At 71.5% G+C, this 57210-nt stretch carries 47 protein-coding genes (1 of these 47 running past the window's edge); 31 read left to right on the top strand and 16 right to left on the bottom strand.

Translation table 11 applies throughout. The features are described from left to right. Positions 1-1251 precede the first annotated feature (1251 nt). From uvrC to WMF11_RS41175, 3 genes are all read left to right on the top strand, one after another. Positions 1252-3480, top strand: a complete 2229-nt coding sequence (uvrC, locus tag WMF11_RS41185) for an excinuclease ABC subunit UvrC (RefSeq protein WP_437904568.1) — start codon at positions 1252-1254, stop codon at positions 3478-3480. 282 nt (positions 3481-3762) lie between these two features. Then, positions 3763-5100 carry a serine/threonine-protein kinase gene (locus WMF11_RS41180; protein ID WP_437904567.1) on the top strand — a complete coding sequence of 446 codons (1338 nt, stop codon included), beginning with the start codon at positions 3763-3765 and terminating at the stop codon, positions 5098-5100. A 64-nt stretch (positions 5101-5164) separates the two neighbouring features. After that, positions 5165-6928 (top strand): VanW family protein, encoded by a 1764-nt coding sequence (locus tag WMF11_RS41175; protein ID WP_437904566.1) that lies wholly within the window; start codon positions 5165-5167, stop codon positions 6926-6928. Between the two features lie 96 nt (positions 6929-7024). Here WMF11_RS41175 and WMF11_RS41170 read toward each other — a convergent pair whose 3' ends face one another. After that, complete coding sequence (locus WMF11_RS41170) at positions 7025-8053, bottom strand: tryptophan--tRNA ligase (RefSeq protein WP_437904565.1); 1029 nt, start codon at positions 8051-8053, stop codon at positions 7025-7027. A gap of 290 nt (positions 8054-8343) precedes the next feature. On the opposite strand from WMF11_RS41170, the gene coaBC reads away from it, so the two are divergent. Both coaBC and WMF11_RS41160 read left to right on the top strand, forming a co-directional pair. Next, complete coding sequence (coaBC, locus tag WMF11_RS41165) at positions 8344-9729, top strand: bifunctional phosphopantothenoylcysteine decarboxylase/phosphopantothenate--cysteine ligase CoaBC (RefSeq protein ID WP_437974653.1); 1386 nt, start codon at positions 8344-8346, stop codon at positions 9727-9729. After that, positions 9726-10514, top strand: coding sequence for a CPBP family intramembrane glutamic endopeptidase (locus WMF11_RS41160; protein ID WP_437904563.1), 789 nt, complete (start codon positions 9726-9728; stop codon positions 10512-10514). The genes coaBC and WMF11_RS41160 overlap by 4 nt, the downstream gene beginning before the upstream one ends. A 22-nt stretch (positions 10515-10536) precedes the next feature. On the opposite strand, the gene WMF11_RS41155 is transcribed toward WMF11_RS41160, so the two are convergent. The 4 genes from WMF11_RS41155 to WMF11_RS41140 form a co-directional block, all read right to left on the bottom strand. After that, a complete protein-coding gene (locus WMF11_RS41155) occupies positions 10537-11286 on the bottom strand; it encodes a YebC/PmpR family DNA-binding transcriptional regulator (protein WP_437526015.1) in 750 nt (249 codons plus the stop codon). Between the two features lie 320 nt (positions 11287-11606). After that, positions 11607-12821, bottom strand: coding sequence for an ammonium transporter (locus WMF11_RS41150; RefSeq protein ID WP_437974652.1), 1215 nt, complete (start codon positions 12819-12821; stop codon positions 11607-11609). 141 nt (positions 12822-12962) lie between these two features. Next, entirely contained in the window at positions 12963-13409 is a 447-nt protein-coding gene (locus WMF11_RS41145; RefSeq protein WP_437904562.1) for a universal stress protein, read from the bottom strand. After that, positions 13384-15561: a DUF2079 domain-containing protein gene (locus WMF11_RS41140; RefSeq protein WP_437904561.1), complete on the bottom strand. Its 2178-nt coding sequence runs from the start codon at positions 15559-15561 to the stop codon at positions 13384-13386. The genes WMF11_RS41145 and WMF11_RS41140 overlap by 26 nt, the downstream gene beginning before the upstream one ends. A 147-nt stretch (positions 15562-15708) precedes the next feature. Between WMF11_RS41140 and WMF11_RS41135 the strand changes: the two genes are divergently transcribed. Continuing rightward, positions 15709-16347: a hypothetical protein gene (locus tag WMF11_RS41135; RefSeq protein ID WP_437545335.1), complete on the top strand. Its 639-nt coding sequence runs from the start codon at positions 15709-15711 to the stop codon at positions 16345-16347. 61 nt (positions 16348-16408) lie between these two features. Here WMF11_RS41135 and WMF11_RS41130 read toward each other — a convergent pair whose 3' ends face one another. The 3 genes from WMF11_RS41130 to WMF11_RS41120 all read right to left on the bottom strand — a co-directional run bounded on the left by WMF11_RS41130 (position 16409) and on the right by WMF11_RS41120 (position 19582). Beyond that, positions 16409-17392, bottom strand: coding sequence for a lysylphosphatidylglycerol synthase transmembrane domain-containing protein (locus WMF11_RS41130; protein WP_437974651.1), 984 nt, complete (start codon positions 17390-17392; stop codon positions 16409-16411). A gap of 112 nt (positions 17393-17504) precedes the next feature. Next, the gene (locus tag WMF11_RS41125; RefSeq protein WP_437979383.1) at positions 17505-18470 is read right to left on the bottom strand and encodes a glycosyltransferase family 2 protein; all 966 of its coding nucleotides are present in this window, start codon (positions 18468-18470) and stop codon (positions 17505-17507) included. Between the two features lie 296 nt (positions 18471-18766). Further along, positions 18767-19582, bottom strand: coding sequence for a hypothetical protein (locus WMF11_RS41120; RefSeq protein ID WP_437974650.1), 816 nt, complete (start codon positions 19580-19582; stop codon positions 18767-18769). A 328-nt stretch (positions 19583-19910) separates the two neighbouring features. On the opposite strand from WMF11_RS41120, the gene WMF11_RS41115 reads away from it, so the two are divergent. Then, positions 19911-20654, top strand: coding sequence for a DUF434 domain-containing protein (locus WMF11_RS41115; RefSeq protein WP_437974649.1), 744 nt, complete (start codon positions 19911-19913; stop codon positions 20652-20654). 16 nt (positions 20655-20670) lie between these two features. Here WMF11_RS41115 and WMF11_RS41110 read toward each other — a convergent pair whose 3' ends face one another. Continuing rightward, entirely contained in the window at positions 20671-21630 is a 960-nt protein-coding gene (locus WMF11_RS41110) for an NAD-dependent epimerase/dehydratase family protein (RefSeq protein WP_437974648.1), read from the bottom strand. Between the two features lie 699 nt (positions 21631-22329). Here WMF11_RS41110 and WMF11_RS41105 point away from each other — a divergent pair. Continuing rightward, positions 22330-23400: a sulfate/molybdate ABC transporter ATP-binding protein gene (locus WMF11_RS41105; RefSeq protein WP_437741684.1), complete on the top strand. Its 1071-nt coding sequence runs from the start codon at positions 22330-22332 to the stop codon at positions 23398-23400. Between the two features lie 51 nt (positions 23401-23451). Beyond that, positions 23452-24408, top strand: coding sequence for a cysteine synthase A (gene cysK, locus WMF11_RS41100; RefSeq protein WP_437974647.1), 957 nt, complete (start codon positions 23452-23454; stop codon positions 24406-24408). An 85-nt stretch (positions 24409-24493) separates the two neighbouring features. On the opposite strand, the gene WMF11_RS41095 is transcribed toward cysK, so the two are convergent. Further along, positions 24494-25027, bottom strand: a complete 534-nt coding sequence (locus WMF11_RS41095) for a hypothetical protein (RefSeq protein ID WP_437545320.1) — start codon at positions 25025-25027, stop codon at positions 24494-24496. 91 nt (positions 25028-25118) lie between these two features. Here WMF11_RS41095 and WMF11_RS41090 point away from each other — a divergent pair, with 91 nt between their 5' ends. The 7 genes from WMF11_RS41090 (at position 25119) to WMF11_RS41060 (ending at position 35864) form a co-directional block, all read left to right on the top strand. Continuing rightward, a complete protein-coding gene (locus WMF11_RS41090; protein ID WP_437904555.1) occupies positions 25119-26183 on the top strand; it encodes an AAA family ATPase in 1065 nt (354 codons plus the stop codon). Between the two features lie 56 nt (positions 26184-26239). Beyond that, a complete protein-coding gene (locus tag WMF11_RS41085; protein ID WP_437974646.1) occupies positions 26240-28318 on the top strand; it encodes a hypothetical protein in 2079 nt (692 codons plus the stop codon). Further along, positions 28315-29553 carry an ABC transporter ATP-binding protein gene (locus WMF11_RS41080; protein WP_437974645.1) on the top strand — a complete coding sequence of 413 codons (1239 nt, stop codon included), beginning with the start codon at positions 28315-28317 and terminating at the stop codon, positions 29551-29553. Before WMF11_RS41085 ends, WMF11_RS41080 begins: the two co-directional genes overlap by 4 nt. Beyond that, positions 29550-31298: an ABC transporter permease gene (locus WMF11_RS41075; protein WP_437974644.1), complete on the top strand. Its 1749-nt coding sequence runs from the start codon at positions 29550-29552 to the stop codon at positions 31296-31298. Before WMF11_RS41080 ends, WMF11_RS41075 begins: the two co-directional genes overlap by 4 nt. Before the next feature lie 294 nt (positions 31299-31592). Next, on the top strand, positions 31593-32786 hold the full coding sequence (locus WMF11_RS41070; protein ID WP_437974643.1) for a serine/threonine-protein kinase: 1194 nt from the start codon (positions 31593-31595) through the stop codon (positions 32784-32786). Positions 32787-33628: 842 nt separating this feature from the next. Then, on the top strand, positions 33629-34864 hold the full coding sequence (locus WMF11_RS41065) for a hypothetical protein (protein ID WP_437904551.1): 1236 nt from the start codon (positions 33629-33631) through the stop codon (positions 34862-34864). A 139-nt stretch (positions 34865-35003) separates the two neighbouring features. Further along, positions 35004-35864: a hypothetical protein gene (locus WMF11_RS41060; protein WP_437904550.1), complete on the top strand. Its 861-nt coding sequence runs from the start codon at positions 35004-35006 to the stop codon at positions 35862-35864. Between the two features lie 39 nt (positions 35865-35903). On the opposite strand, the gene WMF11_RS41055 is transcribed toward WMF11_RS41060, so the two are convergent. Both WMF11_RS41055 and WMF11_RS41050 read right to left on the bottom strand, forming a co-directional pair. Continuing rightward, positions 35904-37763 carry a hypothetical protein gene (locus WMF11_RS41055; protein ID WP_437974642.1) on the bottom strand — a complete coding sequence of 620 codons (1860 nt, stop codon included), beginning with the start codon at positions 37761-37763 and terminating at the stop codon, positions 35904-35906. Between the two features lie 207 nt (positions 37764-37970). Continuing rightward, on the bottom strand, positions 37971-38483 hold the full coding sequence (locus WMF11_RS41050) for a hypothetical protein (RefSeq protein ID WP_437904548.1): 513 nt from the start codon (positions 38481-38483) through the stop codon (positions 37971-37973). A gap of 397 nt (positions 38484-38880) precedes the next feature. On the opposite strand from WMF11_RS41050, the gene WMF11_RS41045 reads away from it, so the two are divergent. Then, positions 38881-39801 (top strand): transposase, encoded by a 921-nt coding sequence (locus WMF11_RS41045; RefSeq protein ID WP_437974641.1) that lies wholly within the window; start codon positions 38881-38883, stop codon positions 39799-39801. A gap of 184 nt (positions 39802-39985) precedes the next feature. Here WMF11_RS41045 and WMF11_RS41040 read toward each other — a convergent pair whose 3' ends face one another. Continuing rightward, the gene (locus WMF11_RS41040; RefSeq protein WP_437974640.1) at positions 39986-40750 is read right to left on the bottom strand and encodes a hypothetical protein; all 765 of its coding nucleotides are present in this window, start codon (positions 40748-40750) and stop codon (positions 39986-39988) included. Positions 40751-41689: 939 nt separating this feature from the next. Here WMF11_RS41040 and WMF11_RS41035 point away from each other — a divergent pair. The 5 genes from WMF11_RS41035 (at position 41690) to WMF11_RS41015 (ending at position 45499) form a co-directional block, all read left to right on the top strand. Next, complete coding sequence (locus WMF11_RS41035; protein ID WP_437911075.1) at positions 41690-42448, top strand: DNA methyltransferase; 759 nt, start codon at positions 41690-41692, stop codon at positions 42446-42448. Between the two features lie 45 nt (positions 42449-42493). Then, the gene (locus WMF11_RS41030) at positions 42494-43453 is read left to right on the top strand and encodes a gluconeogenesis factor YvcK family protein (RefSeq protein WP_437545299.1); all 960 of its coding nucleotides are present in this window, start codon (positions 42494-42496) and stop codon (positions 43451-43453) included. A gap of 644 nt (positions 43454-44097) precedes the next feature. Continuing rightward, positions 44098-44481, top strand: a complete 384-nt coding sequence (locus WMF11_RS41025) for a hypothetical protein (RefSeq protein WP_437545297.1) — start codon at positions 44098-44100, stop codon at positions 44479-44481. 182 nt (positions 44482-44663) lie between these two features. Further along, positions 44664-45269 (top strand): hypothetical protein, encoded by a 606-nt coding sequence (locus WMF11_RS41020; protein WP_437904546.1) that lies wholly within the window; start codon positions 44664-44666, stop codon positions 45267-45269. A 62-nt stretch (positions 45270-45331) separates the two neighbouring features. Continuing rightward, the gene (locus WMF11_RS41015; protein WP_437974639.1) at positions 45332-45499 is read left to right on the top strand and encodes a hypothetical protein; all 168 of its coding nucleotides are present in this window, start codon (positions 45332-45334) and stop codon (positions 45497-45499) included. 10 nt (positions 45500-45509) lie between these two features. Here WMF11_RS41015 and WMF11_RS41010 read toward each other — a convergent pair whose 3' ends face one another. Then, positions 45510-46451 (bottom strand): hypothetical protein, encoded by a 942-nt coding sequence (locus WMF11_RS41010; RefSeq protein WP_437974638.1) that lies wholly within the window; start codon positions 46449-46451, stop codon positions 45510-45512. Continuing rightward, positions 46448-47350 carry an SPFH domain-containing protein gene (locus WMF11_RS41005; protein WP_437545290.1) on the bottom strand — a complete coding sequence of 301 codons (903 nt, stop codon included), beginning with the start codon at positions 47348-47350 and terminating at the stop codon, positions 46448-46450. Before WMF11_RS41005 ends, WMF11_RS41010 begins: the two co-directional genes overlap by 4 nt. 135 nt (positions 47351-47485) lie before the next feature. On the opposite strand from WMF11_RS41005, the gene WMF11_RS41000 reads away from it, so the two are divergent. Next, a complete protein-coding gene (locus WMF11_RS41000) occupies positions 47486-48847 on the top strand; it encodes a serine/threonine protein kinase (RefSeq protein WP_437904543.1) in 1362 nt (453 codons plus the stop codon). A gap of 37 nt (positions 48848-48884) precedes the next feature. Here WMF11_RS41000 and WMF11_RS40995 read toward each other — a convergent pair whose 3' ends face one another. Continuing rightward, positions 48885-49607: a polyprenol monophosphomannose synthase gene (locus WMF11_RS40995; RefSeq protein ID WP_437904542.1), complete on the bottom strand. Its 723-nt coding sequence runs from the start codon at positions 49605-49607 to the stop codon at positions 48885-48887. A 362-nt stretch (positions 49608-49969) separates the two neighbouring features. Here WMF11_RS40995 and trxA point away from each other — a divergent pair, with 362 nt between their 5' ends. The 8 genes from trxA to WMF11_RS40955 all read left to right on the top strand — a co-directional run. Further along, on the top strand, positions 49970-50293 hold the full coding sequence (gene trxA, locus WMF11_RS40990; protein WP_437545284.1) for a thioredoxin: 324 nt from the start codon (positions 49970-49972) through the stop codon (positions 50291-50293). Positions 50294-50554: 261 nt separating this feature from the next. Then, entirely contained in the window at positions 50555-51580 is a 1026-nt protein-coding gene (gene gap, locus WMF11_RS40985) for a type I glyceraldehyde-3-phosphate dehydrogenase (protein WP_272102749.1), read from the top strand. Between the two features lie 4 nt (positions 51581-51584). Further along, positions 51585-52820, top strand: a complete 1236-nt coding sequence (locus WMF11_RS40980) for a phosphoglycerate kinase (RefSeq protein WP_437904541.1) — start codon at positions 51585-51587, stop codon at positions 52818-52820. Between the two features lie 5 nt (positions 52821-52825). Continuing rightward, positions 52826-53659, top strand: coding sequence for a triose-phosphate isomerase (tpiA, locus tag WMF11_RS40975; protein ID WP_012239956.1), 834 nt, complete (start codon positions 52826-52828; stop codon positions 53657-53659). A gap of 106 nt (positions 53660-53765) precedes the next feature. Further along, positions 53766-54038: a preprotein translocase subunit SecG gene (secG, locus tag WMF11_RS40970; RefSeq protein WP_012239955.1), complete on the top strand. Its 273-nt coding sequence runs from the start codon at positions 53766-53768 to the stop codon at positions 54036-54038. A gap of 69 nt (positions 54039-54107) precedes the next feature. Further along, on the top strand, positions 54108-55691 hold the full coding sequence (locus WMF11_RS40965) for a hypothetical protein (protein WP_437974637.1): 1584 nt from the start codon (positions 54108-54110) through the stop codon (positions 55689-55691). Next, complete coding sequence (locus tag WMF11_RS40960; RefSeq protein WP_437974636.1) at positions 55688-56362, top strand: acyltransferase; 675 nt, start codon at positions 55688-55690, stop codon at positions 56360-56362. Before WMF11_RS40965 ends, WMF11_RS40960 begins: the two co-directional genes overlap by 4 nt. Next, positions 56359-57210, top strand: partial view of a DegT/DnrJ/EryC1/StrS family aminotransferase gene (locus tag WMF11_RS40955; RefSeq protein WP_437974635.1) — the 5' portion only. Its footprint extends 267 nt past the window's final position; 852 of the gene's 1119 nt are visible here — the first part of the coding sequence; it begins with the start codon at positions 56359-56361; its stop codon lies off the right edge, out of view. The genes WMF11_RS40960 and WMF11_RS40955 overlap by 4 nt, the downstream gene beginning before the upstream one ends.

Raw genomic sequence — 57210 nt, 5'->3', positions numbered from 1 at the left:
CTCGCCGTGCCCGAGCTCCGACGGCCGCCCCGGCAAGCCGGAAGTCGCCCCGCGGGAGGCCACGAGGCCGCCGCTCCTGCTCAGCCGCTCATCCTGATTCAGGGGGTGACACTCGTGCTGGGCACCAGGGTGACGCTCGCCCGCGGCTCGCTCCCGTGCGAGGGGGCAAAGCTCACCGTCGCCGCCGAGGGCGACATCGATCCCCCGAGCGGGGCGGCGGTGATGGACGCTGGTGGACAGTTCGTCACTCCTCGGCTGTTCGACGCGCACTCCCACCTCGGGGGCCGCCCGACGCCAGGCGCGGCGGCGCACCTGGACGGCAGCGAACGGGAACCAGACATGGGGCCGGTGGCGCCGCAGGCTCAGTTCGCCGATGCCATCTGGCCCCAGGACCCGGGTATCGAACGGGCAGTCGCTGGTGGTGTTACGACCATACAAGTCCTTTCGGGTTCAGGCAACCTGATTAGAGGGTGCGCGGTAACGATGGAGCTCCGACCGGGCATCGGTCCTCCCATCGGCCCTCCCAGGTTCCTCCCTGATTCCTGCCAGATGCTTCCCAGACGCTCGCCACCGCGGCGCCCGGCGGGCTGAAAGTGGCTTGCGGGGAGAGCCCGAAGCGCAGCTACGGCGGGGACAAGCGGGCACCGATGGCCGGTGCGGGCAACCTCGCTCTCCAGCGGGCGACCTCTCTCAAGGCCAGGAAGCTCCAGACGGACTGGGCGCGATGGAGCGACCGGGAGTCGCGTCGGATTGCGACCGAGGCGAAGGCGCCGGCGTCCGCCAGGCCACGAAGCAGGAGCGCTCGACACCCGAGACCTCCTCCCGCGAAGATCCTGCCGTCGCGCCTACTGCCTGCTCGAGGGCGTGTCTCGCGTCGACGTGGGCGCGGCGCGCCATCACCGCAGTCTCCAGCGCCGCCTCCTACACGTGCGATCGCGCGACGCGTGACGGCGGCGCACCGTGATCGGGTGGCCTCACGAGAGCCGCGCGTCGACACGCGTCGCGCGCGGCTCTCGTGATCAGGGCGCTCGCGCGCGCCGCGCGGCTCTCGTGATCAGGGCGCTCGCCGCCCGACATCTCGACCTGGGCGTTCTGCCTCGTCGCGCCGAGGCGAGCGGCGCCGCGTCACATGACGGCGTTTTTCTAGATGTAAAGGAGAACCGGCGCGGGCCGCGTCGGCCGCTCTCCACGGGAGGAGCCGTGATCGCGGCGCTTGCTGCCGGCGCGCGCGACTTCTAGATCGTTCCGGCCGTGGTCAACCCGAGCGCCAAGCAGGATCCCGAAGCCCTCCTCGCCGCCAAGCTCGCGTCGCTCCCGACGACGCCGGGCTGCTATCTGTTCATCGACAAGGCCGGCGCCGTCGTCTACGTCGGCAAGGCGAAGAGCCTGCGCTCGCGCGTCCGCAGCTACTTTCAGGAGAGCGGGAGCGACGCCAGGTACTTCATCCCGATACTCCGGAAGATCGTGGCCGATCTGGAGACGGTGGTGACCGCCACCGAGAAGGAAGCGGCCGTACTCGAGAACGAGCTCGTCAAGCAGCACAAGCCGCGGTTCAACGTCAAGCTGCGTGACGACAAGGACTTCCTCTGCCTCAAGCTCGACACGCAGAAGGCGTGGCCGATGCTCGAGACGGTCCGCCGTCCCGCCCCGGACAAGGCGCGCTATTTCGGGCCCTACCACTCGGCGACGAGCGCGCGGCGGACGCTCCACCTGGTCAACAAGCACTTCCAGCTCCGCACCTGCTCCGATACCGAGATGGCGTCGCGCCGGCGCCCCTGCCTGCAGTACCAGATCAAGCGTTGCCTCGCGCCCTGCGTGATGGATGTGGACCGGGAGCTCTATACGGAGATGGTCCGCTCGGTCGCGCTCTTCCTCGAAGGGCGCCACGACGAGCTCACGGGGGAGCTCACCACGCGAATGCGGGACGCGTCGCGGGAGCTCGAGTTCGAGCGCGCCGCCATCTACCGCGATCAGCTCCGGGCGGTCGAGGCCGTGCGCGAGGCCCAGCGCGTCGTCTACGTGAAGGACGTCGATCAAGACGTGGTGGGCATCTACCGCGAGGGGACGCTCGTGGAGGTCGAAGTGATCTTGGTGCGGAGGGGGCGCGTGACAGACACGCTGTCCTTCTCGCTCCGCAACATGGAGCTGCCGGACGACGAGGTGCTCGGCGGCTTCTTGAACGAGTACTATGGCGTCGCGTCCACCACGATCCCCGATGAGGTCCTCGTGCCGGTGTTGCCGGACGGCGCGGAGGGCGTCGCGGAGTGGCTCGGCGATCGGCGCGGCCGCAAGGTCGCGCTCTTCGTGCCTCAGCGCGGGCCCCGCGTCGATCTGCTCAAGATGGCGAACGAGAACGCGGCTCACGCGTTCCGGGAGAAGCAGCGGAGCTCCGACGATCTCGAGGCCCGGCTCGAGGAGATCAGGGAGCGCCTTCGTCTCCCGACGCTCCCGCGTCGCATCGAGTGCTGCGACATCTCGCATCTCGGCGGCGGCGACACGGTGGGATCGATCGTGGCGCTCCTCGATGGTCAGCCGGACAAGAAGCGCTACCGCAGCTTCAACGTGAAGAGCGTGGCCGACGGCGACGACTACGCCGCGATGTACGAGGTGCTCTCACGGCGCTTCCGCCGCGGAAAGGCCGCCCGGCAGGCGAGCCCCGCGTCCACCGCAGACAGCGAGGCCGCCCTCGGCGCCGAAGGCGCGCCCGAGAGCGACGTGATGGAGGGCGTCACCGAGAGCGACATGATGGAGAGCGATCCGGCGGAGAGCGACGCGCTCGAGAGCGATGCGACGGAGGGCGACCTGGCTGACGAGGACATCGCCTTGGCAACAGCGAGCGACGCTCCGCCGGAGACGGAAGGGACGCCGGTGTCCGCTGCCGCGGAGCGAGAGAGCGCCGGCTCGGGGGGTGATGTGTCGAGGCGCGCCGAGGCCGGCGGAGGCGAGTGGGATCTTCCAGATCTGTTCGTCGTCGATGGTGGGCGCGGCCAGCTTCAGGTGGCGCTGTCGGCGGCGCGCGATCTCGGCCTGCACGGCCTCCCGATCGTCGGTCTGGCGAAGGAGCGGGAGACGCAGACCGGAGAGAAGCTCGTCGACCGCGTTTACCTGCCTGGCCAGAAGAACGGTATCCCGCTCCGATCCACGAGCTCCGCCCTCTTCTTCCTTGCGCGCGCGCGCGACGAGGCGCACCGCTTCGCAAACCACGCACGCAAGCGGCTCGGCAAGGCGCGGCGCCTCCGGTCCGAGATCGAGGACATCCCAGGGCTTGGCAGCGCGGTGAGGACGGCGCTCCTCCGGGAGCTCGGTTCCATGGAAGGAGTGCGTCGCGCGACCGACGCTCAGATCCTGGCGGTGACAGGGGCCACCAAGCGACACCTGTCAGCGCTGCGCAAGGTCATCCCGTCTCCCGAGTCCTCGCAGCCAGACGCGCCGGCCGAGGACACCGGCGATCTCTCCAAGGCACGGGGGCTCACGCGCTGAGCGCGACCGGGCCCGTTCCGCGGTGGATCAGTGAAAGATCACGCTGCGACCTGAACGGCGTTCCGGGTTGAGCGCCAAGGCGTTCTCTGCGACGATCCGAACACCAGGCGCCCGGTCGCATTCCGGGCGCACGCGGTCATTTTTCGATCAAGAGCACCACCTGGCACACCGAGCGCTTCTTGCGGACCCGACGTCGTGGGCGGGCCGCGGCGGGCCGCGCTCGGCGGGCTCGATTCCCGGCGGGCACTGCCTCGCTCCGGGGTTACGCGGCACGTGAGCACCATGGGAGAAGTACGCGCTGGCCACACGCTCGGTCGCTATGAGCTCCTCGTCCCCATCGCGCTCGGGGGCATGGCCTCGGTGTGGGCCGCTCGAACGGGCGGCCAGCTCCCCAGGATCGTCGCCGTCAAGCTGCTGCGCGCCGAGCTGAGCGACGATCCCGACTTCGAGGCGATGTTCCTCGACGAGGCCACCCTGGTCTCGCAGATCCATCACGCGAATGTCGCGGAGACCATCGATGCGGGCGAGGAGGACGGCGTCCTCTACCAGGTGATGGAGCTCATCGACGGTGAGCCGCTCAACCTGGTTCTCCGCGAGAGCAAGGCGCGCGGCGGCCTGCCGCTCCCCTTCGCGCTCCGCATCGTGGCCGAGGCGGCCCTCGGCCTGCACGCCGCGCACGAGCTGCGCGGCGGCGACGGCAAGCCCGTCGGCCTCGTCCACCGCGACGTCTCGCCGCAAAACATCCTGGTCGGATACGACGGGTCGGTGAAGATCCTCGACTTCGGCGTCGCCAAGGCCGCCTCGAACCTGCAGCGGACCCAGGTCGGCCAGGTGAAGGGCAAGTACGCGTACATGTCGCCGGAGCAGGCGGGCAGCGAGCCCATCGATCGGCGCACCGACGTGTTCACGCTCGGCATCGTCTTCTATCAGCTCGTGACGGGCAGGCACCCCTTCCACGCCGAGAACGATCCTGCGACGGTGCGCCGCATCTGCGACAAGGCGGCAGCCGAGCCGCCGCGGACCCTCGTCCCGTCGCTCCCGGAGGACGTCGGGCGCATCATCATGAGGATGCTCGCGAAGCCGAGGGACGAGCGCTTCGCCACGATGGCCGAGCTGCGCCAGGCCATCGAGCAGCTGTCGCCAGCGACGCCCATCGCCACCTCGGATGAGCTCGCCGCGCTGATGCAGCAGATGCTCGGCCCGCGCGGCGAGCGGCGGCGCGCCGCGATCCAGGAGGCCATGCAGATCGCGCGCGAGCGCGCGATCGACTCCGACTATCCGCAGCTACAGCAGAGCTCGCCGCAAGCCGCCGCTCAGCCCGGGCGCGCGAGCGCGGAGCGCGGCGCCGGCCCACCGCAGGGCGCTCCGCCGGCGCCGTCGACGTCCGATGAGGGCCACGCGCGGCGCTGGCTCATCCCCGCGACCGTCGGCCTCGTGGTCCTCGTGGTCCTCGCGGGCGCGCTCCTCCTGCGCTCCTCGCCGCACGGCGGCCCGCCGCGCCAGCGGGGCTCTCTGCTCGTGCCCGGGGCGGGCTCGATCAAGGAGCCGCTCCTCAGGGCCGCGCGCGCCGCCTCGAAGGCGCCGCGCGGCGGCTCCGATGTGACGCGGACCGCACCGTAGCCGCGCCGCGCGCCCGCGTTCGCTTGACGGTTCGGGCAACGCTTTTCAAGATGGCCGCCCTCGCATGGATCTTCGCCGCTCGCCGGAGCTCTGGCGGTTCGCCGCGCTGGTGGCGATCTTCGTCACGAGCGGCCTGGTCATCACCTACCTCGTGCTGCCGCCGCCGCCGGACGACGGCCCCAAGCCCCCGCCGGTCCTCCGCGTGGCGCAGGTGCCGGTGCCGACGGGCGGCGACGTGGTGGCGAACGCGCTCGACCTCGTGCGCCGCTACGCCACCGGGGAGATCCGGATCGTGCTCCCCGACGGCTCCGCGCGCGCGCTCCGCCGCAACGATCTCGGCGTCGAGATCAACCGGGTCCGCCTCGCCGAGTTCGTGCGCGAGGCGCTTCGCCCCGAGAGCGCGCTCCGCCGCGCGCACGAGCGGGCCGGCGATGGCGACAAGGACGCGCCGCTCGACATCCCGATCCCGCTCCTCCTCGACTCCGAGCGGGCGATCAGCAAGCTGCTCGACCTGAAGGTCGAGCTCGACGCGCCCGCGGTCGACGCGTATGTCGACCTCGAGGCGAAGCAGCTCAAGCCCGAGAAGATCGGGTATCGGCTGGACGTCTACGGCACGCTCGCGCGCATCGACGCCGCCCTCCGGGCGGGCGAGGACACCGCGCAGGCCAGCGTCGAGACGATCGCGCCGAAGCTCGTCGCCGAGCAGCTCGGCAACGTCAAGTTCGATCAGGTGCTCGGCTACTTCGAGACGCGCTACGCGACCGGCGCGCGATCCAAGGAGAGGACGTACAACCTCAGGCTCGCGGCCTCCAAGCTCGACGGCGTGGTCATCATGCCGGGCGAGATCTTCGACTTCAACGAGACGGTCGGCCCGCGCGACGAGGCGCACGGGTACCGCGTCGCTCCGGTCATCGCCCAGGGAGAGCTCGTCGACGGGCTCGGCGGCGGGACATGCCAGATCTCGGGTACGCTCCACGGCGCCGCGTTCTTCGCGGGGCTCGAGATCGTCGAGCGCTACCCGCACTCCCGCCCGAGCTACTACATCAAGCTCGGCCTCGACGCGACCGTCGTCTACCCGACGATCAACTACCGCTTCAGGAACCCGTTCGACTTCCCGATCGTGCTCCACGAGACGGTGGCCGGCGGCGTCGTGCGCGCCGAGATCCTCGGGCCCTCGCGCAAGCTCACGGTCACGTACTTCCGCCGCATCGACGAGGTCATCCCGTTCGAGGAGCTGGAGCGCCCGACGCCGAAGCTGCCCGAAGGGACGCGGGCGCTCGCTCAGCGCGGCATCCCCGGCTTCAAGACGACGAGCTCGCGGGTCGTCCGCGACGGCGCCTACGCGGTGCGGGAGAAGTGGAGCGACAGCTACCCGCCGACGGCGCAGATCGTCCATGTCGGGAGCGGTCCGCGCGACCCCGAGGCCAAGACGGCCGACGACAATCACCCCGAGTACGTGGCGGACGAGTACCTCGTCGTGACGCAGGGGCCGGACGTCCGCACGCCAGGCGCGACCGGCCCGGAGCCGGGCGGCGGCACCGTCGAGAGCCGCGAGCCCGGGCTCACGGGCGAGCGCGGCTGGACCGAGCGCGCGGGGTTCGGCACGTTCCGCGCGAAGGGGGAGGAGCGCGCCGAAGGGGACGGCAGCCGCGCGCGCGGCGAGGACGCGCCGCCCGCTGAGGGGATCGCCGTCGCGCACGCCCCGGGCGCGGCGGCGCCGGAAGCCCGTGGCCAGCGGGACCCCGCGGGGGACGAGGCGAAGGGCGGCAAGGGCAAGAAGCGACGCCAGAATCAGAACCAGAAGAAGACGACGAGCGACGGCGGCTGAGCGGGCGGCCTCGAGCGGAGCCGGCGGCGGCTGCTCGGCGGCGCTCGCCGCGCGCTGGCCCCGGCGAGCTCCGCTCGTCCTCCGCCGCCGCGGCCTTCAGCGAGCGCCGATCGCCCGGCGCACCTCGTGGAGCGTCGGGCCCGCGAGCGCCCGCGCGCGCTGGGCGCCTTCCAGGAGCAGGGCGTCGATGCGGGCCGGGTTGGCCATGAGATCGGCGTAGCGGCGCCGCGGCTCCTCGAGCGCGCGGTTCAGCACCTCGAACACGGCCTCTTTCGCCTCGCCCCAGCCGATGCCGCTCTGGTAGCGGCCGCGGAGCGCCTCCGCCTCTTCGGACGTGGAGAACTCCCGGTAGAGGTGGAAGAGCGGCGAGGTGTTCGGATCCTTCGGCTCGCTCGGGGGCGACGAGTCCGTCTTGTACTTGAAGATCGTCTTGCGCAGCTTCTCCGGCGGCAGGAAGAGCGCGATGGTGTTGTCGTAGCTCTTGCTCATCTTGCGGCCGTCGAGGCCCGGGATCACCGCCGTCTCCGCGCTGATGCGCGCCTCGGGCAGGACGAGGGTCGGGCCGTAGATCGCGTTGAAGCGCTGCGCGATATCGCGGGCGATCTCGATGTGCTGGACCTGGTCCTTGCCCACCGGCACGACATTCGTCTTGAACAGGAGGATGTCGGCCGCCATCAGCACCGGATAGGCATAGAGGCCCATGTTGATCCCGGCGTCGAGGTCGTCGCTGTCCTCGGCGCCCGCGGCGCTCGACGCCCCGGCCCGGGACTCCATGTTCTTGGCGACAGCCGCCTTGTAGGCGTGGGCGCGGTTCATGAGCCCCTTCGCCGTGAAGCAGGAGAGGATCCAGCTGAGCTCGAAGATCTCCGGAACGTCGGATTGCCTGTAGAAGATGACCTTCTCGGGATCGAGGCCGAGCGCGAGCCACGTCGCGGCGACCTCATGGACCAGGCTCCGGAGCTTCTGCGCGTCGTGGATGAGGTTGAGCGCGTGATAGTCCGCGACGAAGTAGAGCGCGTTCGACGCGGTCCCTGCGAGCGCGAGCGCCGGCTTGATCGCCCCTACGAAGTTGCCGAGGTGCGGCGTTCCGGTGGGCTTGATGCCGGTGAGGACGGTGCTTGCCATCGTTGTCGTGTTCCTCTGAGGGAGCTCATCCCATTACGCGCTCCCGGTGGGTGATGCCACTGTCACGCCCCAAAAATCAGCCGGGTTTCTTGCTGCGCGGGCGCGTTGGCGCGGGTCGGCGCGCGGTAGTGCGCGCGTGCGCGCCAGCGCGAGCTCTCTGCCCGCAGCGCGACCCCGGATCATCCGCCCGCGGCGCAGCGTGTACCGTGTCGTGGCCGTGTACGATCGGCGATTTTCGTGCCACGGTGGACGCCGGACCGACCCCCACGACCCACGCTGGCACCTGCGCCATGTCTGGCCGAACGCCGTCATCTCCCGCACCTCGCCCCGAGGCCTCCGCCCCGCCGCCCGCTGGCCAAGCCCCCGAACGCGCGCGGCCGATCGTCGCGCTCGCCGTCTCGGGCAGCATCGCCGCGTACAAGGCCGCCGAGGTGGCCCGGCTCTTGATCCAGGGCGGTGCGCGCGTGCTCCCGATCATGACGCGCGCGGCGCAGCAGTTCCTCGGGCCGATGACGCTGAGCGGGCTTTGCGGCGAGCCGGTGCGCGACACCATGTGGGATCCCGGCTTCGCGGGCGAGCTGCACGTCGCGCTCGCCGCCGAGGCCGATCTCGTGCTGCTCGCGCCCGCGACCGCCGACGTGATCGCCCGCCTCGCCGCGGGGCGCGCCGACGACCTCGTGACGGCGCTCGCCCTGTGCGCGCGGGGGCCTGTGCTCGCCGCGCCGGCGATGCATCCCCGCATGTGGGCTCATCCCGCGACGGCGCGGAACGTCGCCACGCTCGAGGCCGACGGGCGCGTGCAGCTCGTCGGCCCGGTCTTCGGCGAGGTCGCCTCGGGCGAGCGCGGCCTCGGGCGCATGGCCGAGCCGGCGGCGATCGCGGCCGCGGCGTTCTCGCGGCTCGCCCCGCGCGACCTCGCGGGGCTCCGCGTCGTCGTCACCGCGGGCCCGACGCTCGAGGACCTCGATCCCGTGCGCTTCCTCGGCAACCGGTCGACCGGCAAGATGGGCTTCGCCGTGGCGGAGCGGGCCGCGGCGCGGGGCGCGCAGGTCACGCTCATCGCCGGCCCCGTGTCGCTCTCCACGCCGCCGGGCGCGCGCCGGGTCGACGTGCGCGGCGCGCTCTCGATGCGCGGCGCGCTCTGGCAGGCGCTCGGCGAGGACCTGCGCGGCGCCGACGCGCTCATCATGACGGCCGCCGTGTCCGACTACCGCCCGGCCGAGCTGCACGCGACCAAGCTGAAGCGGACGCCCGACCTCGCGTCGCTCCCGCTCGTGCCGAACCCTGATTTGCTCGCGGAGATCGGCGCGGCGCGCGGCGGGCTGGCGGACGCTGCCGGCGACGACGGAGCGCGCTCGCCGGTGCTCGTCGGGTTCGCGGTCGAGACCGCCACGGACGAGGGGGTCATCGCCTACGCCCGGCACAAGCTCGCGAGCAAGCGCGTCGACATGATCGTCGCCAACCACGCGGCGGACTCGTTCGGCCGGGACGACAACCGCGCCACGATCGTGACCGGCGACGCCGCCGACGCGCTCGGCGTGTTGCCCAAGCCGGCGCTCGCGGACCGCATCCTCGACCGGGTCTTGCAATTAAGTCAGACGAGTCAGACGAGTCGAACGAGTCAGACGGGTCGAACGAGTCAGACGGGTCGGACGGGTCAGGCGAGCGCGCGATGATCCCGGGTGAAGACCGCGCCGCGGCTCCTCCGGCTGCCTCTGGCTCGGCCGCCCCGGCCTCGTCGCGCGATCCGCGGGCCATCGATCCGCGCGATCCGCCGCGCTCTTCGCGCCGCGAGGCCGCGCTCATCGCCGCGTCCGTCACCGCCTGTGTCGCGCTCGCCGTCTCGTTCGCGTTCGATCCCGGCCGCGCGGGCGCGCCTGCCATGCTCGCGGCGCTCGGCGCGCTCTACGCCGTCCTCACGGCGATCACCGTGATGTGGCTCCGCCGGCGCGGCGAGCTCCGCGCCGCGCTCCGCCCCCTGTCCGGCGATCTCGCGCGCGGCGCCCTGGTCGCGGCGGGGCTCTACGGGCTCGCCATGGCGGTGCAGCTGCTGCTCGCCCCGCGGGGCTCGCCTCGCGAGGCGTGGGTCCTTCGCCTGTACCTCCAGCTCGGCGACCCCTCGGCCGACGCGCGCGTGTTCGTCGGCGCGCTCGTCTTCGTCATCGCCGCGCTGGAGGAGATCGTCTGGCGCGGGCTCGTCCTGCGCGCCCTGGAGGGGCCGCTCGACCGGGGCGCCGCGTGGCTGCTGTCGAGCGCGCTGTTCGCCGCCGCGCACGCCCCCACGCTCTTCCTGCTCGGCGATCCGGTGGCCGGGCCGAACCCGCTGCTCGTCGCGGCGGGCTTCGGCTGCTCGATCGTGTGGGGTCGCGTGGTGCACCGGACCGGGCGCCTGGCGCCGGCGGTCTTCGCCCACGCGTTCTTCTCGTGGGCGATCGTGAGCTTCCCGATCTGGCGGCCGTGACGGGCTCGCGCCTGCCGCGGGATCAGCCCTCGAGCTTCGCGAGCTCCTCTTCGGGGACGTCGAAGTCGGCGTAGACGTTCTGCACGTCGTCGTGGTCGTCGAGCGAGTCGACGAGGTTCAGGCAGACCTCGGCGTCGCGGCCCGCGACCTCTTTCTTGGTCTTGGGGACGTAGCCCGCGGAGTTCGACTTCACCGCGATCTTCGCGTCCTCGAGGGCCTTCACGACGGTGTCCATCACGTCGACGCTGGAGAGCACCTGCCACTCCTCTCCCTGGTCGCTGTAGTCGTCGGCGCCCGCGCCCACGGCGGTGTCCATCAGCTGATCCTCCGTCGCCGCGTCCTTCGCGAGGAGGATGATCCCCTTCCTCTCGAAGGCCCACTGCGCGGAGCCGCCGGCGCCGAGCTGCCCGTTGTTCTTCTCGAAGATCTTCCGGATCTCGGCGACGGTGCGGTTCCGGTTGTCGGTCATCGCCTCGCAGAGGAACAGCGTCCCGCCGGGCCCTGTCCCTTCGTAGAGGATCTCCTCGTAGTTCGCGCCCTCGATCTCGCCGGTGCCGCGCTGGATGGCGCGCTTGATCGTGTCGGCGGGCATCGCCTGGCCCTTGGCGTCGTTGATCGCCTTGCGGAGGCGCGGGTTGCCGTTCGGGTCTCCGCCGCCCATGCGCGAGGCGACGGTGATCTCCTTGATGAGCTTCGTGAAGAGCTTGCCGCGCTTCGCGTCGAGCGCGCCCTTCTTGCGCTTGATGGTGGCCCACTTCGAATGGCCGCTCATGCCTGTCTGCTCCGTGATGACGGGGCGCTCGCTCGTGGCGCGCGCCCAGGGGGAAGGTTCGGCGCAAGATGGAGCACCGTTCGGTTCGAGCGTAGAAACCGTCAGGGCGCCGGGAGCGCCAAGAGATTGTCGAGCTCTCTTGGCGCTCTCGGCGCCTTTCGGTTCGAACCGTCTGTCGCTCTAGCGGTGCGCCCGGGGGGAGGCAACAACGACGGCACCCCCGGCCGCGCGGTTCCCTCCTCACCGGGAGGACGAGCGCGGCCGGGAGCCCTTGTCGACCTGGGTCTGCGGCTGCCCCCCTCTGTGTCGCTACAGCGTCGCTACAGCGCGTAGCCGGTCTCGCCGTGCTCGGTGGCGTCGAGGCCCTCGCGCTCGTCGCTCTCGGGCACGCGCAGGCCGATCAGCTTGTCGACAAGCTTGAGGAGCACGAAGGTCACGATCGCGGCGTACAGCCCGACGGCCGCGATGCCGACCAGCTGCGGGACCATCTGCCCCGGGTTGCCGGCGATCACGCCGTCGCGGCCGGCCTCGTTCAGGGCCTTCTCGGCGAAGACGCCGGTGAGGATCGCGCCGAGGAGGCCGCCCACGCCGTGGACGCCGAACGCGTCGAGCGAGTCGTCGTAGCGCAGGCGCTCCTTCGAGACGACCGCCGCATAACACACCACGCCCGCGAGCAGGCCGATCACGACGGCGGCCCACGGCGCCACGAACCCGGCCGCGGGCGTGATCCCGACGAGCCCGGCCACGATGCCGGACGCCACGCCGAGCGCGGTCGGCTTGCCTCGCTGCGCCCACTCGACGAGGAGCCACGCCGCGCCGCCCGCCGCCGCCGCGAGGTGCGTGTCGAGCAGCGCCAGCGCCGCGAGCCCGCCCGACGTCAGCGCGCTGCCGGCGTTGAAGCCGAACCACCCGAACCACAGGATGCCCGTGCCCGTCAGGGTCATCGTCAGGTTGTGCGGCACGTGCCGCTCGTGCGGATATCCCGTGCGCCTGCCCAGCACGAGCGCACAGATCAGCGCCGAGATGCCCGCCGCGAGGTGAACCACGGTGCCGCCCGCGAAGTCGAGCGCGCCCATCTCGAAGAGCCAGCCCTTCTCCGCCCACACCCAGTGCGCCACCGGGTCATAGACGAGCGTGGACCAGAGCAGGATGAAGACCAGGTACGCCGAGAACCTCATCCGCTCGGCGAACGCCCCCGCGATGAGCGCGGGCGTGATCACCGCGAACATCATCTGGAACGCGGCGAACGCGATGTGCGGCACCGTGCCGCGCTCGACCATCGCGATCCCGTGCAGACCGACAAAGTCGAACCCGCCGATGAGCCCACCGTGCGAGGTCCCGAACGCGAGCGAGTACCCGATGGCCACCCACTGCACCGAGATCACCGCGAGCGCGGCGAACGAGTGCATGAGCGTCGCGAGCACGTTCTTGCGGCGCACCATGCCGCCGTAGAACAGGGCGAGGCCCGGCGTCATGAAAAGGACGAGGGCTGTCGATGCGAGGAGCCAGGCCGTATCCCCAGTGTCGATCTTCATGGCACCGGGGTAACGTGCCCAATGTTTCAACGAGGTTTCGTCGTCGCGGCAGGACGCATTTGACAGGAAGTCGGGAAATTTCTAACGCCCGATCTGGCGGCGCCGGACACCGAATCCGATCGTTTCGTGATGTCACCTACATCAGGCCGGTTGCGGTCCCCGTATCGACAGGACCGGGACCTTTGCCGATCTCACCACCCGCTGCGCGACGCTGCCGAGCAGCGCCCGCGCGACCGCCCCGCGCGCGTGCGTCCCGATCACGATCATCTCGGCGCCGATCTCGTCCGCGAGGCGGCAGATCTCCTCGTCGGGGACGCCGGCGCGCAGCACGCCCGAGATCTCGACGCCGGGCGTGGCGCGCCGGCGCTCGAGCACCTGATCGAGGCTCCGCTGCGCCGCATCGGCGATGCGCGCGGCGTCCTCGGCCGAGGGGATCAGGGACGAGCCTTCCGGGAAGCTGTAGACGGGCACGCTGTACACGTGCGCGACGACGAGCTTCGCGGACAGCTTGCGGGCGAGCTCGATCGCCGTGTCGAGGGCGATCTCGGAGGTCGCGTTGAAGTCATGGGCCAGGAGGAGGGTCTTCATCTTGCTCCGCGGTGGTGGAGGGCGCAGGCGGCGCGCCGCCGTCCTTTCGGTCCAGCTTTCGTAGCTCCGGGGGCGGGTCTCCGGTAGGGGGCTCGTCGGAGGCTGCCGGCGCCGGCGGCTGCGCCTTCGACGGCGGCTTCACCCGCTTGAACAGCGCCATCTTCTTCAGCCGGCTGAGCTCCTCGAGCTCGCCGCGCTTCACCGCAGCGTTGTGGCGCTCCAGGTCCTTGCCCTTGAGCTCCCCCTCGTCGAGCAGCACGTACTGGACGGTCGCGGCGCGGTCGCCCGGATAGAAATAGGCCTCCTTCCGGTTCGACACGTGCGGTCCCATCTTGCTCGTCGCGCCGACGATGGCGCTCTTCGGGATCGCCTCCACCTGCTGCCGGACCCAGGCGTAGGTCGCCTCCTGGTCGGGCGTCAGCTTGCGCGCCACGCGGGAAAAGCCGCCCCTGAACGACGCGTTCTCGACGAGGCCGCCGAACTTCCACGACATCAGCGCGGCCGCCACCACCATGGCGGCGAGCAGCGCGCGCGACAGGCGCCGCCCGTCGAGCCCGTAGTACGCGGTCGGCCCGGAGCCCTCGATCCGCTTGAGCGCGATCGGCGTCAGCACGAACGCGATGGGGAAGAGGATCGACGAGTACTGGAAGTGGATCGAGAACACCGCGTCGCGCGAGGCGAGCAGGCAGAACAGGAGCCCGTAGGCGAGCATCCAGCGCCCGGGCTTGGCGAGGAAGGGCAGGAAGCAGAGGGGGACGAAGAGCTGGAGCAGGAAGATGATCTTCGGCTCCTCCAGCAGGACCTTGAGCGCGAAGACAGGGTTCGTGAGGAGGGAGACGAGCATGCCGCCGAGCCCGCTCCGGTTCGGCATGAGCTCCTCGTAGTAATAGGCGAACGAATAAGCGTCCTTGCCGGACATGATGATGCCCGCCGACGTCATGAAGAACAGCTTCACGATCACGAAGTAGACGAGGCTCGTCGCGATCGTCACCCAGCCGAGGCGCGTCCTTCCCGGGCGCCGGTCGAAGATGGCGTAGAGCCCGATGAAGCACATCAGCAGGGAGACGTCCTCCCGGCAGAGCAGCAGCACGGCGAGGGTGACCCAGTACAGCCTGTCCCTGCCGGTCTCGTAGAAGTAGAGGAGCCAGACGACGAGCGGCGAGATCAGCGCGAGCGAGTGGAACTCGTACATGTTCGCGCCGTGCAGGGCCGGATAGATGGCCCACACGGCGGCGAGCAGGAGCGCCTTGCCGCGGTGAGCGAGCTTGTCGCGCGCGAGCAGGTACACGGGGACGACGCCGGCGCCGAGCCACGCGGACTGGAGGATGAGGAGGAACTCCGCCCTCGGGTAGATCAGGTAGAGCGGCGAGAGCAGGATGAGGATCGGGTCGAAGTGCGCGGAGCCGTGGTAACCGGCCTTGAGCCAGGAGCAGCCGAGCGGCCGTCCGTGGATCGTCTGGTAGAAGATGTTGTCGTAGTACCCGAGGTCGGGCGTCCTCGTGTGCAGCGCGCGGTGGTTGGTGATCGCGAGCCGGGAGAAGAAGAGCGTGTAACCCGTCCACATCGCGAGCAGGGCCAGCGACGGGAGCCATCGCGCGACCGTCGCGAGCGCGCGGCTTCCGCGGGCGGGCGCGCCATCGAGCTCGGACGCATCGTCGAGCCCGGGCGAGAGCCGCGCGCGGCGGCCCCAGGCGTAGGCGCCGACGCCCGTGGCCAGGGCGGCGAGGGCGGCGAAGAAGATCGTGCTCTTCGGGCTGTCCTTCTCGATGTTCGGGAGCTTGAGCGCGGCGACGAACGGGAGCGCGAGCAGGGGGATCAGGGCGCGGTTGAGGCGGCCCACGGTGCCCACGAAGTCCCACGAGCGGGTGCGGACCCGCCGCGCCAGCATCACGAGGAAGTAGGCGAGCGCGACCCCCACGATGGCGGCGACGGCGCCGCCGGCCATCCAGCGGCGCTCCACCTCGGTCAGCTTGTTCGTGTCGAGCTGCGCGTGCCGGCTCGGGTGGATGAAGACCCAGGCCGTCACGGCGATGCTCATGCCGTAGAGGATCGGCCACGGCGCCAGGGTCAAGGCGGCGCGCGCGAGCCGCTCGAGGGCGCCGTCGAGCTTGGCGAGCGCGCTGTTCAGCCTGGTGCGGTGGTTCTCTAGCATAGGTGAGGCGGGTCCTCGGCTACTTGACCCCACCCCCCGCTGTCAAGGAGCGGGGGGAACATCGCGAAAGGACGCGGAAGGACGTGTAACGACGCGAGGGCGCGGGAAGGGCAGGGCGCCACGCGCGGCCCGCGGTAGAATGGCGCCATGTCGCACTACCGGGATCATCTCGATGCGGCTCGCGCGCGCATCGAAACCCTCGAAGCCAAGCTGAAGGAGCGGGATGCGGCGCTCGCCGCCCGGGACGCGGAGATCGCGGAGATCCGTGCGGAGGTCGAGCGGTTGCGTGATGGATCGGACGATGATGGGCCGCCCGACGGGCCGCTCGGCCGGGGCGGCGGGCAGCGGGCCCTGCTGGTGGCGCTCGCGGTGTGCAGCTTCGCCACCGCGACGGGCTATGCGATGGTGCGCCCCTCGCACTGCCTGCAGCGCGGCGGGGCGTACCCCCCCTCTGCCGAGGTGTCGCTGCGCTCTCACGAGGGGTACGACGCCTTGTCGAGCCGGGTCGACGGGGCGCGCGTCCGGGTGGGCAAGGCCGCGGGCGCGGCGCTCGAGCACGGCCGCGTCCGGGCGAAGCGCTGCTGGCAGCCGGACGGGCCGAGCGGGGAGGGGAGCGTGACCGTGACCTTCGCGCCGAGCGGCGAGGCCCACGTGGCGCTGGACGGGGCGCCCTTCACCGGGACCGAGGTCGGCGCGTGCGTGGTCGACGCATTCCGAGCCGCCGCGGCGCGGGTGCCGGCCTTCGAGGGGGAGCCTCTTCGGCTCACGACCCCGATCTCGCTCTGAGTCGATCGAAGGAGCTCGTCGCTCGCGCTCGCCCCTGCGGGCGACGGAGGAGCTCGGGGCGCTAGCCGGATCCGGGGGTGGAAGGGGCCGGGGAGGTCGGCGGGGGGGCGAGCTGCCAGCTCACGAAGCCGACGGCGACGACGATGAGGTAGATGACGGCGAAGATCAGCAGGCCGAAGCTGACGCCGTGCTCGGCGGTGAAGCCGAGCGAAGGGAATACGAGGGAGAAGAAGAACTCTCGGACACCTACGCCGGCGATCGAGATCGGCAAGAGACCGAGCAGGTTCGCGATGGCGAGCAAGCAGGTGACGTCGAAGAGCGAGAGCGGTACGCCGAGGGCGCGCGCGATGAGGTAGCCCTGCGCGAAGTTGACGACGAACGTCGCCACCGTGACCGGGAGCGTGAAGAGGAGCCCGCGCCCGACATGAGCGCGCAGCGCGACCAGGAAGCGGCTCGCCGCGCCGGGCTCCGCGCTCTCCGACGGATCCTTCGCGAGCTTGCGCGAGAAGGCGAGCAGCAGCCGCTCGGCCAGCCCGGGGATGAGCAACACGAGGGGCGCCAGGACCGTCAGGGCGATTCCACCCCACGTCAGCCAGGCCAGGCGGCCGGCGATCACGGCGCTGTAACGGGCGACGCCGACCGCGACGAACGCGGCGAGCACGTAGAGATCACACAGCCTGTCCATCACGACGGTGGCCAGCCCCTCCGCGTAAGGCACGCCGAGGTCGTGGCGCAGGTAGCGGATCCGGAGCAGGTCGCCGACCCGCCCGGGGGTCAGCATGCCAACGTAGAGCGACGTGGCGTAGGCGCTCCACGCACGCCGAAGCGGATAAACGATGCCCCGGGCACGCAGCAGCGCGTCCCAGCGGACCACCTTGAGGTGGATGTTGAGGACGTTCAGCGCCGCCGCGAGCGCGAGCGGGCCAGCCGAGGCCGACACGACCGCGCCGAGCACCGCGTCCCGGTCGTCCATGCGCACGACCACGAGGACGAGCAACAGCGGGCCAATCAGGCGGACGAGGGCGCGCAGGGCGGCGCGGCTCACGACGGCAAACCCCGGCCGCGCGCTCAGCGAGGCGCCGCGGAGCAGAGGGCCTGAAGCGAGGGGAGGCGCCCGGACGCGGGGACCCAGGACCGATCGAGGCGAGGCTCGGAGATCACTCGAACTCCTCGCGGATGGGCGGCTCGTCTGCCAGGTGGCGCTGCTGCATCTGGAAGGTGAGGAACTCGCCGATGAAGCCCATCGAGAAGAACTGGATGCCGAGGAGGATCATCAGCACGCCGAGGAGGAGCAGCGGCCGGTCCCCGATCTTGTGACCGAGCAGCCAGAGGAACGTCAAATACGCGTTGATGGTCACGCCGGTCGCCGCGAAGACCAGGCCGATGAGGCCGAAGAGGTGCATCGGCTTCTTCGAGTAGCGCGTGAGGAACATGACGCTGAGCAGGTCGAAGAAGCCGCGCAGGATGCGCTCCAGTCCGTAGCGCGAGGCGCCGTACTTGCGGGCGTGGTGGCGCACCGGGATCTCCGTGACGCGGAAGCCTTGCCAGGCGGCGAGCGCCGGGATGTACCGGAAGAGATCTCCGTAGATCGGGATGGTGCGCAGCACCTCGCGACGGTAGGCCTTGAAGCCACAGTTCATGTCATGGAGCTTCACGCCCGTGACCGCGCGGACGGTCCCGTTGAAGATCCGCGACAGGACGAGGCGATTGGCGGGGTCGAGGCGGTTGACCTTCCAGCCCACCACGACGTCGAGGCCCTCCTCGACCTTGGCGATGAAGCTCGGCAGATCGGCCGGGTCGTCCTGGAGATCGGCATCCATCGTGACGACCACGGCGCCCCTCGCCTTGCGGAACCCGGCCGTGAGCGCCGTCGCCTTGCCGAAGTTCTTCCGCAGCCGGATCCCCTTCACGACCGGGTTCTCCGCGCGGATCCTGGAGATGACGCCCCAGCTGTCGTCCGTGCTGCCGTCGTCCACGAAGATGAGCTCGTAGGAGAAGCGGCCCTTCAAGGCCTGATCCACCCGCTGCGCGAGCTCCATCAGGCTCTCCGCCTCGTTCAGCCCCGGGACGACCACCGAGACGTGCGGCGCCGCCGAGGCGGCCGGCGCGATGGAAGGCGCCATGAGGCTCGGGCGAGGATCGATGGCGGCGAGGCCGAACGTCGCGCGGTCCTCCGGAGCCTCGTGAGGGGCAGGTGTGGGGGGCTGGTCCACAATCACGGCGGCGGAGGATAGCAGAACGTCACGAGAAGGCGCGGTTCCGTCCGAGAGCGCGCTGCAAGCGCGACGGCAACGAGGGCAGGACGTGCTGCCGGTCACCGGCAGGGGAGAGGGAAGCGCTGCGGGATGCTGGCAGGGGGAGAGGGAAGCGTTGCCAGGGGCTGGCGCGGGGCGAGGCGCGTCTTCAGGTGTCGGACGCCTCAGGCGGGGGTGCTCTCCGGCCCGTCGAGCCGTGGCGACGGTGGTTCCGCGGTGGTCGTGTCGCCCTTCTCGTCGGCCGTGAGGGCGCGCTGGGGGCTCCGCTCGAGCAGCGCCAGGAAGGGCGCGTGGAGCGCCTCGAGGAGCTCGCGCTGCTTGCCGCTCGGCGTGTGCTCGATCAGCCAGCTGATCTCGTCGTGGATGGCGTTGAACGCCGACGCACACGCGGTCATCGCCTCGAGGATGCGCTTCGAGCGCGCGATCGCGCGCGTCTGGCCGGAGCTCCGGCCGAGCCCCCTGGCGAGCGCCGTTGTCGCCTCCTCGATGCGCTTCAGGTATGCGCCGGCGCCGATCTTCTTCACGTCGGCGGAGCGCGGCGCCTTGCTCGCGATGGCGACCTGGCGCCAGCCGAAGTCGACCTCGGCGTCGTACCCGTACTGGGTCTGCTCGGTGCCAGCCCCCGCGAGCAGCGCGCCGCGCAGCCGGATCGCCGCGTCGCGGTGGGCCGGATCCCTGCCCTCGGCCGCCGACGCGAGGAACAGGTGCAGCGCTCGTTGGGCAGCGTCCCACGCCGCGTCGAGCTCGGCGAGCGCCGCGGTCGACGCCACCCCGAGCGCTTCGTCGAGCGCCGCGATGCTCCAGAGCGCGCGCAGCTTCCAGACCACCGGCCTCGGCGCCTCGAAGAGCAACGCCGTCGGGACGCGGCTCGGGACGTCGTACCTGCCGATCAAGACGCCCTTCCACGCGCCGTGCTCGAGATCCCGCGCGAACGCGCTGAACGCCTTGTCCGTGACGAAGCTGTATCCGTGGGCTGCCATCGTTCGCTCTCAGCTCCTCCCCCAGAAACCGCGCATTTTAGCGAGCCGCGCGCGCTCTGCCGCAAGCGCTTTCCTCCAGGCGCCCGGTCGGGGCCTCGCTCGGTGCGCGCCGGGCGAGCGGGGCGCCGAGGCGCGTTCCGTGCAAGAGCACGCGCCGCTGGAGCAGCGGCTCCTGGTGTGGAGGCTGCTCGCTCGCGGCGATCGAGGCGCGGAGCGACCAGGCGATCTCCGCGACACGAGCGCTCGGAGGCGACCCGGGTGTGGTAATCGAGTCGCGTGGGGAGCCGACGGCGTGACAGCGTGCTGATGCGCCGAGGAGGAGGGTGACATGGCGGGCGAACACAGCGGCGCGCCGCGCGGCGGGCACCCGGACGATGAGCGGCTGTTCGGCCCCGATGCCGTCCGGACGCTGCGCGTGGCCTTCGAGGAGGTGACGTGGCTCCTCGGCCGCGGCTACCCGCTGCGCACCGCGATCCGGACCGCCGGCGACCACCACCAGCTGGCCGCACGCCAGCGCCTCGCGCTGCAGCGGGCCGCGTGCTCGGACGCGCAGCGGGCGTCGCGCCTCGCGCGCTGCGCCCCGTCCTCGTCGCTCCAGGGCGCGGAGGCGAACATCGACGGCTTCAACCTGATCATCACCCTGGAGGTGGCGCTCGCGGGCGGGCTGCTGGTGCGCGGGCCGGAGGGGGCGCTGCGCGATCTCGCGGGGCTGCGCGGCAGCTACGCGCCGATCGCGGAGACCGACGGAGCCATCGATCGGATCGGCGACGCGCTGTCCGGCGCCGGCGCGGCGCGCGCGCGCTTCCTCCTCGACGCGGCGATCCCCAGCTCCGGGCGGCTGCGCGCGCGGATCCTGGAGCGGCTCGAGGGCGCGCCCCTCTCGATCGAGGCGACGCTCGTCCCCGATCCCGACCGCCTCCTCGCGGGGGCGGCGGGCGTGATCTCGTCCGACAGCGTCGTCCTCGATCGCTGCGCGCGCTGGGTCAACCTCGCGGACGAGATCGTGGGCGCGCGCGTGCCGGCGGCGCGCGTGGTCGAGCTCGTCCCTCGCGGAGGGGATGCCGGCGCGTGAGGGCGCGGAGCGCCCGTCACCGGCAGAGCCCGAGCCGCCTCGTTTGCCAGGCGACCTGCGCCGCGAGCCCCTCGCGCAGGGGCACCCGGGGCACGTACCGGAGCGCCGCCTGCGCCGCCGCGGTGTCCGCCCAGGTGCGCCGGACGTCGCCGGGCTGCGGCTCTCCCCGCTCGACGCGCACGGGCCCTGCGAGCTCCCCCAGTAGCCCGAGCGCGTCGTTGAGGCTCACCCGCGAGCCGCCGCCGATGTTGAACACGCCGACCGCGCCGCCCTCCATGGCGTCGACGTTGGCCTGCACCGCGTCGCTCACGTACGTGAAATCGCGCGTCTGCTCGCCGTCGCCGTACACGCGGACCGGCTCGCCCTTCAGCACGGCGGCGATGAACCGGTGAAACGCCATGTCGGGGCGCTGCCTGGGGCCGTACACCGTGAAGTACCGGAGCGAGATCGTGGGCAGGCCGAAGTTGCGCCGGTACAGCTCGCAGAGCTGCTCGGCGGCGAGCTTCGTCACCCCGTAGGGTGAGTGGGGGGCGGTCCGGCTGGATTCGTGCATGGGCACATCCCCCGTGTCGCCGGAGGGGTCGCCGTAGACGGAGGAGGACGAGGCATAGACGAGCTTGCGCACCTGGCCGTGCGCCCTGGCTGCCTCCAGCAGCCGCTGCGTCGCGAGCACGTTGTCGCGCAGGTAGACCTCGAAGCTCTGTCCCCAGCTCGGGCGCACGCCCGCCTGCGCCGCCTGGTGGAAGACGACCTCGCGGCCCGAGAGCAGCGGGCGGAGATCGTCTGTGGCGAGGTCGGCCGTCGAGAGCGAGAAGCGCGGTTCGCCGCGCAGCCGTGCCAGGTTCCCCTCCTTGAGCTCGCGGGCGTAGTAGTCGGTGAAGCGGTCTACCCCGAGCACCTCGTGCCCGAGCTCGATCAACCGCTCCGCCAGGTGGGAGCCGATGAATCCGGCCACCCCCGTCACCAGACAACGCATCCGCCTTCCGTCCTGGTCCTGCCGCGTCGCGGCTTCGCGTCCTCGTCCAGCCGCGCCGCGGGCTCCGGTCCCGGGCCTGCCGCGTCGCGGCGCGGCGATGCTAGCACCTCGGACTGTCCGTTGAGTCGGGCAGCAGCCGCCCGCGCAAAGCTCGCCACGCCGCTGAGCTCGCTCCGGGGTTCGGGAACCGACCGAGGTTGGGGACCGGGTTGCGGACCGACAGCGGACCGACCGAGGTTGGAGACCGGGACCGACCGAGGTTGAGACCGACCGAGGTTGGGGAGCGGAGCGGGGACCGACCGAGGTTGGGACCGTCGTAGGTCGTAGGTTGGGACCGTAGGTTGAGACCGACCGAGGTTGGGGAGCGGGGACCGACCGAGGTTGGACCGTGGCGTGGGGACCGGGACCGAGGTTGAGGACTGACCGAGGTTGGGACCGTGGGGACCGGGACCGAGGTTGAGGACTGACCGACCCGGGAGGGGGACGGCCTGAGCACGGGCTCCGCGCTTCCTGTCCTCTGTCAGTCTTCTTGCAACAGCTCGCCCTCACCCTTTCTTGCAAATACACCCACCTTTCCGATGTGTATTTCTGAATCTGGTTGCGCCTACCCGCTCGGCAGGCGACGCTGGTGCCCGCTCGGGCCCTCGCTTTTTCTGTCCGAGGCGCGATCGAGACGGGTCGGAAGGCTAGCTGTTGCTTATGGGAATTGTTGTCGAGCGGCTCACGAAGCGGTTCGGTCCGAACAAGGTGGTCGATGACGTCTCGTTCGAGATCGAGAGCGGCGCGCTGGTCGCGCTCCTCGGGCCGAGCGGAGGTGGCAAGAGCACCGTCCTGCGCATCATCGCCGGGCTCGAGAGCCCCGACTCCGGCGAGGTCGTCCTGAATGGCAAGAACGCGACCACCACCCGCGTCCAGGACCGGAACATCGGCTTCGTCTTCCAGAACTACGCGCTGTTCAGGCACATGAGCGTGCGCGACAACATCGGCTTCGGCCTCAGCATCCGGAAGCGGCCACGGAAGGAGATCGCGACCACCGTCGACGAGCTCCTCAGCCTCGTGCAGCTCGACGGGCTCGGCGGCAGGTTCCCGCACGAGCTGTCCGGCGGCCAGCGGCAGCGCGTCGCGCTGGCGCGCGCGCTCGCGCCAGGCTCGTCGCTGCTCCTGCTCGACGAGCCGTTCGGGGCGCTCGACGCCAAGGTCCGCCTCGAGCTGCGCGAGTGGATCCGGAGGCTCCACAAGGAGCGAGGGATCACGAGCGTCTTCGTGACCCACGACCAGGAAGAGGCCATGGACCTCGCCGATCGGGTCATCGTGCTGCACAAGGGGCGGGTCGAGCAGATCGGCACCCCGGAGGAGATCTACGACCGGCCGGCGACCGAGTTCGTCGCGAGCTTCGTCGGGTCGATCAACGTGCTCAAGGGGGAGGTGCGCGACGGCCAGGCGGCGCTCGGTACCCTCGCGGTGCACGCTCCCCCCGGGACCGGCGACGGCGCGAGCGTGCACGCCTTCGTGCGTCCGCACGACATCGAGGTCCACACCCGGATCGACTCCTCGAAGACGCCCGCCGCCGACGACGCCAGCGTCGCGCGCGTCGAGCGGCTGTCGCGGGTCGGGTGGATGGTCAAGGCGGAGCTCCGCCTCTCCGACGGCCAGCCGCTCTCCGTCGAGCTGACCAAGGATCGCGTCGCCGAGCTCGGCCTGTCCGAGGGGGACAGGGTGCTGGTAAATCTCCGAGACGCCAAGATCTTCGTGCAAGATTACTCCATCTAGCCCGCTGGCCGGCGCTCCCGTCTGGCCAACGGCCATCACGGGAGGCGGCACGTGGCTTCAATCTTCGACGACATCGCGGCGACGATCGGGCGCACCCCCCTCGTCCGCCTGAGCTCTGCGGGCAAGGGTCTGCGCGCCGAGCTGATCGGCAAGGTCGAGAGCCGGAACCCCGGCGGCAGCGTCAAGGATCGCATCGGCCTCGCGATGGTCGAGGACGCGGAGCGGCAGGGCAAGCTGAAGTCCGGGAGCGTCCTCGTCGAGCCGACGAGCGGCAACACGGGCCTCGCGCTGGCGATGATCGCCGCGGCCAAGGGCTACCGGCTGATCCTCACGATGCCCGAGTCGATGAGCCCGGAGCGGATCGCGCTGCTCAGGGCGTTCGGGGTCGAGGTGCTGCTGACGCCCGGGTCGCTCATGGTGCAGGCCGTCGCGCGGGCGCGGCAGATCGTGGAAGAGACGCCCGGCGCGGTGATGCTCCAGCAGTTCGAGAACCCGGCGAACCCCGCCGCGCACCGCGTGACGACCGCGCGCGAGATCTGGGAGGACACGGACGGGACGGTCGACGTCGTGGTCGCCGGCGTGGGGACCGGCGGGACGATCACTGGCGTGGGCGAGGTGCTCAAGCAGAAGAAGCCGGGCGTGAAGATGATCGCGGTCGAGCCCAAAAACGCGTCCGTGCTGAGCGGTGGCCGCGTGGGCGCGCACCTGATCCAGGGCATCGGCGCGGGCTTCGTCCCGAAGATCCTCCGGCGCGAGCTCATCGACGAGGTGGTGCCCGTGTCCGAGGACGAGTCGTTCGAGGCCGCGCGCCGGCTCGCCAAGACCGAGGGCATCCTCGTCGGCATCTCCGGCGGCGCGGCGATGGCCGCGGCGCTGTCGATCGCGGCGCGCGACGAGATGCAGGGAAAGAGGATCGTGGTGATCCTTCCCGACGGCGGGGAGCGCTACGTCACCTCGCCGCTCTTCAAGGAGCTCGTCGGCTGCGCTCGCGCGGCCGTGCCCCGCTGAACCGCCAGGGAAGGCAGCCGCACATCGGGTCGCCTTCCCTGCAGACGCACTCCGTCTTCCTGGGCGCCTGCGGCGAGCGGCGCGATCACTCGATGCGGACGGCGACGAGGACCTTCATCCACACCCCTTCGGGCGGGATCGTCTTCGTCAGATCGACCTTGCCTTCCCAGTCGACGTGCACCGTGTAATCGCCGCTCTCGTCGTCCTTGTAGAAGAAGGGCCGGATGTCGTCGTGATAGACCCGATCGAGCGGGACGATGCGCTCCCCGGTAGGCATCGGCGCCTTCTTGGCGACGACGGTCGACTTGCCGTCGACGACGGCCGAGGCGGAGACGCTCTTGAGGAAGGTGAGGTCAGGCACGTTGTCGTCGCGTGCTTCCAGCCGGATGTACATGAGCTCGGCCCTGTCGACGGAGTTCGGGTCCTCCGAGACGGAGAGCTCGCTCCATCCGGAGAAGGTCGACTGCGAGGTGGGCTTCACGAGGAACTTGGTCTCCACCTCATGCTCGCCGACGACCGAGGCACAGGCGCTCGCGCCGAGCGACAGCGCCACGGTGAGCGCCGCGCCGCTGCGCGCGGAGAGGCAGAGCGAGGCGAGCCCACGGCGACAGGTCAACATAAGCATCCTCATTCGCAAGACATAGCATGTGGCGAGGTCCGATCGACGCGCGGGGCGCGGCCGGCTATCGTCGTCGGCCGAGGGCGACCAGATGGCGGCGGAATCAGGCGCGGGTATTGACGGCGGGCAGGGCGCGGCCCCTGCGTCCTTCGAGGCGAGGCTCGAGCTCGCCCAGCGGACGAGCGCGCGGCTGCGAGAGGCGATCGGGCAGGCCGTGGTCGGGCAGGACGACGTCATCGAGCAGACGCTCTGGGGGATCCTCGCGGGAGGGCACGTCCTCCTCGAGGGGGCGCCCGGGCTGGGCAAGACGCTCCTCGTCAGGACCATCGCCGGCTGCCTGGATCTCGCGTTCTCGCGCATCCAGTTCACCCCGGATCTCATGCCGAGCGACGTGACGGGCACGAACGTGCTCGTCGCGGCGGCGGACGGCTCGCGCCACTTCTCGCTGCACAAGGGGCCGATCTTCGGGCAGGTGATCCTGGCCGACGAGATCAACCGGGCGACGCCGAAGACGCAGAGCGCGCTGCTCGAGGCCATGCAGGAGCACGCGTGCACCATCGCGGGCACGCGGTACGCGATGGAGGAGCCGTTCTTCGTGCTGGCCACCGAGAACCCGATCGAGATGGAAGGGACCTACCCGCTGCCGGAGGCGCAGCTCGATCGGTTCCTGCTCAAGGTGCTCGTGCCGAGCCCGACCGAGGATGAAATGACCGAGATCATCGCCCGGACCACGGGCCACGATCGCGGGCCGCCGCCGCGGGTGCTCACCCGCGACGACGTGCTCTCGCTGCGATCGCTCTGCCGCGACATCGCGGTCGCCGAGCCGGTCATGCGGTACGCGTCGCGGCTCACCCGCGCGAGCGATCCGGCCGCCGAGGGGGCGCCCGAGATCGTGCGGAGGTCGCTCCGGTTCGGCGCCGGCGTGCGCGGCGCGCAGTCGCTGGTCCTGGCCGCGAAGGCCGTGGCGCTGCTCCAGGGAAGGGCGCACGTCGCCTTCGCCGACGTGCAGCGGGTCGCGAAGCCGGTGCTCCGCCACCGGATGATCCGGTCCTTCGAGGGCGAGGCGGAGGGGATCACGACGGATCAGGTGATCGCGGCGCTCCTCTCCGCGATCGAGGCGCGGCCCGAGCCCGTGGCGCAGGCGATCCGGCGATGAGGCGCGCGGAGGAGCCGCGGGGGCAGGCGATCCGGAGCGGGTCGCCGAGGAGAGGCGTGAAGGGCCTTGCGGCGGCGGCGTCGCTCGCGGCGCTCTTCTCGGCGGGGCCCGCGTCCGGGCAGGCGCCGACGCTGCCGACCGCGACGGCGCTCGTCGTCGACGTGGCGCCCGTGCTCGGGACGAGCGGCGGGGTGCCCTGGGGCTGGAACCAGGTCGTCGTGCGCATCCAGAACAACGGCGGCCGGGCGGCCAGGGGCGAGGTCGAGGTCGAGTCGAAGCGCTACTCCGATGAGCGCGTCTTCGTCGCGTCGGCGCCTTACGCGGTCGGGGCGGGCGCGTCCGTCGACGTGCGCGTTCCGGTGCACGTGTCCCCTTTCGGTGACGTGCAGGTGCGGGCGCTCGATGAGGGCGGAGCGCAGGTGTCGTCGCAGGGGCTCTCGTCGACCTCGCAACACGCGGTGGTGCTCTTCGACGTCAGCGAGAGGTCGCTGCTCCGCGGGGGCCTCCACGACGCGCCGATCGCGCCGCTGTACATATCGACCAGCCGCGCGCCCGGGGGGACGCCGAGCCCTGTCCTCTGGGTCGGGCAGCCTCGCTTCGACAGCGCGACCGGCGACCCGCTGCTGCCCGACCGGGCGGCCCTGTACAACGCGGCGGACGCCGTGCTCATGCGCACCGACACGCTGTCCAGGCTGAGCGGCTCCGAGCTCGAGGCGCTCGCCGGCTTCGTCCTCTCCGGCGGCACGCTGGCGCTGTCCGTCGCCCGCCCCGAGGATCTGCGGCACCCGACGCTCGCGGCGTTCGTCGGCGGTGAGGTCGCGAAGGCGGCCATCGCGCCGCCCACCCTCGCGGAGATCGCGCCGCCCGGCGGCTCCAGCGGCTTTGGCAAGCAGGGCAACGTGCTCCTGCCCGCGCCGAGCGCGACCCCCGCGGTGGCCGAGTCGCTCTGCGGCTGGTCGGGCGGCAACCTGCGCGGGAGCGCGTATGGCAGCTCGGCGTTCTACGGCCTCGGCGAGGTGCACCTGCTCGCGTTCGACCCCACGCGCTCGCCCGCGGCCAGCGACCCGTGGGTGAAGATACGGGTGGCCGATCTCGCTCGCCGAGCCTACGACCGTCGCTCCACCGTGGCCTTCCGCCCGGGGGAGGATGCGATGGGCGTCGACCTCGAGCCGGTGCGGCGGGAGCTCGATCCGAACGAGAGCTCCCGCTGGGCGATCGGGGTCTCCGCGCTGCTGCTCTGCATTTACGCGGTGCTCGCCGGTCCGATCAATTTCTCGCGCGCCGCGCGGCAGGGGAGGCCGCTCCGCGCGCTGTGGTACCTGCCGGTGGCCGCGGCGGTCACGTTCGCGGTGATCGTCGGCGTGGGCCTGCTCGCGAAGGGGGTGCGCGGCCGGGCGCGCCACCTCACGCTGATCGAGGCGGGGGCCGGCATGACGAAGGGGGCGGTGCGCCGGTTCCGGGGCTTCTTCGTCGCTAGCGCGGAGGAGCTCACGGTCCGCACGACCGACGCGAGCGGCGTGATCAGCACGGCGGTGGTCGCCGAGCTCTCGGAGCGGCGCGACCGGTTGCTCGTGGATCGCGACGGGGCCCGGCTGACGAAGGTCGCGGCGCTCCCCTGGCAGACGGTGATCGTGCGTGAGGACGGGGCCGCGTCGCTCGGCGACGGCATCGCGATCGTCGCCGATCCGAGCGGCGATGTCGTCGTGAGCAACAGGAGCGGCCGCGACCTCCGGGCCGGCGTCCTGTGGCTACCCGAGGGCGCGGCCCGCTACTTCGCCCGCATCGGCGACGGGGAGAGGGTCTCGTCGCGCGCGGGGGTCGATCTCGCGGCGCGGAGCGAGGGGCAGGGCTGGCTCTCGCACGCGGGCTTCGGGCGGCGGGTCGGCGGCATGGACGTCCACGACCTCGGCGGGAGGCTGCTGGCTCCGCTCCTCGATCCCGACGCGCCGGGGCTAGGCGCTGCGTGGCTGGCCATCGAGGTGGCGGCCGGTGGATCGGTCGACTGGTTCCCGGCCGGCGTGCCCGTGCTGTTCGGCCAGCTCGACGGCGGCGAGGGGCGCGCGAGCGACTCCGGGTTGCGGATCGACAGCGACCGCGTGCTCGTGCGGGTCCTGGGCTACGGAGGCCGGCCGTGAGCGCGGCGCTCGGCGGCGCTCTGCCCTCCGGGGCGCAGATCGAGCGGCCTCGGCCGACGATCCGCGTCCGGCACCTCTCGCACCGCTTCGGCGCGCTCGACGTGCTGAAGGACGTCACCTTCGACGTGGGCCCCGGCGAGATCTTCGGCTTCATCGGGCCGAACGGCGCGGGCAAGACGACGACGATCCGGGTCATGGCGACCTTGCTCGAGCCCATGGCAGGGCGGGTCGAGATCGACGGCGTCGACGTGACGATCGACCCCGCGGCTGTCCGCCGCAGCATCGGGTACATGCCGGATCACGCCGGCGTCTACGACAGGATCACGGTGCGCGAGTACCTCGAGTTCTTCGCGGACGCCTTCAGGGTTCCGTCGCTCGACGTGGTCGACGCCGTCCTGGAGCTGACCGACCTCGGCAAGATCCAGGACCGGATCGTCGCCACGATGTCGAAGGGGATGAAGCAGCGCCTCCAGCTCGGGAGGATCCTGCTGCACGATCCGAAGGTCCTTATCCTGGATGAGCCGGCGAGCGATCTCGATCCGCGCGCGCGCATCGAGATCCGCGATCTCTTGCTCGAGCTCCGGAGCCTGGGGAAGACGATCTTCCTCTCGTCGCACATCCTCACGGAGCTCTCCGACGTGTGCACGTCGATCGGCATCCTCGAGAAGGGCCGCCTCGTCGTCGCCGGGCCGATCGGGGAGATCTCCGCGCGCCTCGAGGCGGTGCGCGCGGCGCAGGCGCACGGGCACGCGCCGCCTCGCCACGGCGCCGCGCCGGGCGCGTACGGGCCGCAGGCGCACGGGCACGCGCCGCCGCGGCACGGACTCGAGGCGGCCACGCCCGACGGCGCGCCGGTGGATCCGGCCGCCGTCGATCGCGCGCAGGCCGGCGGTCCGCCGCCCGGATACGGCCCGCACCCGCCGCACGCCGCTGCGCCGGCGAGCGCGGGGCAGGCGGCCTATCCGGCGCTCTCGCAGATCTCCCGGCGCAGGGTCAAGGTGCGGGTCCTCGGCGATCCCGAGGCAGCGGCCTTGCTGGTCAGGGGCGGGCCCGGGATCACCGACGTCGACATCGTCGCCGGAGCCGTGCACGTCGGTTACGTCGGCACCGACGTGAAGATCGCCGAGATCGTCCAGCACCTCGTGCGCAGCGGCGTCGGCGTGATCGGCGTCGAGCCGGAGCGCAACGAGCTCGAGAGGATCTTCCTGGAGGTCACGCAAGGAGAGGTGCAGTGAGCGTGCAGACTGGCACATTGCCGCCCGCCGGTCCGGCGTCGCAGCGGCTCGTCGATCGGGCGCGGCATCGCGTGGGGCGCATCCTGGGCGAGCCGAACCCGATCTGGATCCGCGAGCTCAAGCAGGCGGCGCGCCTCGCCCGCACGCCGATCATCCTGCTGGTGCTGGCCGTGCTGATGGCGCTGCTCGTGGCGACCATCGGCGGCATCGCGGCGAAGGAAATCGCGCCTGCGAAGACGGGCGTGATCCTGTTCCAGGTCTTCTTCTCGCTCGCGTACTTCGTCGTGGCGCTGGTCGGGCCGGCGGTCGCCGCGAACAGCATCGCCTCGGAGCGCGAGGGGCGCACCTGGGAGGCGGTGCTCCTGACGGGCATCCCGCCCGGCGAGATCGCGCGAGGCAAGTTCCTCGCCGCTTACACGGCGATCTCGATGTACGTGGTGATGCTCGCGCCGGTCGGGGCGCTGCCGTTCCTGTTCGGCGGGATCACCGCGATGGAGGTGGTGATCGCCTTCCTGTTCCTCTTCTTGATCGCGCTGCTCAGCGTGGCCTTCGGCCTGGCGATCAGCTCGAAGATGGGGAGCCTGCGCGCGGCGATCCTCGTCACGCTGCTGCTCGCGTTCCCGCTGTCGATCGGCCTGTTCTCGGCGGGCGGCTCGGGGCTCTCGTACGTGGCTCACCTGGCCTGGCCGGAGGTCCCCGAGGGGCTGCCCATCTGGCTCCCGATCGCCTACCAGCGCGCGCCGCTCGGCCTCGATTACGTGCTCTTCCTGATCCTCCTTCCGATCGCGGCGGTCGGCATGCCCGCGTGGTTCCTGTACCAGGTGACCGTCGCGAACCTCACGAGCGAGAGCGACGATCGCTCCTCCGGGCTGAAGACGTGGTTCGCGGTCTGCGCCCCCGTGACGACCGCCGCCGTCGCGGTGCCGGCGTTCGCGGTGGACGCCTCCGATCGCCTGCCCGCGATCGTCGCGGGCGTGTGCGTGGCGCTCTCGTTTCTGATCTTCTGCGTGTTCCTCTTTGCCGGAGAGCCGATCGGCCCATCGCGCCGCGTCGAGGTGCACTGGGCTCGGAGCCGCGCCAGCCGGCTGCGTCGCTTCTTCGGCCCCGGCGTGATGCGCTCGGCGTACCTCCTCCTCGCGGTGGGGGTCCCCGCCATCACCGCGCTCTGGGTCGTCGGGCACCGGCTGAGCCTCGGCGTGCCCGTCCCGACGCCGGAGATCCAGGCGCAGCAGGTCCAGCACGTCGCCGTCTACGCGCTCGCCGTCTACGTGTTCGTCGTCGGGCTCGGCGCGTTCCTTCGCGCGCGGATCGCCTCGCCCCTGGTCACGCGGGCGCTTCTCCTGACGCTGCTCTTCACGATCGCGGTCGGCCCATGGATCGTCGCCGCCATCGCCGGCCTCGTCGCGGAGCTCGACACGAGCGAGAGCGCTCTCCTCGTCGCGGCCCCGTCGCCGTTCTATGCGTTCGTGATGCTCTCCAAGGCCGATCAGGGCGACGCGGGGTCTGTCATGGCCGCCGGGTACACGGCCGCAGCTGGCTGGGTCGCCGTCGGGCTCGGCCTGCTCTCCGCGGCCCGCGCGCGCTGCGCTGCCGTCGTCGCGCAACGCGAGGCGGCCTTCGCCGAGACGGACGCGCTCCTCGCCCGGGAAGACGAGGCGGCGCTCGCGGCGGAGCAGGCAGCGCCGCCGCACGCGGCCACGCCCGAGCACGCGGAGCCAGGGAGCGCCGCGGGCACCGCCGCCTGATCAAGGGGCGTGACCGCGGCGCGCTCCGAAATCGTACGTGCGCGTCTCTTTGCGTGGAAATTTGGAGCGCGTCCGGGGAATGCAGCAGGATGCGCTGCGCGCGGATCTGTCGAAATCTTGGGCGTGCTGTGGCGAGCGTGTGAGAAGAGCGCTCGCGCGCTCGAGGTCCGGGAGCGAGAGGGGATCTCGATTCCTCGCGTCGTGTGACGACGGCGGCACCACCTCGACCCGCAGAGGATGGCCTTGCCTTCGCACGAAGACTGCCGATGCGCGGCGCCTGAGCTGAGCGATACCTTGCTGGATGGAACGCCGTACCGGCCCGTGCGCCGGCTCGGGCGAGGGGGGATGGGCGAGGTGATCGAGGCGGCGCACGTGGGCCTCGACAAGCCGGTGGTGGTGAAGCTCTTGCACCGCGACCTGAACCGCGAGCCGCGGCTCGTGGAGCGGATGCGCGTCGAGGCGCAGTCGCTGGCGCGGCTCGCCCACCCGAACCTGGTGACCGTCACCGATTTCGGGCGGACCGCCGAGGGGAGGACGTTCCTCGTCATGGAGCGGCTCTGCGGCCGGACGATGCGCGAGGAGCTCGCGGCGCGCGGCGCGCTGCCTGCGATGGAGGCGCTCGATCTCGTGACGCAGACGCTGGCGGGCCTCGCCGCGGCGCACGGCGCGGGCATCGTTCACCGCGACGTGAAGCTCGAGAACCTCTTCGTGTGCGACGCGGATGCGCAGGGGCGGCGCGTGGTGAAGGTGCTCGACTTCGGCATCGCCAAGGTGGTCGCTCCGCGCGGCGATGGGCGCGCGCCGGCGCCGTCGCTCTATCAGACGGAGGAGGGGGTGCTCGTCGGTACGCCGCGCTATCTCTCGCCCGAGCAGGCTTGCGGGCTCGCCGTCGACGCGCGCACCGACGTGTATGCGGCCGGCGTGGTGCTCTACACGCTGGTCGCCGGTCGCGATCCGTTCGAGCATGTGAGCCGCGTCCACGAGCTCGTGCGCGCCCATGCGAGCGAGGTCCCCGCGCCGCCGTCGAGCCACGCGCCACGACCGGTGCCGCCGGAGCTCGACCGCGCGATCATGAGGGCGCTGGAGAAGAGCCCGGAGCTCCGTTTCCCTGACGCAGCGGCGTTCGCGGCGGAGCTGTCGCGCATCGCCGCAGGGCTTTCGGGAGGGGTGGATGGTGGGTCGGCCATACCGTCCGGGTCGTACTGGCAGCGCACGGCGCCGCTGACGTTGCCGCCGGTCCGGGCGCCGGCGCTCCCACCGACGTTGAGCGCGACCGTGAAGGCGTTCGGCCTCACGGCGCCGTATATGGCAGCGCGGCCCGCCCCAGGGGCTGCGCTGCAGAGGGCCTCGGAGGCGCACAGAGGCAGGCCGCGGCGCGCGCGACGGCCCGCGCGCGCTCAGGCCAGCTGGGCGGCCATGGGATTGCTGGTGGTGAGCGTGGTGCTCTTCGGCTTCACCCTGGCGCTGCTGGTGAGCCTCGTAAGCTGACAGGCGGGTACGGCGTCGTCGCCGCGGATGCTGCCAGGAACGTCACCCGGTGTGACGAACCCGCTACGATGCGGGCTGCAGAATGGGAGCGCCGGCGCTGAGAGGGGCAACCTGGGTCGGAAGGGTCAACCTCGGAGGGGTCAACCTGGTCAACCTCAGGCGCGGTAGAGGTCAACCTGGGTGCGGGCCACGAGGCAAGGCAGCTCAACCTGGGTGCGGGCCAGAAGGTGCGGACCGTCGACCGTCGTAGACCGTGGATGCTGGATGGGTGCATAAAATCGATGTCGTGGCACGCGGGAATTTGGGCAGCGCAGTATTGGGCAACACGCGCGTGGTTCGGTGAGGAAGCAAGAAGGTGGCCAGGGGCAACTTTGCGCGCCGTCGACCCGCGGAGCCGCGCCTTGCGCGACGTCATGGTCCGCGACACCGGCGCCTTCGGGCATCGGGAGCCGCCGCCGTCACGTCCGTGACGGCGGCGGCTCCCGATGCCCGCGCCCTGCCATGGAGCGGCCTTGGCATCGCTCCGGAGGGGGTGGTGACGCTTGGGTGCGTGGTGGTGGCGGCCGGGTGGAGTATCTTCGGGTCCATGCCGTGGCCCTGTCCCCGAGCGAGCTCCGAGGTACCGTGCGCAGACCAGCGCATGTTCGACGCTGGCCTCCGCCGCCCCCGGGCTCGTCGGAGCGCTGCCGCGGCGCCCGCCACGCCGTCTGCGGTGCAGCGGTCGAGGCAGATCACCTCGGGAGCGCGCCCATGACAGCGCGGCGTCTTGTACCGGGGGCTCGATGCGCTGCTGCTCACGTGGGGCAGCAGCGCGCCTTTTGCGCGTGGCGAGAGGGGCAGGCATGACCAACAGGAACGCGAACAAGAGCTCGCCAGGGCAGCCGGCGGCTCAGGGCGCTGCGGGCGACGCCGCGCCGCAGCAACCGACGCTGCCGCAGCAGCCGCCGCGCGGGTACGACACGCCGAATTTTGCATCGCAAGAGCACCCCTCACCGGCGCAACAGCGAGCGCTTACGCAGGAGCCGCGCCGCAGACCTGAAGAAGGGAACACCGGCCCCGCAGCGCCGCCCGCGGAGCGGATGGTGCAGTGGGGCGAGCCCAGGCCGCGGCGCCGCCAGGATCGCGAGGCGGGGCCGAGCGACAAGCAGGTGTACGTTCCTCCGGTCACGCTGCCTCCGAACCGAGAGCACCAGGCGATAGATCAGCAGAAGATCCAGGTAGCGCCGTCGCTGTTGAAGGGCGTCGACGAACGGAACCGGCCGACGATGCGCAGGATCCCTGTGCAGGGGTTGCCGGGCCCCCCGACCGGTGCTCCCGATGGGCAGGGCGGCGCGCGTCCCGGTGGCGTCCGCACGGCCCGCGTCGGTGTGGGCAGCGGCGTCTGGCCGCCGCCCGAAGACGAGTCGTCCGGCTCGCGCGGGCAGTCGTCCCGGAAGCAGCGGCCGATTGCCGCGGCCGCTCCCCCGCCAGCAGCCGGCGCGCCTCGAGCGGGGCTGCAGCCAACCGCGGCGCGGTCCGATGACACCGCGGTGACCGCAGCGGCCGCCGCGGCGGTGCTCGCGGCGCGCCGCCGCCGGGCCCCGCTGGCGCTCTTCGCGTTGCTCGTGTTCCTGGGGAGCGCGACGGTCGCAGGCTTCTGGGTGCTGTGGCGCGCCGCCAATCCGACGAGCGAGCAGGATCCGGCGCTGGCCGAGGGCGGCCGCGCTCCCACGCCCGATCCCGCTGGGCTCGCGACGCCCACCCCGAGCGCGCAGCCCGAACCTCCGCCCCCGGTGGCGATCGAGCCGCCGCCCACCGCAGAGCGACTCGTTCCCGCCGCGCCCGAGCTTCCGACAGCGTCGCCCACGGCGGAGCCGAGCTCGCCGCCCGCTCACTCCGCGGCCACGGTCGCCGCCCGTCCGTCATCACCGCGCCCTGCTGTGCAGGTGCGGCGCCCGGTCAAGCCTTCGACGGCGGTGGACGACTTCTACGACTCGGCTGTGAGCCCTCCGATCCCACCCTCGGTCCCGCCGTCCGCGCCCTCTGCGTCGCCCACAACGCCCCCGGGGACGACCGCTCCCCCGCGTCCGTTCCCCTGAGGCGTCGCCTCTCCGGATTGCATTCCTCCCGCCAGCCACCATGCGAAAGCCATTCTTGAAATACCTGTCTCTACTCCTCCCGTGCGCGGCGGTTCTTCTGGGGCCGAGCGTCGCGAGCGCGACCGGCGAGGCTCGGCTGATGCCGAACTCTCCGACCGACGCCCCGGCTGCGACGTCGCGCGCGGGCGAGCGCGCCGCGCAGCTCTACCGGGAGGGGAACAGGTTCTACGATGAAGCGCGATTCGCCGAGGCCGAGGCGCGTTATCAGGCGGCGTGGGATCTCCAGCAGAGCTTTGACGTGGCCGGCAACCTCGGGAACGTCGAGCTGGAGGTGAACCAGCCCCGCGAGGCGGCCGAGCACCTCCTGTACGCGCTCAATATCTTTCCGCTCGGCGAGAAGGCAGAGAAGAAGAGCTTCCTGCAGAAGCGCCTCGCCGTCGCCAGATCGCAGGTCGGCGCGCTTCGCATCAGCGTGAACGTCGACAATGCCGAGGTGCTCGTCGACGGCAAGGTCGTCGGGCATTCGCCCCTCGACACCCAGGTGTTCGTCGATCCCGGCAAGCGCAGGATCGAGGCACGCCGCGCTGGCGCCAGGACGTCGACGTCGCTGCTCGTGGCGAGGGGCTCGGACCAGAGCATCGCTCTCAGCCTGGATTCGGGCCCGAACATTCCGCTGGTGGTCGCGGGCGGGGCCGTCGGGCTGCTCGGGCTCGCGTCGGGCGTGACCTTCGCGATCCTCTCCACGGCAAAGGGCGAGTCCGCAGCGACGGAGCCGTTCGGCAGCGAGAGGCGCACCGACCTGCGCGACGCCCAGACCACGCTCGCCAACGTCTCGTTCTGGAGCTTCCTCGGCGGCGGCGTGGTGCTCGCGGGGACGGCCTTGTACGCGTTCTCCACGTCGAGCCGCACGCCGGTCACGAAGGCCGGGCTCCCCCGGCTGTATGCTGCGCCCTTCGTGAGCGCGGAGGCGAACGGCCTGCTGCTGGGTGCGAGCTTCTAGGCCGGTGGGCGCTGCGCGCTCCACGTCTCGTCCCCGGGCTCAGCGCGGCTGGAAGTAACGGCCTACCTGCTCGCGGTACTCCTCGGGGACATCGCTGCGCTCGACACCGCCGACCTCCTGGGGACCCACGACACCGAGCGCGCTCTCGCCGCGCACGTTGGCGGTGTCTCCGGCGCGCCCGGCTGCTCGGCCCGTCACGATGCCCGGCATCGGCCTACCCGGGTTGAGCCTCGCGCTGGCCTGTGAGCGCAGCTCACCCCCGGCGATCGCGCCGGTCTGCCCTTCGTGGCTGCCCGAGCCGCCGCCCTCCGAGTGACCTGGCTGCGCCGACCCCTGCTTGCCAGTCCCGCCCCCGGACGAGCCCTGCTGCCCGCCCTGTCCGCGCTCCTGGCCGCCCAACCCCGGTTGGCCTGACCCGCCTGCGATCGGCACCGGGAGCGGCGTCCCCCCGAGCTGCCCCTCGGCCTCGCCCGCCCCGCGCTGTGCATCGTCGAGCGCTCGTTGGCGCTTCGATTCCTCGCTGCTCGGGCTCCCCTCCTGGGCCATCTGGCGCAGCTGTTCCTCGAGCTGCTGCTGTCCGTCCGGCGTCTCGATCTGCCGTGCGAGCTCGCGCATCTGCTCCTTCGACATGGGCTCTCCGAGCGCGCTCTCGGGGGACTGCGCCATCCGCTGCTTCAAGCGATCGGCGAGCCGCTTGCGCTCCTCGGGGCTCAATTTTTCGAGCGCCTTCTCGAGGCTGCCAGCAAGCCGCCGTGCGTCGCGGTCGCTGCCGGTCCGGGCGAGCTCGCGGAGCGCGTCGCGCCCCTCGTCGTCGAGCCCGTCGCCGAGCGCCTCCGCCAGCTCCCTCAACGCGTCGGCCTGCTTGCCGCGCTGATCCAGCAGCTTGCGCTGTTCCTCGAGCGCCTTCGCCACGCCGGGGGCGCCGGCCTTCTTGGCGGCTTCGGCGGCCTCCTCGAGCGCCTTCCTGGCCCGTTCGCGGTCATCCCGTTCGAGCTTGTTCGCGAGCCGCGCCATCTCCTCGTCGAACGCCACGAGGTCGCGATCGCCGAGCGCCTTCGCAGCCCGCTTCAGCTGGGGGTCTTCTCCGAGCTTGCCGAGCGCCGACTCCATCCCATGACGCTGCTCGCCCTCGCCGAGCGATAGCCGCTCGGCCGTGATCGCGTCGCGGAGCCTGCCGAGCTCGGCCTGCGCTTCGCGGCGCTCGACGCCGCTCTTCAGCTTTTCGCGGAGCCTCTTCGCGTCGTCCGAGAGCTTTTTCAGCCGATCGTGTTGCTCTGCGTCCCGAGCGTCGATCTCGGAAAGCTGGACCACCCGCCCGAGGCCGGCGATCTCGGCGAGGCGCACGTGTTCGGCCCCGGGTGGGGGCGCTGCTGCCGCGGGCGCTGGTGGCAGGGGAAGCCAGCTGAGATAGCCAATGGCCGCTGCCGCGAGGGGCGCTCCGGCATGCCAGCGTCGCCACAAAGGCGTGCGGACCTGCCGGGCGGTTGCGGCATCGAGGGCCGCGGTCGCATGGGCGAACACCACCTCGCGGGCCGCGGATGCGATGGCACGGGGCGCGCCGTCCACCGCGTCCTCGGCTGTTGCGAGCTCAACGGCCGTGGAGACCGACTCGGCGGAGCCGAGCTTGCCGTCGAGAAACAACGCGACGTTCGGGTCATTCCACCGGCGCCGGCGCGCCACCGCTGCGCCGGCCACGGCGCCGAGCAGGCCGCCCGCGGCCATCCAGGGGCGCAGCGCGCCTTGCCGCATCTGCCAGGCGACCGCCGCGCCTACCGCGCCGAGCATCATCCCAGCGGCGGCGCCGGTGAGGACCAGATCGAGCGCGAGCCGCCGCCGGACGCGGTGAGACCACCGAGCGAACGCGGCGCTGAACCTCCGCCGGGGAGACGCATCGACCATGGATCGAGGTGTACCTGCGGGCCGGCGCGCCGGCCAGAGCTGCTTCGGGGCGCTCCTCCAAGCCTCATTGCGGCACGCCGTGCCCGACGTCGCGCCCGGTGCGAGCGCCTCGCGCTCTGTGGGGACGCCCTGTGGAGCGGCGTCGGTCATTTTGCGCCACGACGCGCCGCGGAGGAGCTGTCCTCGGACATATCGCGCCCCGCCCCCTCAGGGGACGAAGCACCATTTCAAGTGGAATGACGCGAACTCGAGGCGCGCTGGGACAACGTCCTGGGCAGCGCCGAGCAAGTTCAGGCCACAGTCAGCGAAAGAGAACCTGCATTCGTGCGAGTCCTCGGACGATGTCCGGAGCGTCGCGTGGCAAGAGCCATAGAAAAGCGCATCGTCGACGTACATTCGCATGTTCACGACAGCAGCGTCGCCGCCCTTGCGCTTGCTGCCGAGCAGATGGAGATCGAGGTAGTAGAAGCCCCTCCTGTCCTTCGAGTGATCCACCAGCTCCAGATTGGTTTCGCCATTGAGGCGGGAGCAGTCAACGTCCCAGCTGTCGTCGAATCCGGCGACAGGCAGCTTGCCGCTATCCCCCGTGTCAAGCACCAAGCTCTCCCCGTTCACGGTCATGACCGCCACGCCGTACGCTTCAGGAATTTCCGGGCTAGTAGAGCACCCGAACGGCGAGAGCGACAGCACGAGGCCTTGGGCGAGGAGGGGTCGGTGCATGGGAGTTCTCCAGCAGCATGGCGGGCGAGAGCATCGCACGAGGTCGACAACCATGAACGCGCGCAATGTGGTTGATCCATGCGCCGTGCCAGATGTCAACCGGAAACGGAGGCCCCTGTTGGGCCCGTGCCGGGCTGACTGCGGGGCTGACCGATGCGGGGCTGACCGACGTTGCCGTTGACTGTCGACCTGAGCGACGTTGCCGGTCTGCCGGCCCGGCGTGTCTGACCGACGTTGCCTTGGTGGTGAGACCCGATACGTGTTGTCTACGAGGCGGTCCCAGGCAAAGGCCATGGCGGGCGCCGGCGGAAAACAGGATCCGCCAGGAACTCGAAGATTCAAGTATGCGAAATCATTGGCTACAAGCCCCGGCACGCGTTTGGCATAGTCGGCAGCCATGAGCCAGCCTCGCGCTATCGTTGCAGGCGCCACCTATCTCCTCACGCGACGCGCGTTGCGGCGACACCTCCTCTTCCGACCGGACGCCGCGATTACTCAGCTGATCACCTATGCACTCGCGGTTTCGGCCAGGCGCTACGGCGTTCGCCTGCATGCGTTGTGCGCCATGTCCACGCACCTGCACGTCGTCGTCACTGACGTCGAAGGCGTGCTTCCGCGATTCCTGCAGCTGTTTCATCGCCTCGTGGCGCTGGGGACCAAGGTGCTCCGAACCTGGGAGGGGCCGGTCTGGGGCCACGAAGCGACCAGCGTTGTTCGCCTCTTGACGCGGACGGCTGTGGTGGAGAAGATTTCATATTCACTGGCGAACCCGGTGGAGGCGGGGCTGGTGCGACGTGCGAAGGAATGGCCGGGAGCGAAGGTGCTCGTCAACGAAATCGGCCGCGGCGAGCTGCGGGCGAGGCGTCCTGACGTCTACTTTGCTTCGAGCAATCCCGCATGGCCCGAGGACGCCGCCATTGCGATCTCGCTTCCGCCAGCTGTGGCGGATGATGACGCGGACGCCTTCCGGAGCGAGGTGGCGGCGGAGCTGGAGCGGAAGGAAGCCGAGGCGCACGCCGCGATGCATCGAACTGGCCGCGGTTTCCTCGGCCCCGAGCGCGCATGCGCGGTGTCGCCCGACGCTCGCGCGACGAGCGTCGAGGCGCCCCGCGGCCTCAATCCAACGTTTGCGGCGGGGAGGGGACATGCAGACGCACGAAGGACCGCGGTTGCCGCTGTCCGGGCGTTTCGCGCAGCGTACCGCGAGGCGCTTCAACGATGGCGTGCAGGGCTGCGCAGCGCGGTGTTTCCGGCAGAGACGTGGTGGATGCGCGTATTCCATGGGGTGGCCGTGAACGATGATCCGCTCGTGTCGTAAAAGGAACGGTCGAAATGCCGACGCGCCACCTGGGCTGCTCGACGAGGGCGAGTAAGCGGCAGACGCCCTCCGTTCGCGCGCATGAACGCGTACCTCGTTTTCGTGTGAAGCTACACGTCAAGGGCGCCGGGATTGCGTGAGCCGGCCTGGTGGTCGAGGAAGCGCGGGCGGTCCGTGCGCGTCGCTACAACGGTAGGGGAAGCTCGATATACGGCTCCGTGATGCGGCCGACGACGATATCGCGCACCTGCGTCCCATAGTAGGTCGATCCCGATTGCGTGCTCCAGGCGTGTCCCACGATCGTCCCGTTGCTGTTGGCATAGAGGCGCATGACACCCCTGCCAACACCCGCGTGCCAGGAGCCGTCCGCGTTGCGCCGGGTGTCGGTTGTCCCGTGGCCCGTGGTGCTCGAGTCGAGGACGAGGAGCGAGTACTGTATCGTCCCCGTGACGAACGGATAGGTCGCCACGCGTGGCACTGCAGCGCCTGCCGCGATGGCGACGTGCCCGCTCGCCGTGCTCCCCGCCGGATACTCGATCGCGACGATATCGCCGGCCTCGATCTCGCTCACCGTCACGATCTGCTCGAACCCGACCTCCTCGATGATCCTGTCGTGGTACAGCGAGGCGTTCGGGCTCATGCTGCCGAACCATGTGTTGATGTCGTAGACGGACAGCTGATACGCCTGCTTGAGGACGTTCGTGACGAACGACGCGCACAGGCTGCGGCTCCGATAATCGGGGGCTCCTCCGACGCCGGCCCAATAAACATAGGTCGTGCCGCTTCCATATTCGTTGTTCACCGGTGCGATGTGGGTTACGAGTGTGTCGGCCCAGTACAAATGGCCCGGCTCTCCGGCCGTCTGGCCCTCTGCCGGGCGCGGCGCGAGCAGGCTCACCCCGGCCAGAACGACGCCCGGGAGCGCGCGAACAGCGGCTCTCGAGCTCATGCGCTTCAATGCATTCATGATTTCCTCCCGTGTGGAATCGATGGCCCCGCGTAGGCTGGTCACACCGGTGTCGGCCTCGTCGCGGGCATCGCCGCGGAGCGCCGGCAAAGCGAAGTTGCGCACCAAGCCACCGAACATACGCCGAACGAACGATCTCTTCAATCACCGGCACGAAGGCGGCACACGGGCCGTGCGCGGTCCTGCGCGGATAGTGTTCCCCTCATTTCCACAGGCTGTCTCCTCGCGGCGACCTCCGTGCACGTCTTCGTAGATCCGCGCGTCGATGCCCACCGCAGGGGCGGCGTGGCGGTGGCGCGGGGATCACGGCCGGTACGGAGAGGGCGCGGCCGGCCGTCGCGACCGACGACGACGGCCGACACGACCGACGTTGCCCCCCGGCGGCCGACGCGACCGACGTTGCCCCCGGCGGCCGAAGCGACCGACGTTGCGTCCGACGACGCGACCGACGTTGCGCCCCACGGCGCCCCACGTCGACTGGAGGGCGGCGATGTCGTACGGATCGGCCGATCCCGGGCGCTTGGGGCTCGCGCTCGGCGAGTGCCCGAGGCGCTGACGGAGCGCGCCCCGCCCGCGCCGCGTCGCGCGCGGGTCCAGGCGGCTCGCCGGGGCCGAGCTCCGCCGTTTTGTTGACAGATCCGCGCAGTTCGATTGGATGGCCGCGTGTCCCCCGTGAAGCGCGCATCGACCACCCTCCACCCCACCCTGACGCTCGGCGACGCGCTGGAGCACTACGCCTCCTGGCCGAGACCCACCGTGATTGTCTCCGACGGTGCTTATGGCGTCTCCGGTTTTCCCGGCGATCCCCCGACGCACGACGGGCTCGCCGCGTGGTACGCGCCCCACGTCGCCGTCTGGTCGGAGCGCGCCTTGCCGTCCGCCACCCTCTGGTTCTGGGCGACGGAGGTCGGCTGGGCGACGGTGCACCCGCTGCTCGAGCAGCACGGCTGGGAGTACCGGACCTGCCACGTCTGGGACAAGGGAATCGCCCACATCGCGGGCAACGCGAACACCCGGACGCTGCGCAAGTTCCCCGTGGTGAGCGAGGTGTGCGTGCAGTACGTGCGCAAGGTCTTCCTGGAGAGCGCCGGCGTGCGGCTGCCCCTCAAGACCTGGCTGCGGCATGAATGGGAGCGCTCGGGCCTCCCCCTGCGCCAGACCAACGAGGCGTGCGGCGTGAAGAACGCGGCCACGAGGAAGTACTTCACCCGCTGCCACCTCTGGTATTACCCCCCGGCCTCGGCGTTCGAGCAGATCGCCGCCTTCGCGAACGCGCACGGCCGCCCCGAGGGGCGACCCTACTTCTCGGTCGATGGCAAGCGGCCGTTGACGGGCGAGGAGTGGGCTACCCTGAGAGCCAAATTCCATTGCGAGGTCGGCGTGACCAACGTCTGGCACGAGCCGGCGGTCCGCGGCCCCGAACGCTTCAAGGAGGACACCCGGTCGATCCACGGCAACCAGAAGCCCCTCAAGCTGCTCGATCGCATCATCCGCGCATCGTCCGATCCAGGCGATGTCGTCTGGGAGCCATTCGGGGGGCTCTGCTCGGTCGCGGTGGCGGCCTTCACCGCAGGGAGGCGCTGCTACAGCGCCGAGATCGCGCCCACGTACCACGCCGTCGCGTCGCGCCGCCTCGCGAAGTGCGCGCCGCAGCCGCGCGTCGAGATCTCGGCGGCCTGACGGTCGGTATCGGCCCCGCTCGTCCGCATGGTAGCCTGCTCCCCCATGGCGACGCCGAAGATCGTGACCGTGGGAGGGGGGACGGGCCATTACACGCTCCTCACCGGCCTGCGTGACCTGAGCGTCCGCATCACGGCGATCGTGACCATGATGGATTCGGGCGGGAGCTCCGGGAGGCTCCGGGACGAGTACGGACTCCTCCCGCCGGGCGACTTCACGCGTTGCCTCGTCGCCCTGTCCGAGCACCCGGAAGCGCTGAAGGAGCTGCTCGGCCACCGCTTCCGCTCGGGGAGCCTCGGCGGGCACACCCTGCGCAACCTGATATTCACCGCAGTGCAAGAGATCACAGGCTCGCTCCCCCTCACGGTCGAGCGCCTGCACGAGATCTTCTCCGTCAAGAACCGCGTCCTCCCGGTCACGATGGATCACGTCGATCTCGTGATGCACCTCGAGAACGACCGGACCATCCGCGGCGAAGCGTCGATTGACAACCTCTCCGACATGCTCGATGCGCCGGTGCTCTCGGTCTATCTGGATCCCGAGGCCCAGGCGTATCCAGCGGCGCTCGACGCGATCGCGGAGGCCGATCTCATCATCCTCGGGCCGGGAGATCTCTACACGAGCCTCGTGCCGAACCTCCTGGTCAAGGGCGTGCGAGAGGCCATCGCGGCGAGCCGCGCCCGCGCGATGTTCGTGTGCAACCTGATGACGAAGCCCAACGAGACCCCCGGCTACACGGTCGAGGACTTCGTGGGGACCATCGCCATGTACCTCGGCGAGGCCAGGCTCGACGCGGTGCTGGTCAACGACGTCTGGCCCTCCGAGGGCCTCGAGGAGTACGCCTCCGCCGGCTCCGAGCCGGTCGTGACCTCGCCGGACAAACCGCTCGCCTCCGACCTCCTCGTCCCTGCGGACCTGCTGTTCGGCGGCAAGCTGATTCGCCACGACCCGCGCAAGCTCTCGGCCGCGATCGTCTCGCTCGCCCGCCAGCGCTCGTGGTGGTGAGGCGCCGGGCCCGGCTCCGCTGGCCCGGCCCTACGCTCGACGGCCACCCGCGGCGCGCCTCCGGGACGCGGCGCTGCCGCGTCGGCCGGTGGCCTCGGGCCGGCGCGGCCGCGCACGACGATCAGGCGGTCTCCGGTGCATCGGGCAGATGAGCCGGCCGAACAGCACCGTTATGAGCGACATGGGTGAGGCAACTCACGCAACGCGTGTGCCGGGAGCAAGCTCCGGCGCGCGCGCGTCGGTCTCGGAGGCGCGGCGTGCAACCGGCGCTCCCAGCTCGCGCCGAGCGCTGGTCAGCGCTACCGATCGAGCACGAGCGTCGCCTCCGTGGGCGTGGGCGCAGCTCGCCGCATTCGAGGTTTGTGCAGACAGCCTCTCCTCCGATGCGACGATATCGGGTGAGCCGATCGAGGTGGGATCATTTGCCACGCCAGGCCAAGTTGCCTCATCGCACGCGTGCGCCCTCGCCTGCGGGCGCCCTCGCCGCTGGCGCAAGCGGCTCGCCCGCTGCCGCGCGAGCCGCGCGGGCTCACGCGTGGCTGCGCGTCGGCCGCCCCGGCGCTTGCTGCTGGTATGTGCTTCGCATGGCGCCGGGAGCTAACGCCACTTTCGTGGCTGATCATCTCAGGACGAGGTAGAGCGCTATGAGCATCAGTAACGACCAGTACACTTCGGGCGGGTACAAGAACGGGATTTACGAGGGCGGCTCGCAGGAGTCCGGCTCGCACGAGCCTGGCGCGCCGCAGACGCAGGGCGGCGAGGGCGCGGTGAGCCTCGACATGCTGCTGAAGTTCGCCAAGGACATCCAGACCAAGGTCAAGGACGTCCCGTACATCGTCCCGATCGCGATCGGCGGAGCGGCGTTCGCGATTGGCGTGCTCGCCAGCTCGAAGATCCTGCGCCAGCTCACCGTCCTCGCCGGCGGCTACGCGGTCAAGTACGCGATCCAGAACGTCCCCAGGGAGCCGATCATCGACTTTGCAAAGAAGGTCGTGTCCGACTCATTCCGGGCGTCGTCGAGGGCCTGAGCCGGAGACGCGCTGCGGCGCGCGCAGAGGCGCTCGCCCGCCTGCAGCCGTGCGTGCTCCGGTGGAAGGCAGCCCGACCTGAGATCCTAGCTTCGTCGCGCCGGCGGCACACGTGCCCCCGTTTCTGGCATCATGGAGGCGGGGGTGCGGACGCGCCGCCAGCGCGCGGCCGGGAGGACGTCATGGACATCCGGGAGAGCATCGAAGTCCGCTGGTTTCTGCCTGCGGACGACGCTCGGGCGACGCGGCTCGTGTCGTGGTTCTCGCGTGTGTTCTCCGAAGCGCCCCGGCATGACCGCTACCGGTGTCTCCGGCGCGCCGATCTCGGGATCAAGAAGCGCGGCGGGCGGCCGAAGGGCCTGGAGGTCAAGTGTCGGGTCTGCGCCCTCGGATCCATCCATCTCTCTCCCACGGTGCTGGGTGAGCTGGAGCGGTGGACGAAGCTCACCCTCTCGTCGACGGACGCCGATGACAGCGGGTGGATGACCCTCACCAAGGAGCGTCGGGTGAGGGTGTTCGGGCTGGTGGGCGGACGCGCCGTCGAGGTGATGGACGGCGCGCACCCCGGAGCCGGGTGTGCTGTCGAGCTGACGCGCGTCGCCGTGGGGGAAGGCCAGAGCGCGGCTGCTCCGGCGGCGTGGTCGCTGGGCCTCGAAGCGTTCGGTCCGCCAGCGACCCTGCTCGAAGCGCTTTATACCGTGGGCCGCGCGGCGTTCGTGGAGGTGCCCGACCTCGGCCTCACGTCCGTTGAATCGAAGGGGTATCCGGCGTGGCTCGCCGAGCGGTGAGCGCAGGGGCTCGTCGCGCGCGATGCCCTGCTGCCTTTCTGAGCTCCAGGGAGAGTGATCGTATGATGAATGTTACTTCAGACGCCCTGCAGCTCAACACGCAGCGTAACCTCCGCGCTGCGCTCCAGCATGCGATCCGGAGCATGACCCGCCCGGAGAACCCCCCGCGCAACGGCGCTGCGACGCCCGGCGCCGGCGCCGAGACGCCCGGCCTGCTGGCGCGGGGCTGACGGCGGCGCGTCACGGGAGCTCGCCGCCGCCACAGAGCAGCGCGGCGAGCTCCTCCGTCCGCTCCGGCGTCGCGAGGTCCCCGGCTGTGACGGTGATCGCGCGGATCCCCTCGGCTCTCCAGCCGCCTTGCTCGCGCTCCGGGGCCGCCGTGATCCGGACGCGCATGAGCTCGCCGGACGCCACGACCGCGAGCTCCACGCCTTCGCCCTTCGGTCCGTCACCGCGGCGGATGGTCACCGCCACCGCGCCGCGCGCCGCGAGCGCCCGCGCGAGCCGGGCCTCCGGCGCCGCCGCTCCGCCGAGCGGGTAGAGCGCCGTGGCGAGCTCCACGGACGCGATCGCCTCGGACGCGCGCGTCCCCGCGTCGCGCACCGCCCGCCGCAACCGCTCCGCGCGCTCGCCGTCGCGGTCGAGCGCCGCGCGATCCGCTGGCTCGAGCCGCACCACGCAGCGCACCAGCGCGGCGCCCCCGCTCGCGACCTGCGCCGCCTCGAGCCGCGCGCGGCGGAGCATCGCCGCGCCCCGCGCGTCGCCCGACGCCTCGAGCAGGGCCGCCGCGCCGCCGAGCACCGCGTCCGGAGCCGGCCGCTCCGGCGCCGCCGGGAGGGCGGCCTCCCGGTAGATCTGGCTCCACCCGCGCCCGACGCCGGGCAGGCGCAGCACCAGCGACAGATCGGCGAGCTCCGTCTCCGGCGTGCGGACCGCGCTCGCGAACGCCTCCTTCACCGCCGCGAGGCGGCTCGGATCCGCGGTGAGCGCCGCGAACTCGGGCGCGTCGACGGCCAGCGAGAGGCGCGACGCGCTCACCTCGCGCGACCCCAGCGTCCACCGCTGGGGCGGGGCGGCGAGCGCGAGCTCCCCGCCGGCGACGAGGGCGGAGAGCCCGCGCTCGCCGCGCGCCTCGAGCAGCGCCGCGACCGCGGCCTTGAGCGCGGTCAGCGCCGGGATCACGCCCCGCCCATGCGCCCGCGCCGCGCCGTCCGCTGCTCCTCGAGCGCCGCCTCCTCCTCGAGGGCCGCCTCGGCCTCGCGCTGCGCCTCGGCGTCGACCGCGCGTTGCCCCTGCTGGACGCGCGCGGGCTTCGCCTCGGTCGCCGCCGCCTCGGCCATCGCGACCGCCGCGTGCCGCACGTCGTCGTACGGCTTCGCGAGGTCGAAGATCACCTTGGTGTTGCCCTGGCTCAGGTTCGCCAGCGCCTCGAAGCGGCGCAGCTCCATCGCCCCGGGCGAGCGCGCGAGGATGCCCGCCGCCTCCGCGAAGTTCTTCGCGCTCTCCACGTCGGCCTCGCTCTTGATGACCACGTAGCGCCGATCGCGCTCGGCGATCGCGCCCTTCGCGAGCACCTCCTGCATCTGGGGCGGCAGCGCGATGTCCTGGAGGCCGATCATCTCCACGTGCAGGCCCCACGCGGCCGCCACCGCCTCGACCTGCGCGCGCACCTTGGCGGCGACCTCCTCGCGGTGCGCGAGCAGCTCGTCGAGCCGCGTCTCGCCCACCACGTCGCGCAGCACGACCTTCGCGCGATCCTTCATCGCGTTCTCGTAGTTCTCGACGGCCAGCGTGGCCTTCTCCGGATCGACGACGCGGTAATAGACGACCGCGTCGACCATCGTGGTCACGTTGTCGCGGGTGATCACCATCTGCTGGAGGAGATCGCGGTTCTTCATCCGCGTGTCGATGCGCCGCAGCTCCTGGATCCCCGGGAGGAACAGCGTCACCCCGGGGGATACGCGGCCGGTCAGCTTGCCGAGCGTGAAGCGCAGCGCGGCCTCCCACTGGTTGATCTGCCGCAGCCCCGACAGCAGGTAGAGCGCGGTGAACAGCCCGAGCACGGCGAGGATCAGCGACATCGCTCGCGACTCTAGCAGAGCGGATGGCGCGGGCCGCGCGTCGGCGGGCGTCCGGACGTTCGCGCGCGCTCGCGGGCGCCCAGGCGCGGCTTCGACCTGGTGTCGTTGCCCGGGCGGTGTACTCTCGCTCCCTCGATGGGTGCCGAGCCGAGCCAGGCGTTGCGCGACGGCCGCTACGTGATCACGCGCGCCCTCGGCGAAGGGGCTCAGGGGCACACGCTCGAGGCCGTCGACAAGCGGCTCGGCAAGCTCGTCGCGATCAAGCGGTTCCAGATCCGCGGCGCCTCGAGCTGGAAGAGCGTGGAGCTCGCGGAGCGCGAGGCCCGGGTGCTCGCGTCGCTCTCGCACCCGAGCCTGCCAGGCTACCTCGATCATTTCGAGGAGGACGGAGCGCTCTTCCTGGTGATGGAGAAGATCGAGGGCGAGAGCCTGGGCGCGATGCGCCGTCGCCGCGCGGTGCTCGGGCGGGACGACATCCTCCGCTTCCTGCGGGACGCCTCGGGCGTGCTCGACTACCTGCACGGCCGCGCGCCGCCGGTCATCCACCGCGACATCAAGCCGAACAACGTGATCCGCCGGCCCGACGGCTCCTTCGCGATCGTCGACTTCGGCGCGGTCCGCGATCGCATGCGTCCCGAGGGCGGGAGCACCGTGGTCGGCACGTTCGGGTACATGGCGCCGGAGCAGTTCCAGGGCCGCGCGCTGCCCGCGTCGGACGTCTATGCGGTCGGCGCGACCGCGCTCTGCCTGCTCACCGGCGAGGAGCCGGAGAACCTGCCGCACCGAGGGCTCGCGATCGACGTGCCCGCTGCCCTCGGCGATCGCGCCGATCCGCGCCTCGTCCGGGCGCTCTCCGCGATGCTGGAGCCCGACCCGGACCGCCGCGCCGCGCGCATCGCTCCGCTCCTTTCGGGGCTCGAAGCGGGCGGCGCGCGCCCCGAGACGGCGCGCGCTGGCGAGCCCGCGGAGGGCTCCGCGGGGCGCGGGGCGCGCAAGGAGGAGCGGCGCACGCGCAAGGAAGAGAAGCGCGCGCGCAAGGAGGAGCGGCGCGCGCGCCGGCACGAGGGGAGCCCGTCGCTCGATCGCGGCCTTGTGGGCCTGCCGCTCGTCGCCGCGCTGTTCGGCCTCACCGTCGCGCGCATCGCCGTCGGCGTCGCGCTCGGGGTGATCGTCCCGACGGTGCTGACGCTGCTGTCCCTGGTGTTCGGCCGCGTGCTGCGCGAGAAGGCCGCGCCGAACGTGCGCAGGGCCGGGCGGGTCGCCGATCTCGCGCTGCGCCGCGCGACACGCGTCGTCCGCGGGCGCCCGGCGCCGGAGGACGCGGCCCAGCGCGGCCAGGCCGCGGCGGCGCGCGTGCGCTTCGAGGAGCAGGAGGCCCCCGGTCGATCGCGCATCCACGACGGCGACGTCCCGCTGGACGAGGAGCTCGACGAGGAGCTCGACGAGCCGGGCCGCAGCCACGCCGCCTCGCGGCCGCCGCGCGCGGGGGAGCGCTGAGCGCAGCGCGCGCTCGCGCTCCGGCGGGGCCGCGCGATCAGATGCGACCGCGCGCGGCGTCGAGCTTCAGGCGGAAGACCTCGACGATCGCCTCGGCGAAGATCCGGCGGCTCATCTTCGAGCGGCCTGCGCGGCGGTCGACGAACACGATCGGCACCTCGACCACGCGCAGCCCTTTGCGCAGCGCGCGGTAGGTCGTCTCGATCTGGAACGCGTAGCCGTTCGAGCGCACGCTGCCGAGATCGAGCGAGAGGAGCGCGCGCCGCGTGAACGCCTTGTAGCCGGTCGTGAGGTCGCGGATGCCGACGCCCAGGATGGTCCGCGCGTAGAGGGAGCCGCCCTTCGAGAGCACGTGCCGCCCGAGGCCCCAGCCCTCGACGCCGCCACCCCGCATGTTGCGCGAGCCGAGCACGACGTCGGCGCCTTGCGCGATCGCGTCGAGGAACGCTGGCAGGTGGCGCGGGTCGTGCGAGAGGTCGGCGTCCATCTCGAACGCGACGTCGTAGCCGCCGTCCAGGGCGCGCTGGAAGCCCTCCAGGTAGGCCGTGCCGAGCCCGCGCTTCGCCGCCCGGTGGAGCACGCGGACGCGCCCGTCGCGCGCGGCGAGCTCGTCGCCGAGGGCGCCTGTCCCGTCGGGCGACGCGTCGTCGACGACGAGCACGTGCGCCTCCGGGGCCGCCGCGAGGACGGAGCTCACGAACTCGGCGAGGTTGTCTCGCTCGTTGTACGTCGGCGTGATGATGAGGGTTCGGGGGGCCATCCTGGCTCGGCGCCGCGCGAGCGGGCGCTCGCACGCGGGATCGTGCGCGCCGCGCAGCGTCGCGCGCCAGGTCCGCGGGCGTCCGCTCGCGCTCAGGCCTCCGCTGCGTCGGCCAGCACGGGCGCTCCGGCGCCGGGCGATCTACCAAAACGACGGCGCAGGCGGAAGGTTCCGCGGGGGCGCCGCGAGCGCCTTGTGGGTTGCCGGAGGCGTGCGCGCCGGGTACTTTCCTTTCCCGACAGGGCGGTCCGCTCTGCATCGGGCCGATAGGCCGGCGCGGCCTCGGTCAACTCACGGGGCGCGCCCCGCGCAGCACAGGCGCGGCCCCGAACATGAACAGCGCGGCACCGACGGAGACAATCATGGCAGGCGAGCACGTCGTCACCCTCACCAACGAGAATTTCGAGTCCGAGGTCATCAACTCCCCGATCCCCGTGCTCGTGGACTTCACGGCCACCTGGTGCGGGCCCTGCAAGCAGCTCGCGCCGATCGTCGCCACGATCGCCGCGGAGTCCCAGGGCACGCTGAAGGTCGGCAAGCTCGACATCGACGCGGCGCCCAAGCTCGCCCAGAAATACAACGTCCGCGCCGTTCCGACGTGCATCCTGTTCCGGGGCGGCGAGAAGGCGGGCTCGTACACCGGCGTCGCGAGCAAGGAGAAGCTCCTCCGGGAGCTCGGCGTCTGAATCCGCGGCCGCGCGTGACGCCGGCCTGACAGATCCCGGCGCGGCAGAGCCCGAGCGCGCCGGCGCTCCCCTTCCCACAGACCGAAACCACCCCAAATACCGACCGAAAGCCCTCCCGGCGCGGCGCCGCTCCGGCCAGCCGGCCGCGGCCCCGCCGCCGCCGGCGCTCCACGTCGCCGGCGCCCCGCGGCTGAGGCTTTGCTTGACCGTCGCGCGCGAGGTGACTACGACTCGCGCCGGCCACTTTCCCAGGAGTTCGTGATGGCGACGAAGATCGCAATTAACGGTTTTGGGCGCATCGGACGCTGCATTGTCCGCGCGCTTTACGAGCGCGGCGTGAAGGATATCGAGCTGGTCGCCATCAACGACCTGACGGATCCGGCGACGCTCGCCCACCTCTTCCAGTACGACTCGATCCACCGCGAGTTCAAGGCGGCGAAGGTCGGTCACGGCGACAAGCACATCAGCATCGGCGATCGGAAGATCGAGGTCCTCGCGCTGAAGGATCCGGCCGAGCTGCCGTGGAAGAGCCTCGGCGTCGACATCGTCCTCGAGTGCACGGGCCTCTTCACGGACAAGGCGAAGGCCGCCGGCCACATCAACGCGGGCGCCAAGCGCGTGATCATCAGCGCGCCGGCCAAGGGCCACGACCTCACGGTCGTGATGGGCGTGAACGACGAGCTCTACGACGCGCAGAAGCACACGGTCATCTCGTGCGGCTCCTGCACGACGAACTGCCTCGCCCCCATCGCCAAGGTGATGCTCGACAACTTCGGCATCGTCCGCGGCCTGATGACGACGGTCCACTCGTACACGAACGACCAGCACCTGCTCGACATCCCGCACCGCAAGGGCGACCTGCGCCGCGCGCGCGCCGCCGCGGTCAACATGATCCCCTCGAGCACCGGCGCCGCGAAGGCGCTGTCCGAGGTCATCCCGGCGCTCAAGGGCAAGTTCGACGGGCTCGCCATCCGCGTCCCCACGGTCGACGTCTCGCTCGTGGACCTCACCCTCGAGACCGAGAAGCCGATCACGAAGGAGAGCATCCACGCCGCGATGAAGCAGGCCGCCGAGCAGGGGCCGATGAAGGACGTCCTCAACTACACCGATCGGGAGCTCGTCTCGGGCGACTTCATCGGCTCGCCCGCGTCCAGCACCTTCGACTCGACCATGACGTCGGTCCTCGGCGATCGCTTCGCGAAGATCTTCTCGTGGTACGACAACGAGTGGGGCTTCTCGAACCGCATGATCGACCTCGCGCAGCTCGTGGCGAGGAAGGGCGTCTAGCGCCGTGAAGCTCACCGGAATCCGCTCCGTCGAAGACCTCGCCGCCGCCGGGGGCGCCGCTGCCCTCAGCGGCAAGCGCGTCTTCATCCGCGTCGACTTCAACGTCCCGCTCGACAAGAAGACGGGCAAGATCACGGACGACTCGCGCATCCGCGAGGCGATCCCGACGATCAAGCTCGTCATGGAGGCGGGCGCGAAGGTGATCCTCGCGTCGCACCTAGGCCGCCCGAAGCCGGGCAAGACCGAGGGGCTCTCGCTGGAGCCGTGCGGGGGGCGGCTCAGTGAGCTCACGGGCTACGAGGTCCACCTGCCGGACGACTGTGTCGGCGACTCGCCCAAGAAGGTCATCTACGACCTCCGGGCGGGCCAGATCTGCCTCCTCGAGAACCTCCGCTTCCACGAGGAGGAGGAGAAGGACGACGAGGGGTTCGCGCGCCAGCTCGCCGAGCTCTGCGACGTCTACGTCGACGACGCCTTCGGCGCCGTGCACCGCGCCCACGCGTCGGTGCACGCGCTGCCGCGCCTCATGCGCGAGCGCGCCGCCGGCCTCCTCCTCCAGAAGGAGCTCAAGGCGCTGACCCGGCTCGTCGATCGCCCGGAGAAGCCTTACGTCGCCGTCCTCGGCGGCGCCAAGGTCTCCGACAAGATCGACGTCGTCGAGGCGCTCCTCAACGTGGTCGACACCCTGTGCATCGGCGGCGCGATGGCGAACACCTTCCTCGCCGCGCAGGGCAAGAACCTGCAGAAGAGCCGGATCGAGGAGGACAAGCTCCCGCTGGCGCGCACGATCATGAGCAAGGCGCGCGATCGGGGCATCCAGCTCCTCCTGCCCGTCGACGCCGTCGTCGCCTCGAGCATCGACGCGACGCAGGGCCAGCCCGCGTCCGTCGACGCGATCCCCGAGGGCACGATGGCGCTCGACATCGGCCCCCGCTCGATCGAGCAGTTCGGCCAGGCGATCGAGCGGGCGAAGACGGTGTTCTGGAACGGCCCGATGGGCCTCTTCGAGACGCCGGCCTTCTCCAAGGGCACGTTCGACGTCGCGCGCATCATGAGCGGCGCCTCCGGCTTCACGGTGGTCGGCGGCGGCGACAGCGCGGCGGCGGTCAAGCAGGCCGGCGAGCACATCGCGAAGGGCTTCGATCACATCTCGACCGGCGGCGGCGCTTCGCTCGAGCTCATCGAGGGCAAGCGTCTCCCGGGCGTCGAGGCGCTCCGGTCGGCCGAGGTGAGCGAGTGAAGCCCGTGAACGATGGGGGCACGTCCGCGGAGGCGGGCGCCGCCCCGCGGGCGGCCTCGCGTCGTCCGCTCATCGCCGGCAACTGGAAGATGAACGCCGGGGGTCAGGACGCATGTCCCCTCTCGGCGGCTGTCGCCAAGGCGACGCGCGAGCTCACCCGGGCCGAGGTGGTGGTCGCTCCGCCGTTCACGGCGATCGCCGCCGTGGCCCACGAGCTCGCGGAGGCGAAGAGCGAGGTCGGCATCGCCGCGCAGAACATGAGCGCCGAGGTCTCCGGGGCGTTCACCGGCGAGGTCTCCTCGGGCATGCTCAAGGACGCGGGCGCGACCTGGGTGATCCTCGGGCACAGCGAGCGGCGGCAGCTGTTCGCCGAGACCGACGAGTCGGTCGCCCGGAAGGTTGCCTCGGCGATGGCCGCCGAGCTGCGCCCCATCGTCTGCGTCGGCGAGACGCTCGAGCAGCGCGAGGCGGGTGAGACGCTCGCCGTTGTCGAGCGGCAGGTCCGCGCCGTCCTCGACGAGCTCGCGAAGCAGCCCGGCTTCGGCGTCATCGCCTACGAGCCGGTCTGGGCGATCGGGACGGGCAAGGTCGCGCGCGCCGAGGACGCCCAGGAGGTGCACGCGTTCATCCGCGGCCTGCTCGCGAAGGCCTCGGAGGATCTCGCGGGCGTCACGCGCATCCTCTACGGCGGCAGCGTCAAGGCCGACAACGCCGAGGCGCTGCTCGCCCAGGACGATATCGACGGCGCGCTGGTCGGCGGGGCTTCGCTCGACGCCGCTGGCTTCGCCAAGATCGTCGACGCCGCTCACCGACTGGCGGAGCGCGCGGAACAGGGGTAGATCGCAGGCCGCTCCCGTCTCGCCACGGGAGCGCCGGCCTGCCCTCTGGCCCACTTGCCCCTTGGGCCCCTCGCGCGGTCCAGACTCACCCAGCTGAAAGACGCCGATGCTTCACACGTTCCTCAACATCGTGCACGTGTTCGTCTGTCTGTTCCTGATCCTCGTCGTGCTCCTCCAGCAGGGCCGCGGGGGCGGGATGGGCTCGGCCATGGGCGGCGCGACGGCGCAGGTGTTCGGCGGCCGCGGCGCGGGCAACTTCATGACCCGCCTCACGGCCGCCTGCGCCGTCGTCTTCATGGCGACGAGCGTGTCGCTCGCCTACCTCTCGTCGGCAGGCGATCGCGAGCTGCGCGAGTTCGAGAAATCCCAGGAAAAGTAGGCTCGCGTGCTAGGGCCCGCCCCCGCGCCGGGGAGGGAAGCGGGTAGGGCGCTCGACGCGAGGTCGTCCGTGGAGGCGGCGTCGGCCGCCTCCGTCCCTTTCGCGCGCGACCTTGCCCTCGTCGCCCTCGCCAAGGCGGTCGTCTCCGCCCTGGTCCTCGCGCTCGGCTTCCGGGCGGTGAGCGATGACGACTTCGCGCGCGTGGTCCTCGCGCAGGCGTGGGCCCACGCGCCCCGGCTCGACCCGACGGGGACGAGCTGGCTGCCCGTCCCTTTCTGGCTCACCGGCACGCTCTTCCGCGTCTTCGCGCCGACCCTCGAGGTCGCCCGCGCCATCGCGTTCGCCCTCGGCCTCGCATCGGCCGCGCTCGTCCACCTCGCCGCCCGCTGGATCACCGGTGACCGCCGCGCCGCGCTCGCCGGCGCGCTGCTCGCCGGCGCCTTTCCCTGGAGCGCTTGCCTCGGCGTGGCGACGGTCCCCGAGCTGCCGAGCGCCGCCCTCTCGCTGTTCGCTGTGGCGTCGCTCGTCACGCCGCCGGCCGGGCCTGCGCCCCCGGCTGGGCGCGCCCTCGTTGGCGCGGTCGCGCTCGTGCTCGCGACGCTCTCCCGCTACGAACCGTGGTCCGTCGCCGTCGCCTTCGCGGCGATGGCGCTGCTCGCCGCCGCCCGCGTCGGCCAGAGCCGCGGCGCGCAGGCGAAGCTCGCGCTCGCCGCGCTCGTCGCGCTCGCCGGGCCCGCCGCGTGGATCGCATGGAACCGCGTCGCTCACGGCGACGCGCTGCATTTCCTGGCCCGCGTCGCCTCCTACCGCAACGCGATCGGCCCGGGCGGCGACGGCTCCCTGCTGCGGCTCTTCGCGTACCCTGCCGCGATGGTCCGCGAGGAGCCGGAGCTCTTCGCGTGGCCCATCGCCATCGCCCTCGTCGCATGGCGCGCCCGCCGTGGCGCTGCGCCGGGGGTGGCGCTTCCACCGCTCCTTCGCGCGGCCCGTCCGTACGCGCTCCCCGGCGCCGTCGCCGCCTTCCAGATCGCGGCGCTCTCGCTCGCCCTCGTGCGCGACGGCGCGCCCACCCACCACCCCGAGCGAGCGACCCTCCTCGCGTTGCTCTTGCTCGCGCTCGCCGTCGGAGATCTCTCGGCGCGCGCCTTCCGGGGCGCCTCGGCCGGCGCGCGGCGCGCCCTCGGCGGCGCGCTGCTGGTGGTGCTGGCCCTCGGCGCCTTCTTTCGCCCGCACCTGCGCCGCGAGCACTTCAATCCGCGGAGGGACGAGGTCGCCATCGGCCGCGCCGCCGCGGAGCTCACGCCTCCTTCCGCGCCCCTCCTCCTCGAGGTCGCCGACTATGGCCACCTCGCGGCGCTCGCCGCCCTCGGACGACCCGAGGGGGTGCACCCCGATCGCTCGATCGATCCCCGAGATCCGCCTGTCCGCTCGAGCTTCGAGGACCCTGCCTCGCTCGCGCGCCGCGCCGCCGGCCTGGGCGCCGCCTACCTCATCGGGCGCGTCAGGCCACCGGTCATCGATTTCGCCGGCCCGCCGCTCGCGACGCGCGGCGCCTGGGGGATCTGGCCGGTGCCTCCGGCAGGCGGCGCGCTGGGGGCCTTGCCGGAGGGTGGCTCCAGGGGCCCTGCGCACCCCGTGGACGGGGCGCCATGAGCGAGCCCGCAAAGCCCTTCTTCGCGCACCCGTCTGCGTGCATCGACGAGCCCTGCGACATCGGCGAGGGGACGAAGGTGTGGCACTTCTGCCATGTCTCGGCCGGGGCGCGGATCGGCCGCGCCTGCGTCCTCGGCCAGAACGTCTTCGTCGCGGGCACCGCCGTCATCGGTGATGGCGTCCGGATCCAGAACAACGTGTCTCTTTACGACGGCACCCTGGTCGAGGACGACGTGTTCCTCGGCCCGTCCGCGGTGCTCACCAACGTCGTCAACCCGCGTGCCCCGATCGACCGCCGCGCGTTCCTCGACACGACGCGCATCCGTCGCGGCGCCACCGTGGGCGCCAATGCCACCATCGTCTGCGGCGTCACGATAGGGCGCCATGCGTTCGTCGGCGCCGGCGCCGTCGTCACGCGCGACGTGCCCGACTATGCGCTCGTCACCGGCGTGCCGGCCCGGCGTACCGGCTGGATGAGCCGCCACGGTCACAAGCTCGTCGCCTCGCGCGACGGCCTCCTGCGCTGCCCCGAGAGCGGCTTTCGCTACGAACGCCGTGGCGACATCGTCCGTTGTCTCGACCTCGACGAGGACGCGCCGCTCGCCCGGCCCCGCGCCGCGGCCACGCGACATTACCGTGATCCCCTCTCCGCGGAGGACACCGACGGATGACCGCGCCTGTTCCCTTCTTCGATCGCGCCCGCGGCGATCTCGCCATGCAGGACGAGCTCTCCGCCGTGTTCCAGTCGGTCCTCCGGAGCGGCCACTACATCCTCGGTCCGGAGGTCGAGGCCTTCGAGTCGGAGTGCGCCGCGTACCTCGGCGTCCGGCACGCGATCGGCGTCTCTTCCGGCACCGACGCGCTGCTCGTCGCGCTGATGGCGCTCGGCGTCGGCGCGGGCGACGAGGTCGTGTGCCCCGCCTACACGTTCTTCGCGACCGCGGGCGCCATCCATCGCACCGGCGCCACGCCCGTCTTCGCGGACGTGCTCCCTCATTCGTTGAACCTCGACCCCGCCTCCGCGGCGCGCGCCCTGACGGAGCGCACCCGGGCGATCCTCGCCGTCCACCTCTTCGGCGGCTGCGCGCCCATGGACGAGCTCCTCGCGATCGCGGGCGGCCGCGGCCTGCCGGTCATCGAGGACGCGGCCCAGGCGTTCGGCGCCGAGCGCGGCGGCCGCCGCGCCGGGGCGCTCGGGCTCATGGGGTGCTTCTCGTTCTTCCCGACCAAGAACCTCGGCGGCTTCGGCGATGGCGGGCTCGTGACCACCGATCACGACGAGCTCGCGGAGCGCGTCCGGACGCTCAGGGCGCAGGGCGCTCGGAAGAAGCACCATCACACCTGCGTCGGCGGCAACTTCCGGCTCGACGCGCTCCAGGCGGCGCTCCTCCGGCGCAAGCTCCTGCGGCTCGGCGCGCTCCTCGAGCGGCGGCGCGAGCACGCCGCGCGGTATGCCGCGCTGCTCGGCGGGCGAGATCTGCCCCTCGCGCTGCCGGACGCCGGCGCTGCGGGGCGCACG

The sequence above is a fragment of the Sorangium sp. So ce295 genome (genome assembly GCF_051527405.1).
Classification (GTDB): Bacteria; Myxococcota_A; Polyangia; order Polyangiales; family Polyangiaceae; genus Sorangium; species Sorangium cellulosum_B.
Note: the sequence above shows the minus strand (reverse complement) of the source record. Positions and strands in the feature narration are given on the sequence as shown.

Bases quoted from the DNA above. Each gene is read 5' to 3' on its own strand.
- WMF11_RS41050 (WP_437904548.1), bottom strand. From the start codon at position 38,483: ATGCACCGACCCCTCCTCGCCCAAGGCCTCGTGCTGTCGCTCTCGCCG.
- WMF11_RS41120 (WP_437974650.1), bottom strand. From the start codon at position 19,582: ATGGCAGCCCACGGATACAGCTTCGTCACGGACAAGGCGTTCAGCGCG.
- WMF11_RS41045 (WP_437974641.1), top strand. From the start codon at position 38,881: ATGAGCCAGCCTCGCGCTATCGTTGCAGGCGCCACCTATCTCCTCACG.
- WMF11_RS41055 (WP_437974642.1), bottom strand. From the start codon at position 37,763: ATGGTCGATGCGTCTCCCCGGCGGAGGTTCAGCGCCGCGTTCGCTCGG.
- WMF11_RS41150 (WP_437974652.1), bottom strand. From the start codon at position 12,821: ATGAAGATCGACACTGGGGATACGGCCTGGCTCCTCGCATCGACAGCC.
- WMF11_RS41105 (WP_437741684.1), top strand. From the start codon at position 22,330: ATGGGAATTGTTGTCGAGCGGCTCACGAAGCGGTTCGGTCCGAACAAG.
- gap (WP_272102749.1), top strand. From the start codon at position 50,555: ATGGCGACGAAGATCGCAATTAACGGTTTTGGGCGCATCGGACGCTGC.
- WMF11_RS41000 (WP_437904543.1), top strand. From the start codon at position 47,486: ATGGGTGCCGAGCCGAGCCAGGCGTTGCGCGACGGCCGCTACGTGATC.
- WMF11_RS40995 (WP_437904542.1), bottom strand. From the start codon at position 49,607: ATGGCCCCCCGAACCCTCATCATCACGCCGACGTACAACGAGCGAGAC.
- WMF11_RS41160 (WP_437904563.1), top strand. From the start codon at position 9,726: ATGATCCCGGGTGAAGACCGCGCCGCGGCTCCTCCGGCTGCCTCTGGC.
- WMF11_RS41110 (WP_437974648.1), bottom strand. From the start codon at position 21,630: ATGCGTTGTCTGGTGACGGGGGTGGCCGGATTCATCGGCTCCCACCTG.
- WMF11_RS41025 (WP_437545297.1), top strand. From the start codon at position 44,098: ATGAGCATCAGTAACGACCAGTACACTTCGGGCGGGTACAAGAACGGG.
- WMF11_RS41155 (WP_437526015.1), bottom strand. From the start codon at position 11,286: ATGAGCGGCCATTCGAAGTGGGCCACCATCAAGCGCAAGAAGGGCGCG.
- WMF11_RS41030 (WP_437545299.1), top strand. From the start codon at position 42,494: ATGGCGACGCCGAAGATCGTGACCGTGGGAGGGGGGACGGGCCATTAC.
- WMF11_RS41180 (WP_437904567.1), top strand. From the start codon at position 3,763: ATGGGAGAAGTACGCGCTGGCCACACGCTCGGTCGCTATGAGCTCCTC.
- WMF11_RS41125 (WP_437979383.1), bottom strand. From the start codon at position 18,470: ATGGCGCCTTCCATCGCGCCGGCCGCCTCGGCGGCGCCGCACGTCTCG.
- WMF11_RS41065 (WP_437904551.1), top strand. From the start codon at position 33,629: ATGACCAACAGGAACGCGAACAAGAGCTCGCCAGGGCAGCCGGCGGCT.
- WMF11_RS41095 (WP_437545320.1), bottom strand. From the start codon at position 25,027: ATGTTGACCTGTCGCCGTGGGCTCGCCTCGCTCTGCCTCTCCGCGCGC.
- WMF11_RS41175 (WP_437904566.1), top strand. From the start codon at position 5,165: ATGGATCTTCGCCGCTCGCCGGAGCTCTGGCGGTTCGCCGCGCTGGTG.
- trxA (WP_437545284.1), top strand. From the start codon at position 49,970: ATGGCAGGCGAGCACGTCGTCACCCTCACCAACGAGAATTTCGAGTCC.
- secG (WP_012239955.1), top strand. From the start codon at position 53,766: ATGCTTCACACGTTCCTCAACATCGTGCACGTGTTCGTCTGTCTGTTC.
- coaBC (WP_437974653.1), top strand. From the start codon at position 8,344: ATGTCTGGCCGAACGCCGTCATCTCCCGCACCTCGCCCCGAGGCCTCC.
- WMF11_RS41115 (WP_437974649.1), top strand. From the start codon at position 19,911: ATGGCGGGCGAACACAGCGGCGCGCCGCGCGGCGGGCACCCGGACGAT.
- WMF11_RS41060 (WP_437904550.1), top strand. From the start codon at position 35,004: ATGCCGAACTCTCCGACCGACGCCCCGGCTGCGACGTCGCGCGCGGGC.
- WMF11_RS41135 (WP_437545335.1), top strand. From the start codon at position 15,709: ATGTCGCACTACCGGGATCATCTCGATGCGGCTCGCGCGCGCATCGAA.
- WMF11_RS41140 (WP_437904561.1), bottom strand. From the start codon at position 15,561: ATGCTAGAGAACCACCGCACCAGGCTGAACAGCGCGCTCGCCAAGCTC.
- WMF11_RS41040 (WP_437974640.1), bottom strand. From the start codon at position 40,750: ATGAGCTCGAGAGCCGCTGTTCGCGCGCTCCCGGGCGTCGTTCTGGCC.
- WMF11_RS41005 (WP_437545290.1), bottom strand. From the start codon at position 47,350: ATGTCGCTGATCCTCGCCGTGCTCGGGCTGTTCACCGCGCTCTACCTG.
- WMF11_RS40960 (WP_437974636.1), top strand. From the start codon at position 55,688: ATGAGCGAGCCCGCAAAGCCCTTCTTCGCGCACCCGTCTGCGTGCATC.
- WMF11_RS41020 (WP_437904546.1), top strand. From the start codon at position 44,664: ATGGACATCCGGGAGAGCATCGAAGTCCGCTGGTTTCTGCCTGCGGAC.
- WMF11_RS41090 (WP_437904555.1), top strand. From the start codon at position 25,119: ATGGCGGCGGAATCAGGCGCGGGTATTGACGGCGGGCAGGGCGCGGCC.
- WMF11_RS41170 (WP_437904565.1), bottom strand. From the start codon at position 8,053: ATGGCAAGCACCGTCCTCACCGGCATCAAGCCCACCGGAACGCCGCAC.
- WMF11_RS41015 (WP_437974639.1), top strand. From the start codon at position 45,332: ATGATGAATGTTACTTCAGACGCCCTGCAGCTCAACACGCAGCGTAAC.
- WMF11_RS41145 (WP_437904562.1), bottom strand. From the start codon at position 13,409: ATGAAGACCCTCCTCCTGGCCCATGACTTCAACGCGACCTCCGAGATC.